We start from the raw sequence: 56,445 nt of genomic DNA, 5'->3' as shown, positions 1-56,445 counted from the left end.
GGGAGTAGCTCGCAGCGGTCGTGAATATCAGGGTCGCGAGGGAGAGGGCGGCTATGAGGTGTATGCCGATGCGTTCCAACCAGGGTTTAGTTTGTTCCCAAATTCTTTTCACCGGGAGAGACTACCCGGACAGGTGTGGCAGGCGAATCTAGGCCCGCCGCCCACCATAAATGGGCCCCTGTGACGGTGCGGACTTCAGAGCGCGGCTCGCCCGACCGGGGAGGGCGTCGCAGCGGATTCGGTTTACAACCTGCTGGTCAGATGTGAGCCTGAACGGAGCCAGAGAAGCCAGGGGAGAATCGGTGGACTCGACCAAACGCCCGGAACGCCAAATAGGAGGCTGACCAGGAGCTAGCTCCTAGGTTTGTAGGAGCTGGCGCAGGGAGCTACATATTTACCCGTGCCTCAGATGTGGAGAGGGTGCGTCTACTATTTGTGCATGGACTCACTGCCAATAGCCGTCCGCATTGACGACCCCGCCGGATGGTGGTTGTATCCGTCATCAACTACAGCCTCCCGCCTCGTCGTATTCGTACACGGCTTCGGCGGTAGAGCGATATCGACATGGAAAAACTTCGCCGAAGGTCAGCAGGTGAGTCGATGGTGGATGGACTCAGATCTGTTGTTCGTTGGCTACGACTCGAAAAGAGACGGGATCAAAGGCGTAGCCGACAGGCTGAGAAGAAACTTACCCCGCTTTTATCCCGAACCACATCAGCCCGCCATGTCCTTCAATGGCGTCATCTCGGCCAGAAGCGATATCTCTTCCCCTTACAAGGAACTGATTGTTGTGGCCCACTCACTAGGCGGACTAATCGTTCGTCACGCGCTAGTAGATGACGCACACGAATGGATCAAGTTAGGCAGGACGGACCCAAAACCGCTTCTATTGGACTCAGCGGTACGCCTCTTTAGTCCTGCAAGCGCAGGTTTCCGAGGCGCCGGCATCCTCGGTGCTGCAAGGGCTTCTGGGTTCTGGCCTGCCCTAGAGATGTATCTCCGAAGGTCTTCCGCTTACACAGATATGCAGCCGGGATCTACGATGCTCACCGATACTCGAGCGAGGACCGAACGGTTAGTTGACGAGGAACCAGATACGGAGGCTCTTGTGGCCAGTATCCTCTGGGCCAGTCCTGACCAGGTTGTGATCGAAGGAAAATACGATTCTGATGTAATCAGCAGATCGGTTGAAGGACAGAGCCACAAATCAGTTTGCAAGCCGCACATCGGCTATCCGGTTCCATGGGAGTTTGTCGAAAAGGGTGTGTACTAATCTTTGGACGTTGATCCGCTTAAATTTCGGCTGCGAGCTTTTGAACATAACTTTGTTAGGCCCATTATGTTACACCTTGAACGGGAGCCGGTCCTGGAGCGGCGCGCACAGGCCACTCCTTTCTGGCAGACAGTAGTTACTGGTGTGCAGGAACCTGAGCAGCTCGTTGATCACGATGTACCAGCCAGCATCGGGCTAATGCAGGCTTCCCTCCTTGCAGAGGCGGCTGAATGGATCCGGATCGGCTCGTACACAGGATATTTCTCTACAGAAATTCCATCAATTCCACTAACTTTTGGTGGAATAAATCTCTATGAGAACCGGAACCTTTTTCGATTCATGTCGGGAGCTGCGACTAACTATTCCGGAGACCCCTATTCTGGAAGAATAGGCGAAATACAACGCAGATTTGCTGAGGACCTGACAACGGCAACTGAGCAATTAGACGATAAAAATGACCACCTGGAGCTGAATAGACTCTTACATTTTGCCCCTAAACAAGAATGGACACGTCTATTTGGCATGCTAGAGGAGTTGGCCTCAACCTTGGAGAGGCGGCCAGACGTAAGCTTCTCAGATGGCGTGATTGGGCAACTGAGCTGGGCTTTTTTTGAGGGAAATTTGGCTTCCTACGCCGTAGGCCCGTCATCTTGGCGGAACGCAACGCGCCTCACCTCGCTTGGTGGCGGGTTGGCAGAAGCGCGTTACAACCAGCTAAAACAGATAAGAAGGAGGATTGCCGCCGCTGCGGAAAGTATTGGCCCTGAAGATGGATCTACTGCTTTGGCGCGATTAGCTTCAGTTTTGCAGAACGAGCGACGAGGAGGACCGGATCGCTCCGATCCTCCGCTGATGTTCTCCCGATTGGACGAACAGGCCCATTTGCGACCAATCCAGTGGAATGAACGGTGGATGCTGTAACTTCCGAGTATGCGGGCAGTCCCTCCAGCGAGAACGGTTGTCCGGCAGCAGTCCGGGAACTGACGACTTTTTCAAGAGGCTTGACGTCCGGTAGCAGGAAAGAATGGCTCGGCTGAGTCGGTCACGAAAAGGCCATTCAACGCCGCATTTCCGGTGGGCCGTCAAGGGACGTCGGGCGGAAGCCTTCCGGGAGCCTCTTTTGACCTAAGCCTTACATAACGTCGGCTATCAGTCTCGGCTTGTCGGGTTCACAGGGAATTTCCAGCTGCAGGCGCACATAATGAACCGAAGCTCCGGTCAACCTCTATTTGACTGGAGCTTCGCCAATTACTGGTGCCCGCGCAGGTCGTGGATGCGCGGCGACTTCGTCAGTCCACTGGTCTGGGCTGCTTGAATGGCTGGCACCCAGTGATGTTGCCAGAAAGCCGTGCGGCCGATGCGGGCTCCCGTGGAAGTGGTGAAAAGCAGATCATTGCGCTCCTTGTCGGCTAGCAACGGGCGGAGCAGGTTCGCAAGGCTCGTATTGATCCCATTCGTGCGTTTTCGCGCCCAGGTTCTGGTGGGTCTACGTAGTAGTAGCCCGACTGGCCATCCCGTTTCCACGCCCTGTTGATTCGGCGGTGGGCACGCGCGAAGTCAGGTCCATAGCGGCGGTTTGAATGGCGGTTGCGTCACCGAAGCTAGTTCCGATCATGACGAGGAACTGCATAAACGGTCGTAGTTCCCGTCTATGCACTCGAGGAATATGGAGAATTCTTCAGGTGCAAGGAACCGGGCGGCGTCGTCCACGCGTTCCAGCGCAGGCAATCGGCTTGGCCGTCGTCCTGGGTGATCGGGTTCTTGAGCTGTCATGCCGGGTCTCGATGGGTTAGGCCGCGAACTGCTCAGGGTCTGTTCCCTCGGACTGCCGGGGGGCATCGAAACCGGGGACGACCCGCCCTGTAACGGACAAGTCCGACGCTCAAAGCGATGGCTTCGAGGCGATAGGCCTCAAAGAGGCGGATGTCAAAGTGTGCGCGGCTGGGGCCGGTGCTGTTAAGTAAAGACGGGAGCGGCCCCTATTAGGGCGGCTCCCGTCTGTCAGAACTTTAGGCTAGTGCCTGTTTAGGAGTGTACGCGATGGTCTCTGTAGAGCAAAACACGTTGCAACGTGTGGTTGCCGAACGCATGTTGGAGCTCATCGACGTTCGGTCGCCCTGGCATCGCTCGCTCTGGCAGCTCGGGACCATTCACGCCGTTCTTGAGGTGCTGGAGTGCACGCAGGCCACGTGGGAAGGAGCAATTCCAAATGATAAGGCGATGAAGTACCTGGGCGAAAGGTGCCAGCAGCAGATCAGCAACGATCTTGGGGCTGGATCGTCCGCGACACGGCAACTGTTGCAGGACAAGATCCGTGACCTGGTCTCCAAAAAGATCACGCAGCGCGTGCTGGCTGCGGAGGTCGAGGAACTGGCTCGACGAGCCAACCGGGATTACCTGGTGCGATGGAAAGAGTGGGCAGAGGCCGGCTCGCTCAGCCAACAGTCTGTTGAACGAACGGCCCGCTTGCTTGTATCCCACTTCCTGGACGACGGTTTCCACGCGACGCACATCCACGGCTGGCTCAGGTCGGTCCTGGCGAATAAGGACACCGATGTGCTGACCCAGATCCTGGACGAAGGCAACACGATGTGCCGCCAGAATGACTCAAGCTTCGAATTCGTCGTGCCCCTTCAGCGCGGCTCGTTGGCACATCACAAGGACATGCTGGAGGATGTTCTTTTTAAGGGTGACCCCACCACCTTGGTTGACGAATACGAACGCGCCGAACAATTCATGTCCGTGGCACCCCGCGGAACCTTCACGCGTTGGGTCCTTCACGAGAGTGCCGTGATCGTTCAGCAGTCCTTCTCGGCACGCGACCCGCACTCAGCAGCCGCGAAGCTCAGCGAATGGCTGCAGAAGATTGAAGCGCGATCCCAGATCGGCTCGCCACGTCCACTCACATTCAGCCGCATCGTCCTTGACCGCACGAATAACCGCATCCGTAACCTGCAATCCCATTCCCACGGCCCGCGCGTGCCCTCTCTTGAACGGCACGGCCTTTTCGCCCGGGAAATGGACAGCCAACTCGATAACGCGCTAGGGCTGCTCGCATCCTCCAGAGCACTCCCGCAGTTAGCATCAGTGGCCACCATTTGGGCAGCAGTTGAGGGCTTGCTCGGACACCCAGGCGCGCAGGGAGTAGATTCGGCGGACGGTCTGGCTGCCATTGTTGCTTGCGGTTTTCCCCGAGCGGAACTGGAAGACCTCGCCCGCCGCCCAATGGTTGACACGCCAGAGGCTGCCAAGATTGGCCACGACATCGCTGAGGCAGAAGGGTCCGAACGCGTAAGGAAGCTGCTGGAAGGCTTGCGGCAGCAGGGGTCAAAAATTTTTGTGCAGATGAAAGACATTGCTGCCGCCGAACGCGTCCTGCAAATCGATAACGATCCGGAAGGCACGATCAAGAGGGTGCAAGGCTACTTCACGGATGTCTTCCGCCGCCTCTACTACCAACGAAACTTCGTTATGCACGCCGCGAAATTCGACTCCATCTCGCTTCCCTCGACAGTTCGGAGCGCCCCCAAACTTGTGGCAGCTGGTCTGGACCGTGTTGTTCACGCCCGGCACGTTAGGCGCCCGGTAAGCCCATTGGCTCTTTCGGCCAGGGCAGGCAACGAAATAGCAATATTGGGACAATCCGGGGCACAAGACTTCTACCGTCTCCTCAAATAGCCGAGTGGAGGCCCTGCAAGGCTCGTCGCCACAAGGCCTTTGGGGCCCGTTTCAGGCCTAGCTTTACATAAGGTCCATTATCGGCGCTCAGGAAAGGACAAGGGGAGTGCCCCGAGAAGGCGATGTTTTGCCATCGATCGTGGCACCTTTTCACCGGATACGGAAGTCAGGCTTCGAAGCCAGCGCCCGGTTGACGAAGGGGATGTCCAGGAAGGCCCGGAGCTGGTCACCACAAGTTCCGTGACGGACATACATCGAAGGTTGCTGTTCACGTTGGCCCGATTCATCCTTTCGGCGGTGTGGTCCACCATGCCAAATCCCGCTATCGTTCGTTCATCGAAACCGAAGCGTTGCCGGCCGGTCATGCGGAACGGCCGGCAACGCGCTCACTGCATCGGCAGTCCAGTTTGACGCGGTCAGAGCTGGGCCGGGGATGCGGCGAGTTCAGCGCGGATTCGTCCATGGGGCCAAATTGGCTGCAGGGACCGCACCAAGATGCCCAAAATCCACGAGTGCTATGTCGTTGCCCTCGATGGTGGCGGTGAACTGTTCTCAGGCAACGTTGGTCGTCGCCAAGTTTGTTCCTTTTCGTTATAACCGTAGCCTTGGGAAACCCCGTGCGGTGTCAGCCGAGACGGGTGATGACGGGGACGGGGTTGGCCAAGGTGTCACGGATTGGGGATGTGGCTTCGAGCGCGCCAATCAGATCTTTCAGGTCAGCCCGTGAAGTGCCGGGGCTGTCGATCTGAACGTCCACGGTGATTTGCTGTGCACCCTTGCGGACGCTCTTATCAATTCCGAGGAAGCCGCTGAGATCGATGTCGAAGCCCAGGGTCAGTGCGACGTGCTTCAACTGAATGTTCCTGGCTGCAGCAAGGGAGGCCAGCGTGACCATGTAGCAGCCAGCCAGGGCCTTGAGGATGTATTCAGCGGGGCTGACGGCCGTGTCAGTTCCCAGCAGGGAGACCGGCTCATCACTGTGCAGCGTGAACTGGCCGCGGCGCGATTCGTTGCCGACTCCCGCCTGGGTCAGGGGTCCGGTGGTGGTCTTGGCGGTCAAACCTCCGGCCGACTCGCTGTGCATGCTGAAGGTGACCTTGCCAAGCTCACGCTGCTCGGTGACAGCTGCCACTGTCGCCTCGATGGCTGCCAGGTCGGCGAAAGGCTCTGTGCGCAGGGTGTTCGTTTCAGTCATGGTGTTTCCTTTCAGGTTGGTTGATGCGGTTCATCCGCCCTTCCGCAGCTAAAGCGCGTCACGGGCCAGGCTTGTGTGGAATGCCCTTTTCGGAGGGAGTTTGCTGGCAGCTCAACATCGGCGATGTCTCGTTGAGGGTGGTGCCCCTGTTGAGCTGCCTGGATATCAGTTGCGGGCCGCTGCCCCCAGGTAGGGGGCAAGACGGTCTTCAAATGCTTCCTTCGGCATGGCACCAAGGAACGAACCCACGACCTCACCGTTGTTGAATACCCGGAAGGCGGGAATTGAGGTGACGCCATACTGCCGGGCGAGCTCGGGGTTCTCATCGACGTTCACTTTGATGACCTCGACTTTCCCGGCCTGCTCAAGGGCCACTTCATCGAGCGCAGGCCCAACGGCACGGCACGGCGGGCACCATGGTGCCCAAAAGTCGACCAGGACCGGCAGATCGTTCTGGAGGACATCGGATTGGAATGCGGAGCTGGTTGTTGATCGGGCAGACATGGCTTCCTCTTTCATTTGCTGGTCAGGGAAAGGCGGGTGCGGGCCCGGTTGCAATGCCGTGCCGGATGAGGGTCATGTGTCGCTAAGCGAACGAGCTTCGGAAAGATCCACCGCAAGTTGTATAGTGATCGCTACGTATCTCATGGGATGTACTGTAGTGGATATTACAGAAAAGGCAAATGGCAGCATTTGCTGAGATCAGGAGGGCATGAAATGCCGGGAGGCCGTAAACGCGGATTCGATGATCAGGCCGCCCTTCAGGCTGCCATGGAACTGTTTTGGCGTCAGGGATACGAGGGCACATCTATTGCCGACCTGACACAGGCGCTCGGCATAAATCCGCCGAGTCTGTATGCCGCCTTCGGCAGCAAGCGGGAGCTATTCGAAAAGACGCTGGACCGGTACATGTGCGAACGCACAGTCCAGCTGGAGGACGCCATGTCGAGGCCTACGGCCCACGAAGCGGTGCTGACTCTTCTGACGGGAAGAGTTGACGTATTCACTAGCCAAGGTCAGCCTTTCGGCTGTATGACGATCCAGGCAGGCCTTGCATCCGGAAAACCTCACCACGAAATAGTTGATCTCCTGGCAGCCGCTCGCGAACGGATGAGGAGAACCGTTTTGGACCGGCTTGAATTGGCCCTCGCCGACCGCGATCTGCCCGCCGGCACAGACTGCACCGCGCTGGCTCGATACGTCATGTCGGCAATTTACGGGTTGAGTGTCGAAGCGGCCGCCGGAGCCCCCAAGGAGGAACTCACGGCCGCTGCGATCCTCGCCGCACAGGTAGTACCGAGAGCCCCGTATGTAGTCAGGGGCGCTATGGATGCGGTGCCCTGCCGCCCTCCGCGTACATAAACTCACCAAAGGCACCTCCATGATGCCCACGATGGTCCGAGGGTCAGGCTGTCTTTTCGACCTCTCCGCCGAGTTCGTTGAGGTAGTTGTAAATGGTGAAGCGGGTGACTCCGAGCGCGGTAGCCGCTGTCTCGGCTGCCTGCTTGATGAGGAAGAATCCACGGCGGTCAAGCTCCGAGACGACCTGCATCTTGTGTTCCTTGCGCATTTGCTCAACGGGAACCCCAATGGCGGTGATCGCGGCCTCAACGAGCTTGGAACTGAGTTCCTCCACGCTGTGCGGGAAGTACTCACTCCCCTGGGGGCCGACCGGTTTAGCCCGGTGCACGGCAGGGGTCGCCAGCATGGAGCTCCCGTCGTGACCAAGGACGAAGCGGTCCAAGGCAGAGCGGAGCGTGACCCAGGCTGACACGTCAGCGTTCAGACACAGGGCTGCAGCGGCTCGGCCTTCCTTGTCGATGTAAATGATCGTCGTGCTCTGCAGGATTCTCCCGTCAGGCAGTTGCGAGCGGTAGCCGATCTCATGGGAGAAGTTACCTGCTGCCACGCGTTCGAGCAATTTGTCGGTAGGTGGGTCGCCGATCTGACGGCGAGTGACATCTCCAGCGATAGCACGGACCGTGTTAGGGATTCTCTGCAGGTCATGCAGAACGACTTCCGTGGGCTGAGGCACCGCGGCCTGAAGGGGTGCCACCAGGAGCTCCAGAATCCGGTTGATGGACTCGGCGTCCATGCCATGCAGCGCGTCCGGGGGCGGAGCTGCTGATCCGTGCGAACCAATTTGGGTCATTGGTGCTGTCCTTCCGATGAGTAGGCGGATCCAAGTTCCCGGAACCGCTGTAAATTACGCCTTTTGTTGAAGCTTATCGCTGTTGCTGCAGAGATCCCGCAGCTAGGGCCATTAGCTTCAACATGCTGTTGCAGTGTAGGGATCACGATGGCTCTCCCATACGGGATTCCCAGCGGTAGCCGATCCAAACTTCGAGCCGTCGGTGCGCTGGAACATCATCCGCGGCTGCAAGTTGTCACCGGCGATCCAGAGAATCGCGTCGTCCAGGGTGACTGCGTCGACGATACCTTCGCGTCTAATGATGCCGCTGCATCGCATTTGAACTCGGTGGCCGATGACAGGATGCCAAGTGTGGTGGATACGCAAGGCCATCATGTTCTCCGTGGTCGGCCGGGTTGTGTTGCTAGACCGTCAGGCGCGGGCTGATGAGTCTTGTTCAATTGGGACGGCGGCCCGGCCCATCCGGGTGACAGCCTCGGTGAGTATGGCCTGGGAAGTGGCAAAGTTGAGGCGGACATGTCCAGCGCCGCCCGTGCCGAAGACATGGCCGGAGCTCAGGGCGACCCTCGCCTTGTCGAGGAATATCTTGGCCGGCCCGGCGAGGTCGGCTACGGTGCCGAGGCCATCAGGGCCGCCTGGCGAATCGGGGGCGAGATGGCTGCAGTCCAGCCAGGCTAAATATGTCCCCTCGGGAGCTGTGTACCCCACACCGGGCAGATGTTCGGCGAGCAGCTTTCCGAGGAGAGTCCGATTGGCGTCGAGGCCTCGGAGGAGTGCATCCAGCCATTCTTCACCGTCACGGAACGCGGCGGTCTGGGCGATGATTCCCAGGTGGCTCGGTCCGTGGCTGACCTCTTCGGGCATACGGTGAAGATCATCGGCAGCGTCGGGTCCGGCGATTGCGAGTGCTGCCTTGAGGCCGGCCAGGTTCCAGGCTTTCGACGCGGACGTGAGCGCAAACGCGTTCTCGGTCCCGGGCACGCTGAGATACGGAGTGAATGTTGCTCCCTGCAGTATGAGCGGGGCGTGGATCTCGTCCGAGACGACCCGGACCCCGTAGTTGCGGGCGAGGGCCGCGACAGCTGCGAGCTCTTCAGGGCTGTGGACCACACCGGTCGGGTTATGTGGATTGCTGATCAGGTAGGCGGCGTTCCGTCCCTGCGACCGCACGTGCTTGAAAGCTTTCTCGAGGGTGCCAAGGTCGATCCGGAGATCTTGTCCTAGCGGGGCTTCAACGATCCTGCGCGAATCATGGGTGATGAAGGCGTAAAAAGGTGCATAGACCGGGGAGTTGACGACAACGGCGTCACCTGGATCTGTGATCAGCCGCAGGATTTCAACGACGCCCATCATCACGTCGGGCACGATGGCGGTGCGCTCGACCGCCAGCCCGTCCCAGCCCCAGCGCCGGGAAGCGAACGCACTTATGGCCTCCGCGAACTTCGTTCCAGCAGGGTATCCGGTGTCTCCGTCATCGATGGCCTGGTGCAGCGCTTCCGAAACGGGCGGCGCGAGCCGGACGTCCATTTCGGCAACCCACAGAGGCAGTACGTCGGAGGGATGAGTGCGCCATTTCATGCTCGTGCGCTGGCGGAGCTGTTCGAGGGAGAGCTCCTCAAGCGGGTTCCCGATTGTCGTGAAGCTGCGGGCTTGAGCCTGCTCGGCTGCCCTTAGCACTGGACAGTCATTTCGATCTCGACGCATGCACCCAGCGGCAGGGAGGCTACTCCCATGGCCAGCCGCGCATGGTGCCCTTTTTCTCCAAGGACATCGAGGGCGAGTTGGGACGCACCATCGATTACGGCGGGTGCATCCACAAATCCTTCCCCTGCTGAGACGTATCCTCCGATCCTGGCGATACCTTTGACCGCGTCCAACGACCCGAGTTCGTCGCGGACGACGTCCAGGCACCGGCTGGCAGCGAGCACGGCAGCCTCGCGCGCCTGCTCGACTGTAACTTCCTGGCCCACGCGCCCGGGATAGAGCAACCCAGCATCTTCAATAGGGAGTTGGCCGGAGACAAAGAGTAGATCCCCCACCCGGACCGCGCGTTCGTAGAGCGGTGTGGACGTAACGGACTCAACCATGAGATACCTTCCAGACGTTCGAGAGGCGGACGCGGCACAGTAGGTACGCCACGTCGACTCACCTTCAAGGATATTCAACACTCAGTAATAAAGAAGCGGAACTTTCCACTACTATTACACAATTTGTTTACATGCGGTAGATCGAATCCCATCGTGCATCTCATTTCCTGTGCTTCTAGGGCAGGGAATGCGGAAGTCGTCGGAATATATCCAACAATATGTTGATTTCTGGATGTGATGTCCGGCATACTCTCAACTGTGATTTGAATCTCCCAATAGGCCGGGGGTTCAGGTCTTCCATATCCCGTCGCCCCTCATCAGGTCGCCTGACCGCGGGCAGGCTCAGAACGGCAATCACCTCGACTGCCACGAAGCCTGCAAAGGGCGGACATCCTCCGAGCACCCCAACTCCGGCGGTTACGCCGTAGACCATCAGGCCTCGCAATTCGAGCTTCATATCTCCAGGAAGGCTTCCCATGTCGATTCAGCCACCCGTCACAGACTCCGGGTACGCACATGCTCCCGACCAAGTACTGCACGCCGAGGATGCCGGCTACCAGAAAGGACTCAAATCCCGACAAATCCAGATGATCGCCATCGGGGGCGCGATCGGTACAGGCCTATTCCTCGGCGCAGGTGGCCGCCTTGCCGCAGCCGGGCCATCACTCTTCGTCGCCTACGCGATCTGCGGGGCCTTCGCCTTCCTGATCCTGCGCGCCCTCGGCGAACTCGTACTGCACCGGGCATCCTCGGGCTCGTTCGTCTCCTACGCCCGAGAATTCTTCGGAGAGAAGGCAGCGTTCACCGTGGGATGGTTCTACTGGCTGGTTTGGGCCGCCACGACCATCGCCGACACGACCGCTGCCGCACTCTACATGAGCTTCTTCGGCAGGTACGTCCCCTGGATCGCCGCGGTCCCGCAATGGGGCTGGGCCCTCATCGCCCTGGTGCTCGTCCTCGCCCTCAACCTTGTCTCCGTCAAGGTCTTCGGCGAGATGGAATTCTGGTTCGCCCTCATCAAGGTCTCCGCACTGGTCATGTTCCTCCTCGTGGGCATCTATTTCGTCATCTTCGGCACCCCAACCGGTGATCCGGTCGGCTTCCAGCTCATTTCCGACAACGGCGGGATCTTCCCGAACGGCATCATGCCGATGATCCTGCTCATGTCGGGAATCATCTTCGCCTACGGCTCAATTGAGCTCGTCGGCACCGCCGCCGGCGAAACGGAGAACCCCGAAAAGATCATGCCGAAGGCGATCAACGCCGTCATCGCCCGCATCGCTGTCTTCTACGTCGGATCCGTCGTCCTGCTCTCACTGCTGCTGCCCTACACCGCCTACGAAAAGGGCGTGAGTCCATTCGTGACGTTCTTCAGCTCAATCGGCATCAACGGCATCGACTCCATCATGAACCTCGTCGTGCTCACAGCCGCCCTGTCTTCGCTCAACGCCGGGCTCTACTCCACCGGACGAATCCTGCGCTCGATGGCCACCGCCGGCTCAGCGCCGAGATTCGCGCTCCGAATGAACAAGGCGGGCGTCCCCTACGGCGGCATTGCCATCACCGCAGCAGTCTCCTTCCTCGGCATCCCGCTGAACTATATCGTCCCGGGCGACGCGTTCGAGATCGTTCTCAGCATCGCGGCCGTTGGCATCATCGTGGCATGGGCCGCGATCGTCCTGTGCCAAATCCAGTTTCAGCGGTGGAGCAAGAAAGGTTGGACCCAACGTCCTTCATTCCGCATGCCTGGAGCCCCCTTTACCGGCTATCTAACCATTGCCTTCCTCGCCGTGGTCCTTGCCATGATCCTTATCGAATCCCCGTTGACCATGCTCGTAACCGCAATCGCGGTCGCGCTCATGATCGCCGGCTGGTATGCATGCCGCGGAAGGATCCGCGAGATCGCCGCTGCACGCAACGGCTACACCGGAGCGGCACCCATCGTCAGCAACCGCCCCACAGCCCGGCAGCCCTAAGATACAGCGCAACGGGGCGGACGACCGTAACTCCGAGCAGTGGTCGTCCGTCCCGCCCCGATCGATCTGCTGTTTGCACCTCACACCAGAGCGGCGAGAGTGAGGCAATGAGTTCCACGGAGATACCACAGGCTTCTTCGCCTCCAATCCCTTACTGCCGGCGGCCACCCCGACGCTCGCGGACTACGGCGTCTTGCGCTCGGCAAAGGTTATGGCGAACACGGCCAGGCATTTAGCGCGGCCAGTTCCCAGTCCCTGGACGGCCCGGGCCCCAATGAGCGCCCCAAAACTAGTCCGACAAATTGAATTTATCGATCATTCCAAGCCACATAGCAAGGTGCCAGTCCTGGTCATTGGCAAGGGGATCGGCGGTGTGAGCCGGGACCCCGTCCACGGTGGTGGGCATGATGAAGGCACAGGTTGCTGACCCGTCGGGAAAGTAATTGCTCATGTTTGCACGAAGGATAGCTAGGGCCAGGCTTTCATGCCCTGCATTCAGAAGTTCCTCCGGCAGGCCTAGAAGAGCCTCTGCGGTCAGGGCGCTCCAATAGTGAGGAAAAACATCGCCCCATTGCCGACGAAGGCCGAACCAGTAGCCGTCCCAGTGGCGGATTGCCACTCCGTACAATCGGGTGTGCGGCTGCGGGCCTCCGAAGGCAAGCAACCATGGCAACGCCGTGCGTGTGGCGTCGAGGAACACGTGGTCCCCTGTAAGCCGGTAGGCATCACTGAATAGGCAGACCAAGGGCGCCACGATTGACTGTTCGTAGAACACCTCGTGTGGGGGCAGCTGCACCCCGCGGGCAGCAAAGTAATGGGCGCTTTCAATCACTTGGCCTCTAAGTTGTTGGGCTGCCTCAAGAGCACCAGCCACAGCCAGCGCGTCGGCCACTGCAACGCAGGTGCCAGAGAAGTGAATTGCCAGGAAGCCTTGCGCTCCCAAGGCGAAGGCACGGTTGAGAATTCGTTCTGCGCGGTGAAGGTGGGTGGTGTCTTCTGTTTGAAGGTAGCGCTCAAGGAAGAACTGGGCCAGCCATGGCGCGTCGTAAAGCCGTGCTCCGGTGTGATGGTCCTGGGAACCCCGGCGAGGCGCATCTGTGCTGTCCATAAGGTTTTCCACCGCGAACTCGGCCCACCCCTCAAGGGCGTCATCAAGGGCTGGGTCTATGAGGCCGCGGCGCACAGCCATTTGCAGGAGCAGGGCCATGCCAATTCGTTCCGAGCCATCTGTCCAGTCAGACCAGCCGTTAGTGGTCTGCGCCAACTTTGTTGCGGTATCGACGGGGACGAACGCGTGGGCCAGGGAGCCGGGACGGTATGCCGCGCGCTGGTGGTCAAGAATGTAGGCGCACCGCCGTTTGATGACCTCGGCTAGCGGGTCGTGGAAGGCGATTTCGGTGCGTGAGCTGCCGCCGATTTCGATCATGAAGGTGCCGGGGCAGTCGCTTCGGACCTCTGTGCCCTCGGGGGTGGGAGAAATTTTCAGCGCCTCTGATCTACTGGTAACGGAGAGGTTGGTGGTGATGGTGATTGCTTGGTTTATGGGTGCTGACACCGCCGAGAGTTTGACCGACGGTTTGGTGGCAGAGAGGAACTCGTCGATGTTTCCGTACCAGCCAAGCTGCCATTGGAGGACAAGGCTCTGACCGGGCTCGAGTGTGAGGGCCGGTTGGCCGCCGAAGGCGTTCGGGTTGCGGGCGTGGTCAGTTACCTGGAGAACGATGTGTCCGCGGGCATTGGAGGATGTGTTCCGGTTGCGTGATTCTATGGAATATCCCCAAAGTTCCCCTTCCTCGAGGACCAGCCCAAGGAGAGGCCCTGTTCCTGACATGGGCTGGGCGAGCACCCATGCCCAAGCGCCGCCGGTGAAGATGTGGGCGTGCACGGAACGCTGGAGGGCTTCCTGGGCGCTTTCATATAGGTCTGCGAACGGCGTCTGGATGCCGACGCTGGTCACCTTGGTTGTGTGTAATCCCGTGTTGGTAAATTCGTAGCGTTCGATGAACTTGTCTTTGCGAACGTTCCTTTTGACTGTCAAAGCGAGCTGCTCCGAAGGGAGGAAGTGGCTAACTGAGGAGTTGGTGGCCACTTCCTGCCTGTCCGGTCTGTTCCAGCGTGCCGCTCCCCCATCGGTGATGATGTGTCCGCTGCCCCATTGGTGCTCCAGAGAGTGCCAGACCAAGTCAGGATCAAGAAGGAATCGGCGGTCCGGGGCATTTTTGGCCACAAACTGCACGGGCGCGCCGGTCACGGGGTCAATAGAAGCCTCCCCCTGGCCGAAGGGGATACGGATCCTGCCGAGGGCCTGGGGTGCGTTGAGGGACGATGAATCGGTAATGGTCATTTGACCGCTCCCCCGGTTGCGCCTGCTGATATGTAGCGTTGGGCGACCGCGAGCACGGCGATGGCGGGTGTGGATGCGAGAACTGCGGTGGCCATGACGGCGCTCCAGTCATTTACGTAGGTGCCGAGGTAGGAGTACAGGCCAACGGTCACGGGCCTGACTTCATTGGTGGTGGTGAGGGTGACGGCGAAGAGGAAGTCTCCCCAAGCAAAGAGGAAGGCAAAGAGACCCGCGGTGATGATCGCATTCCTACTCATCGGAAGGACGATGGAAACAAAGGCTCTGACTGGCCCCGCACCGTCGACCCGTGCAGCTTCTATGACTGAGGGCGGGATGGAAAGCATGAAAGCGTGCATGATGAGGATCCCGAACGGTATGCCGGCGCTGGAGTTGGCAATAATTAGGCCAATGATGCTGTTCAACAGCCCCAACTGATTGAACGCTGTATAGAGAGCGTTGGACACGACGATCCCTGGAATCATCTGGCAGATGAGCACCGCGAAGAGAAGGGTCCGGGCGAACGGGATCCGCAATTGCGCCACTGCGTAGGCGGCAGGGGCGGCAATCACGAGACTGAATAGGACACTGCCCCCAGCGACGAGAAGGCTGGTGACGAGGTTTGGGCTTTGCTCGGCGATGGCGGTGGCGTAGCCGGACAGGTCAGGATTGATGGGAAACCAGGGCGTGCCCACGGCCCGTCCGCCGGGTTGCAGCGACACGTTGACCATCCAGTAGACCGGAAAGAGCAAAACGACAACGATCACCAGTCCGAAAATCGTGTGGCGGGAAGCAGATCGTTCCAGTCCAAATGATCCGGCCGCTTTTGTGGCGGTGGTGCTTGTCATGCCTTCGACCCCTTCCGGTTGGCCCGCAGGTAGAGCAGTGCGAATACGAGGGAAATAACAATGAGGATGTTGCCCACTGCGGCTCCTTGGCCGAAGTCGAACTGTTGGAACGACAAACGGTAGGACTCTGTCGACAAGGTTTGTGTTGCGTTCGCAGGTCCCCCTCCGGTGAGGCCAAGAATGATATCCAGGGCCTTCAGGGTGTAGACGACGCCAAGGACCAACACCACCGTGACGACGGGCCGGAGAAGGGGCCAGGTAATGTGCTTGAATGCTTTCGCTCCGGTGGCACCGTCTAGGGCGGCGGCCTCATAGAGTTCCTGTGGGATGTCCTGCAGGCCGCTGTACAGCAAGGCCACGTTGAACGGAATTCCCAGCCAGATATTCACACAGATCACCGCCAGGAGCGCCACTGTTGTGTCGGTGAGCCATCCGATCCGGACATCGCTGAAGGTCAGAGCACCAAGGATCTGGTTGACCACCCCAGAGTCCTTGTCCAGCATCCACCGCCAGACTGCACTGGAAACAATCAGTGGAATCAGCCATGGCAACAGCAGCAAACCCCGCAGTAGGTTGTTAAGCGGGAATCTGCGGCGGAAATAGAGGGCGATGAGCATGCCGAAGATCAGCTGTCCTGCGATTGAAAAAGCTGTGAATGTCAGGGTGTTCATAGCAGCACGGCCGAAGTCCCGCGACTGGAGTACTGCCTGATAGTTGGCAAGGCCTATCCAAGGGGCATGACCGGTGAAGAATGTGGCGGTGGTGTACTGCTGAAGCGCCATTATGACGTTTTGCACGACGGGGTATCCGAAGATCAGCAGAATATATAAAGTGGCCGGCAGCAAAAAGGCCTGCTGTAGGAGCCTTTCTTTGTTGCGACCAGATACCCGCCAGCGTGGTGCGATTACCGGCTTCGTCTTGATTTCAGTCATGATCATGATGCTTGTCTCCCTGCAAGGGCGCCTGCACGGACTGGTCCGGCCATCGTGGCCATTGCTATTTGGTTTCCGCTCGACGCAGAGCTTCCAAAGGTTCCGCTCCTCCTGTAAGTACATCCTGGATGGCGGTGTAGATGGTTTGGGACGCTTTGGCGTAATCCGGGCCCAACTGGGCGGTGCGTGCACGAAGACCGGGAATCTGGTCAACGAAGCCCTTCATCTTGGGATTCTCTTGCGCATACTGTCCCGCGAGATTCTCATTCGTTGGGATGAGGTTTCGCCCGGATCCGAGCTCGAGCTGGCTTGCATCGGACCCCAGGCACTGCACCACCTGGGCAGCTGAAGCCATCTTTTCCTTATTGCCGGTGACAGGAACCGTCCAAGTCTCGCCCCCGAGCGGAGAAACAATTTCAGCACCCAGCTGAGGAGCAGGAAGGGCCACGGCCTCGTATTTGACTCCGGCCTTATCCAGGGACGGAAATTGCCACGGCCCATTGATCATCATCGCAGCCTTGCCTGCGATGAACTGGTCGTTGACATCCGCCTGCGTCCAGGTCAGCACCGATTCCGATGCCGCATGGGCGATCACGAGGTCCTTCCACAGCTGAAGAGCGGCCGCACCTTCGCTAGTGGGAATGTTGGTCTCATCGCCGCCGTTGGACCAGAAGAACGGAAGGAACTGAAATGTTCCTTCCTCAGACGCGGCTGCGGAAAAAGCGACGCCATAAGTATCGCCTTTGGTGAGGATAGAAGCCGTTCTTTTCAATTCATCCCATGTTGTAGGGGCTTTCAGCCCAGCTGCCGCAAGGAGTTCGGTGTTCACAAACAATGCGATCGTGTTAGCCACGGGCTGCACTCCATACAGTTCACCTCCGTAAGTCGAAGCCTGCACTACACCTTCAGCAAATCCATTGGTCGTAACGCCCAATGGCTTCAGGGGTGCAAGGGCCCCCGATTCGGCGATCTGAGGTACCTCCCCGTTGTCCAGCATTAATACGTCGGGCAGGGTTTTGGAGGAAGCCTGTTGAAGGACTTTGGCCAGATAGCCACTACTGGGGATGTCCTGAGTCTTGATAGTGATCCCGGTAGTCTTTTCGCACGTGGCAAGAACCGAGTCATAAATTTTCGTGTCATTAGTGGAACCTGCGGGACGCTGCAACAAGACTGTTTGCGCATCTTCAGGGCCGCTCGATGTCGGAGCACATCCGGCTACACCACATGCCGTGGAAAGAACCGCCACAGCCGCAGCCGTCCGCAGAACCCTGCCTCGCCTTTGAGTCATCATCTCGCCTTATCTATCAGAAAAATTAATCGATGCGTATCGACTCGATACGCATCGAAAATAGCATGAAACAATTCTTTTAGGAAGGGGGTGCTGCTTTGCTGTAACTCGGGTTAGGTCGTGCAGCGGCGAGTGAGCCGCGGCGGGATCAGTTGAATCTGGCCGCCCGGCTCGGCTCCGTCCAATAGTTCGAACACGCGGTTCATGGCCGCGTACGACACTTCCCGCGGCCTCGGGGAGACATTCGTGACAGGGGTGCTGAAGGTTTCAGAGTCTTCGTCAGTACACATGCCGACCAAGCCCACGTCCCGGCCAGGTTCGAGATGCCCGATGAGGAGCAACTGCAATACCCACGCCACAGTTTGGGGCGTGCGGGCGATGAAACCAACCCGTGAAGTCCTTGCTTTACCGATTTGCTCTGAGACCTCGGCCAAGAATGCATTCCACCCCGGGGCTGCGGGCCGAAGCACTTCAGCTTCCGCAGCCCGCCGGTGGCACGCCTCCAGCGCGCCCCGTTCGAACCCGGCGATAAAGCCGTACGCACGCACGTTCACCTCAGGCGGCTCACCTATTACCACGACCCGGGTGTAGCCCCGGTCCAGCAGTTCTTCCGCAGCCATAATGCCGGCAGCTTCAAAGTCGAAATCGACGGCGTCCAGGCCATGGTTATCTTCTGCGAGGCCGATGAGGACAACAGGGACAGCCAGCTGAGCCGCCCGCTCAAGCCGGGCGTCATGCAGGTGCACGTCCATGAGAATGATGGCATCAACCAGCGACCTTCCCGAGAGTCGTTCCAGGCTTGCCGTTCCAGCCTCCTCGGTTACCAGTACGATGTCATGATCGCGCACACGGGCATCCGAAGTTATTGCCTCGATGAAGGGCAGCAAACCGGCCATCTCCGTTGTCCGGGACATACTGACCACGAGGCCGATGACGCTCGTCCTGTTGCTTGCTAGGGCGCGCGCTCCAGCATTTGGGTGGTATGTAAGCTCTGCTATCGCAGCTTCGACTTTGGCGCGGGTTTCCGGCGAGATGGATCTCTTCCCACTCATAACGTAAGAAACCGTGCTCTGGGCCACACCGGCACGGGCCGCCACGTCCTTGCTTGTTACCACCCACACTCCTCACGTACATCATCAATGACTTCCCCTTCTGTCTCCAGAGTACCGATTCACGGTGAAGTAGGCAGCGCAGCTGTTCACCGGTATCCTCGATCTGCCTCCCTTGAGGCCGGGGGAATCAAGGCAAGCCCCCACAATCAGCTGTCAGGGCTTGAACTTCGAATCAAGTGTATGGCCGCAGGCGCCAATGCCATTCGAGCGAAAGGTCGACCCCGTGGCAATGGCTTAGCACCAGCGGTATCGGTGTTGGCTTGACGCCAATTGGCATGGTCTTTCGGATGTAATTGCTGGTCAACATCGCCAACAGTGCCGGTGCCGCCGGGGTAAAACCATGCACCAAACGCTGATAGCGGTCCTCAACTCCAACTGGGCCCGCGTTTCTCCGACGGACACCTTGGCAGATGCAACTGCCAGTTCGTACCAGTCCTACAATTTCCCCGACCGCTACCTTCGGCATGCTGATTTCCGCCTTCGAATAGATCCAATCACTTCCAATACCTCTCGGAGTGATGCTACGTTCCGCAACGTCCGTTGACCTGAACAAACGATTAGGTGGGACTCGACCCTGCTCCCCGTGCGCGGAGGGACAATTGCGGAGGTTCGCCTTTCTCCTCCGATCCGTCAGCGGAGGGCAGCTCCCGGGGCCGGGGCTTCCCGGCTGGTGCGGTTGCCGGCAGTCACGGGGACGGCAGTGCCTCGAAGCGCCTGCGGTAGTCGGTGGGGGTTGTTGCGAAGGCGGAAGCGAAGTTCTGTCGCATGGTGACGGTGCTGGTGAAACCGCTCGCAGCCGCTACCTGGTCAACGGTCAGTTTGGTTTCCTCGAGCAGCCTGCGGGCCTCGTCCAGGCGCCGGCTGCGGACCCATGCCGCCGGCGTTGTGCCTGTGCTGACCTGGAATTCGCGGATGAAGGTCCTTCGGCTCATGTGCCCCTGAAGAGCCAATTGCTCAATGGTGAGAGGTTCGGAAAGATTGTTCAGCGCCCATCCGATGACATTGGAAATGGGATCGCCTGTCTGCTGCGGGCGGACCGGGCGTTCAATGTATTGCGCCTGCCCGCCCTCCCGGTGGGGAGCCACCACCAGTGCGCGGGAGACCGAGTTGGTCGCTGCGGCGCCGAGGCTCCTGCGCACCAGATGAAGGCAGGCATCAATCCCCGACGCGGTGCCCGCCGAGGTGATGACGTCCCCGTGGTCGATGTACAGGACCGAAGGGTCAACGCAGACAGCCGGGCGCCGCCGGGCAAGAGCCCCAACGGCGTTCCAGTGCGTTACGGCTGACCGGTGGTCAAGAAGGCCGGCATCAGCCACGGCCAACGCCCCGAGGCATAGGCCCATGATGGTGGCTCCTTCCCGGTGTGCGTTCACGAGGAGTGCCTGCAGGCCGGCCCCAGCAGTCCTGTCGCCGCCGTACCACGATGGGATCACCACAACATCGGCGTTGACAGCAGCTTCGGGCCCGGAAATTCCGCTGAGTTGATAGCCCTCGGCGGTCACCAAGGAGTCCGCGCCGTCTGAAAAAAGCTCGGTGGACCACGGGTGCCCTTGGCGCTTGACCTCTTCAAAAACCATTTGTGGAACCGCGAGGTGGAACATGGGCACGCCGTCGAAAGCATAGATGGCGATCTTCATAACGCTCCAGGGTGGGCTCAGGAATAGTTTTGGCGCAAATCCATCGTAAGGCAGCATTCATGCCACTGGTAGCCGGGGGCGGGCACCCGAACAATGGAAGCCAGGGGTCCTGCCGGACGCCAACGACCTAGGAGAAGAAATTATTGTGACCACGCCCCGCCGCGCACTCATCATTGTGGACATCCAGCAGCAGTACTTCAGCGGTCCGCTCGAGATCCACTACCCCCGGCCTGCTGAGTCGCTGGCAAATATCGGGCAGGCCATTGATGCCGCCGCGGCCGCCGGCATACCGGTAGCGGCCGTTCAGCACAGCGCAGGAGAAGGTGCGCCCGTTTTTGATCCGGGGACCCCTGCCTTTGCACTGCACCCTGAGGTGGAAAACCGCAAGGCTGACTCCTGGAAGCTGCTCACCAAGCACTACAGCTCCGTTTATGCCGGCACGGACCTGGCCGAATGGCTCCGCAGCCAGGACGTGGACACTGTCACGCTGGTGGGCTACATGACCAACAACTGCATTCTCGCCTCAGCAGCGGAAGCAGAATTCCTTGGCTTTGCCACAGAGGTCATCTCGGATGCGACAGGTGCCATCAACATCGCCAACAACGCCGGTGCCGCCGCGGCCAAAACCGTGCACCAAACGCTGATGGCGGTCCTCAACTCAAACTGGGCCCACGTTTCCACCACGGCAACCTGGACCGCGGCGCTTGCCGCAGGGGAGCCAACCACCGGCAGCGACCTGGGCAGCTCCGCCATCGCAGGCGCTGAGCAGGCAGCCCGGCTCTAAGCGTGGAGCTCCACGAACAACTCCGGGCGCATGCACGGCATAGCCCGATGCACGCTGCAGCGACAGAGATGCTGATTCGGGGCTATGACGGAAAGTTCGCGGCGTTGGGCCAGCCGTGGATCCGTCCCGGCCTGCTCAAAACGCCGGCTGCGGTGAACTTCCCGGCGCTCGTCACCTATGCCGCGTCGCTTCCCGCGGACGAGAGGAACTTCCTGACGTTGGTGGCTTCCGTCGCCGACGCTGAACAGGTATCGCTTGGATCACTGGTTCCAGGACTCGGGCACAGGGAAATTGAGGTCCTCTTGTCAGCCATCTGCCATCTCTCGACGCCGTAGTTCGGCCACACCACACCATCCAGGGCCGTTCAGACCGGTTCCAGAAAGAATTTCCACAAGGAGTTTCAGTAAAATGCAGTTCGGGAAAAACTCCGGCACGGCACCCTTTGTCTTATCTGTCCTGTCCGCTGGCGGCACAGGCGTGGGAACCACAGCCACCGAGGGCCTCGCAGGCACCGTTTCCCTGGCGCGAGCCGCGGACCAGCGGGGGTACCACCGCTTCTGGATGTCCGAGCACCACGGGATGGGTGCGACGTCGGTGTCCTCACCGTCCTTGATGATCGCCCGCCTTACCGCGGAAACAGCGCGCATCCGGCTGGGGGCCGGCGGGGTGATGCTTCCGAACCATGCACCCTTGCTGATAGCCGAGCAATTCGGGATGCTGGATGCCCTGGCACCCGGCCGGATAGATCTGGGCCTGGGCCGTGCGCCCGGCACTGACCAGAGAACGGCGGCGGCACTGCGCAGGAACGCGGACGCCAACGACGGGTTCCCGCACCAGGTACTGGAACTGCTTGGCTTCCTCGGGGACAACTTTCCAGCCGGCCACCCGTTTGTGGACGTCCATGCCGTTCCCGGCCCGTGGCAGGCGCGGGAGAACCAGGTCCCCGCCCCGCTGACGGCACCGGAACCGTGGATACTCGGCTCGTCGCCCTACTCCGCGCGCCTTGCAGGCCAGCTTGGTCTCCCGTACGCCTTCGCCCTGCAGTTCGGGGACGCTGACATCGATACGGCGATGCGCGTCTACCGCCAGAGCTTCGACCCCTCGGAGGTCCTTACCGCGCCACACACCCTCGTCAGCGTGCCCGCTGCCATCAGCACAGACACGGCTGAAGCGAAGAGGCAGGCGGCTACCTCAGCCATGGCCATGCTGCGGATGTTCAGAGGGGAAGGCTACCTGCTGCTGCCACCGGATGAAATCGACTCCCACCTGCATACCACCGCCGAGCGCCAGATCGTCGACGCCTACACCGACCGTACCTTTCACGGAACACCCGCCATGGTGGCCAGCCGCCTCGAAAACCTGCACCAACGAACCGGAGTCGATGAGATCATGCTGGTCGTCGGAGGCCACTCATCCGCCCTTGACCTGGACGCACTGACTCTGATGGCGGATTACTATGACTTCCCTCGCCTGTAGCGCCCACCCTCGGACGCCGGGAAAACCGACATGAAATGGATCTTCCTTGCCGGGGCCATCTGCAGTGAAGTCACCGCTTCCCTTGCCATGAAAGCCGCACTCGACAACCCTGCCTTCATCGCAGTCGTCGTTGTGGGCTACATCGCCTCCTTTGGCTTTCTGGCCGGCACCCTCCGCCAGGGTATGCCGCTCGGTGTCGCCTACGGAATCTGGGCGGCGATCGGGGTCACGCTCACCGTACTGCTGGCCACCCTGCTTTTTGGCGAACCACTCAAGCCGCTCATGATGGTGGGAATAGTCCTGGCTATCGGCGGGGTTTTGTGTGTGGAACTCGGTTCCCACCGACCGGTACCGGCAAGCGGGTGCTCCCTCGCCTGTCCTCTACAAGGCGTGAGTAGAATCCGGCATCTGCGCAACCATGGGGACGGACAGCGCCCAGTCGTTCATGGAATTCAAGACCGTCCGCAGTTCCTGACCAGCCGGGGTCAGTTCGTAAACCACCCTGGGAGGGATTTCCGGGTAGACGGTCCGGGTCAGCAGGCCATGGTCTTCGAACTTCCGCAGAGAGTTCGTCAGCGTATGTGCACTGATGCCGGTCAGTCGGTCCTTGATTTCGCCGAACCTGAGCGGTCCTCCCAGCAGCTCGCGAACGATCAGTGTGGCCCAAGGTCCATTCATGAGACCCAGAAAACGGGCGACGCCACAGCCGGGAAAGTTCGAAGCGCAGAAAGTCATACATAAATTTACCATTAGTGCACTTGATGTAACCGATGCATAGTATGCACTAATGAATACATGAAAATTATCGTGCATGGCGCTACCGGCGCCCAAGGTTCCCCCGTCCTTAACGCCCTCAAGGCAGCAGGTCACTTGCCTGTCGCCGCGGTACGCGATGCCTCCGGTGTCGCCGGAGAAGCGGTGAGTGTGGATTTCACCTCCGTTGAATCGCTGACCGCCGCCTACGCCGGCGCTGACGGTGTGTTTATCCATCTTCCCCTTGCTGCCCCCGGCGCACAGGAAGACTTTGCCCGTAACGTTGCAGGCGCGTTGGAGAAGACCCGGCCGGCCAGGGTCGTGTTCTCCACGAGCGGCTACCCGGCTTCTACGGAATCGCCTTTGACTGCACATGCGATTCTGGCCGCTTACCTCGGTGCCAGCGGGTTGTCCTACGCGGTCGTCGAACCACGCCTCTACCTGGAAAACCTCCTCCTGCCGCCGGTGATGAACGTCGTGAAGAAAGAGGGCACACTGAAATATCCCCTGAAGAGCGGCTACAAGGCCTCCTGGAGTTCTCATCTGGATGTCGCTGATGTTGTCGTCAGGCTCCTGACTGAAAGTGGAATCACCGGGAACGTGTCGGTGGGCTCCCTGCCCGCACTCTCCGGCGCGGACCTTGCCCGGGGATTCAGCGCTTACCTGGGTACTGAAGTCAGGTACGAAAGCATTACCCCGCAGGAATTTGGTATCGCCACCGTCCCGCTTTTTGGCGAAGCCGGTGTCCTGCCAGTGGTCGAGGCATACGAACACCGGCAATCCCAGCCTGGTGACGTCATCGCTGAACCGCGTTCCGCGCAGAAACTCCTCGGAATCGCGCCGCGCACCGTCGAGGAGTGGCTGCGGGAGTTGGCTCTCCAGCCCTGAACCAGAAACCATAGCTTCCCCGTCCACAATAATGATCGTCCGGCACCCTGGTTTCAGGGAGCCGGGTGCACCATAGGGTTGAGGTGATGTGAAATATTCGAGTCAGGACGACGGTTTCCGGAGGAGCAGCGTGGGGATTGACCACATCGACAGGCCGGAGATCGACAGCCCTATGGTGATTTCGGTCCGCGGGGCCCGGGTGCATAACCTTCGCAGCATCGACGTCGACGTGCCGCTGCGCCGGCTCGTGGCCATCGCCGGTGTATCCGGCTCCGGAAAGTCCTCGCTTGCGATGGGGGTCCTTTATGCCGAGGGTTCACGCCGCTATGTTGAGGCTCTTTCGACTTACACGCGGCGGCGGATGGCACATGCGACCCGTGCCGCCGTGGACTCAGTGCGGCATGTCCCCGCCGCCCTGGCACTGAGACAGAGGCCGGGTGTCCCAGGCGTGCGGTCCACCTTTGGCACCTCAACGGAGCTTCTGAATGTCTTACGGGTCATGTTTTCGCGCTTGGGTTCACACACATGTCCGAACGGGCACCGGCTGGACCCCACTATCGATGTCGCAGCTAACCTCGACCTGACCTGTCCGGAATGCGGCGCCGTGTTCTACCCGCCGGGAGCTGAATCGCTGGCGTTTAATTCCGATGGTGCCTGCGGGAACTGCTCGGGAACGGGCACTGTCAGGGAAGTCGATGACAGCACCCTCGTTCCTGACGAGTCGCTCACCATTGGCGAGGGTGCAGTTTCGCCCTGGAAAATGTTCGGGCTTACCGTCATGCCCCAGGTCGTGGCCGAACTGGGAGTGCGAACGGACGTACCGTACACGAACCTCACCGAGCATGAACGTAACATTGTGCTGCACGGACCGGAGGAGAAAAGACACATCGCCGTTAGGTCCAAGAACGGCAAGTTGTTCGAGCTGGACTTCACGTACCGCAATGCCCGGCTCGCCGTACAAGAAGCCTTGAAAAACGCCACATCCGAGAAGGGCTTCACACGCGTCAACAGATTCATCACGGCCCAGACGTGTCCCGCCTGCCACGGGACCCGCCTTTCAACGGCCGCCCGCAGCACGCAGGTCGCCGGCAGCAACCTTGCAGAAATCACGGCAAAGACTCTTGATGAGACGGTCCTTTGGGTATCGGCAGCCGTTGACACGCTGCCGCCGGAGATGCACCCGATGGCTCGGATGATCATTACCCAGTACACGGGGATGGCCGATCGGCTGGTCCAGCTGGGACTGGGTTATCTCAGCCTCGACCGGGCCAGCTCGAGCCTCTCCACCGGCGAACGGCAGCGCGTGCAGCTCGCGCGGGCAGTCCGCAACCAGACCACCGGCGTGCTGTACGTATTGGATGAACCCTCGATTGGTCTTCATCCCGCCAACGTCGAGGGCCTGATCGGAGTCATGCGGGACCTTCTCGCCGACGGCAACTCAGTAATTCTCGTGGACCACGATGTGCAGGTTCTCCGTGAAGCTGACTGGATGATCGAAATTGGACCCGGTTCCGGGACCAACGGCGGTACGGTGACGGCCACCGGATCCATCGAAGACATCAGCCGGAACCCGGAATCGGTAATCGGGAGCTATCTCTCCGGAAAAGAAACTGTCCAGATCCGCCAGCAGAAGCCAGCGCAGGACGTTTTCGACGCCGGGACCATCCGGCTCGCAACGGCGCCGATCCACACCGTGCACGCTCTCGAAGCTTCGATTCCGCTGGGCAGGCTGACGGCTGTAACCGGTATGTCCGGATCCGGTAAAACCACCTTGATACTGGAGAGTCTGGTCCCGGCACTGGCCGCGGCGCACGGCGGCGAAGCCCTCCCGCCGCATGTGACTTTCCTGGACAGCGCGGGTGTGACCCGCGCCGACGTCGTTGATGCCACCCCGATCGGAACTAACGTCCGATCAACCATCGCCACCTACAGCGGCATACTGGACGAGCTGCGCAAGGCGTACGCCGCTACGCCCGAAGCGCGGCAGCGGGGGCTCTTAGCCGGCGACTTTTCATACAACACCGGAACGCTGCGGTGTCCGCGGTGTGAAGGCACCGGGCAAATTGTTCTCGACGTCCAGTTCCTTCCCGACGTTGATATCCCCTGCCCGGACTGCATGGGTACCCGGTATTCTCCCGCAGCAAACGACATTGTCCTGGCCACTTCCCTGGACCACCGTTCGCTTCCTGCGATGCTCGGGACCACCGTCGCTGATGCCGCCCATCTGCTCACCGGAATAACCAAGGTCCAACGCAAACTAAAAACCCTCATCGATCTGGGTCTCGGTTACCTCACCTTAGGAGAAGACACTCCAGCCCTCTCCGGCGGTGAAGCGCAGCGACTCAAACTTGCTACGGAACTGGGCCGTAACCACAAAGGAACAGTGTTCGTCTTCGACGAGCCTTCTGTTGGACTGCATCCCCGCGACGTCCGCAACCTCCTGAGGGTTTTCGACATGCTGCTGGCTACCGGGGCAACACTGATCGTCATCGACCACGACCTGGACCTAATCGCCAACGCCGACCACATTATCGACCTCGGACCCGGCGGCGGAAGCAACGGCGGACAGATCATCGCCACGGGAACCCCCGGACAAGTCGCCGCTGACCCGGCAAGTATCACCGGCCGCCATCTCGCCGCACTGCTGCGAACAACCCCCACCCGAAGAGAGCGCCCAGAGTGAAAACGACATCCATCGTGGGCGGCAAAGCCAGCCTGGGAATCCGTGAAGACGGCGTGATTCACCTCGTCTGGCAACCAGGGTCCAGCCTTGACGTTGACGACGTCAAAAGCGCCATGGCTGAAGTCAACAAGATCAGCAAGGGACTGGCGATGCCGCTATTGGCGGAAATGGCAGATGTAAAAACGGTTAGCCATCATGCCCGTGCAGCTTTCTCCACCCCCACCGCAGCCTCACGAATTGCCCTGCTCGGTGCCGGCCCTGTCGACTGGATGATCGCTAATTTCCGTAGCGCCCATTCTTACCCGTGCCCAACCCGTTTCTTCACCCGCAGAACCGAGGCCCTGGACTGGATCCTGGCGTCAGCTCCGCAGCCAGAACACTGACGACGGACGGACACATCTCTGAAGGACAGTTCAGGCCTGCTGCCCGTCATTGCCGGTCCATGCAAGTTCTGACCACACCTGCCCGGGCACCCTCCTCAGCCAGGACTACCCCGTACACCGGATGCTTCTCTGATGGCGTGGTGGTCCCGTGTACTTCGGAAGTTTTGGAGCCTGAGGCTGTTGTAGACCACCAGAACTGATGACAGCGCCATGGCGCCGGCCGCGATCAGAGGGTTCAGGAGTCCGGCGGCTGCGATGGGCAGGGCCGCTATGTTGTAGCCAAAGGCCCAGAGCAGGTTGATCCGGATGGTCATGAGGGTGCGCCGGGAAAGTGCGATTGCATCAGGGATGACGGACAGGTCTTCCCGCACCAGAATGATGTCGGCGGACTTAAGCGCGATATCCGTCCCTGTGGCTACCGCCAGTCCAAGGTCAGAGGCCGCGAGGGCCACGGAGTCGTTGATTCCATCGCCGACCATGGCCACCCGGTTACCCTCATCCTTTAGGCCACGGACGATAGCGGCTTTTTCTGCAGGCAACACACCGCTGTAGACGTGTTTGATTCCGGTGTGCGCGGCGATCCGCTGCGCCGCGGCATCCGAGTCGCCCGTGAGCAGAACTGTCTTCAGGCCCAGCCCATGCAGGGCAGCAACGGCTTTGGCAGCGTCGGCCTTGATGGTGTCTGCCAGTTCGATCTTTCCGATCAATTCGCCCCGGTAGGCAACGAAGACGGAGGTTTCACTGCTTTGGACCTGCTCTAACGGGCCAGCCAGGGGCTGCAGGCCGGAAACGGAATTTTCACTCAGATAGGCAAGATTTCCCACGAGCGCTGCGCTGCCGTCTACGGATGCTGTGGCACCGCGGCCGGGGTGAACATCGAAGTCAACAAGGTCACTGAGCATCAGGTGTCTGGAACGAGCCTCGCGGCCGATGGCTTGGCCGATCATGTGTTCGGAACCCTGCTCTACGGTGGCCGCGATGCGCAGCACCTCTGACTCCGTGAAGGCGGTCAGTGGCGTCACGGAGTGCACTGTCATTTTTCCGGTGGTCAGGGTTCCCGTTTTGTCCAGAACCACCGTGGTGATCCGGCCGCTGGCTTCCAGAGCGTCCTGGCCTTTGACCAAAATTCCGAGGGTTGCCCCGCGCCCGATGCCGACCATAAGGGCTGTAGGGGTTGCCAGCCCAAGGGCGCAGGGGCAGGCAATAATGAGGACGGAGATACCTATGCCGAACGCTTGGGAGAGTTCTGCGCCGCTGAGGAGCCATGCCCCGGTAACGAGGACCGCGAGGGTGATGACCCCTGGAACGAAGTATGCGGTGATCCTATCGACGAGGGTCTGGACGTTGGCTTTTCTGGCTTGTGCCTGTTCTGCCAGCGCTGCCATCTGCGCCAGTTGGGTGTGCGCGCCCACTGAGGTGGCCTGCACTTGGAGCCGTCCATTGGTGCTGATGGTTCCGCCTACTACGGTGTTCCCTGTCCGGGACTCGCGGGGCAGGGGTTCGCCGGTCAGCATGCTGGTATCTACCGATGCACGTCCCGAGGTGATGAGTCCGTCGGCCGGGATCGCTTCGCCGGGAAGAACAACGAACGTGTCTCCCCTGCGTAGCTCGTGCACAGGCTTGAGCCGTTCGTAGCCGTCCTCGAAGACCCGGACGGTGGTTGGTGCCAGGCGCGACAAAGCACCGAGTACGTCGCCGGCTTTCCGCCGGGACCGGGTTTCGAAATAACGGCCTGCCAGTTGGAATGTGGTCATCCCTGCTGCAACATCCAGATAGATTGAGTTGGCGCCCGCAGGAACGGTTCCAAACCCCAGCCAGTATCCGCTGCCGCCTTCGATACCCAAGACAAGCGTGATGAGGGCCCAGCCGAAGGATGCGGCAATGCCCAATGACACCAGCGTGTCCATAGTGACTTTGCCGTGGCGGAGATTCCGGAGCGTGGTCCGGTGGAATGGCCATGCCGCCCATGTCACAATCGGCACCGCGAGGGCAAGGCAAAGCCATTCCCAGCCCGGAAACCGCCATCCGGGGACAAGAGCGAAAACGATGGTGATATCCATTAAGGGGACCGTCAGCACAGCAGCCAGCAGCAGCCGGCGGCGCAGTGAGGTAACCCGGACCTCGTTGGCCCGGCGTGACCACTGGTCATCGGCGTCATCATGGAGTTGCGCGCCGTAACCTGCTTTCTCGACCTTTGCCACTGCTTCGGCTACCCGACCTGCCGGCATGCCTGTTATCCAGGCCCGCTCAGTGGCATAATTAACGCTTGCGGTGACACCGTCGAGGCGATTGAGGGCCTTTTCGACCCTTCCGGCGCAAGCGGCACAGGTCATCCCTGAAATATTTAATTGCAAGGGTGGCCCGGTGGGGGCTTCGACGGTCATGGCTTTTCCCTTCGTTGGACGAGCGGGTTTGCGAGTTGAGTTTCCTGGCGGGCCGCGAGTGTATCGAGCATCCGGTTGTAGGCCTCGTATTCGTCGTCGCGGCCCTCGTCCAGGTGCCTGTCTTTGCGTCGGGCATCTTTTGCGTCCTGCCGAGACCACTGGATACCCAGGGAAATAATGACCAGCAGCAGCGGCAGTTCCCCTCCGGCCCAGGCGACTCCACCGCCAAAGTATTGTGAGGACGGAAGGTCTGACCAGGGCAGTGCGAGTGACCTGTAAAAGTTCTCAGCGATGATGCTGGTGCTGGACATCAGGATGACGCCGAAGAACGCGTGGAATGGCATGGCCGCGAAAACGAAGCCGAGTTTGCCGATGTGCGGCAACGGCCGTGGTGGCCGGTCCACACCGATGACGAGACTGTAGAAGAGGTATCCGGCGATGAGGAAGTGCACGTTCATGAGCTGATGTGCCCAGTGGAAGCGCATGTACTCACCGAATATGCCGGAGAAGTAGAGTCCGTAGTAGGAGCCTACGAAAAGCGCAAAGACGACCAGGGGGTTGTACACCAGGCGCAGTACCGGCCAGTGCATGCCCTGGGTAATCCAGAAATGCAGGCCCACCGGGCCGCCAGGCTGCGTTGGCGCAGCGCGCAGGAGCAGGGTGAGGACCCCGCCCATCACCAGCAGGATGGGTGCGAGCATATTCAGGCTCATGTGCACGATCATGTGAATGCCGAAGTCTGGCGCGGAGTACTTACCGAATCCGGAACTGGTGGCGAACACCACTGTGGCCCACCCTGCGAGCCATGACACGGTCCGCCCAACCGGCCATTTGTCGCCCCTTCGGATCAGGGTACGGACTGCCAAAAGATACACCAGCACGCCAGTGGCAGCCATCACGAGGAACAGCACGTTAGGACGCCACTCCGTGAACAGGATGGCTGCCGTGGGTGCCTGTTCAACGTTGTACCCGAGAAGGATCTGAGTGATGGTGGTGGGCTGGAAATAATGCGGCGGCGGAATCCTCGCCATACCGGCCGTAACACCGATCCAACCACTGCCGGCAGCGACACACAGGGCCAGAATTCGGTTGATACGCCTATCGGTCAGGCGACGCTGCTGCCAAAGGAACCAGCCCCACACTGACGCGCCGGCGATCGCCGCAAGGCAAACCCACCGGGCCATGATCTGCCAGCCAGTCGGCGTATCAAACAGTCCGGTCCCTGCCAGCTTGAACCACGTGAGAAGCACCTCGAAAACGATGATCACGGGTATTGCAATAACAACAGTTTTGTATAGGCGCAGGACAATAATGGGCGCTATGAGGTGGCCGGATGCCACCCGCAAAGCAGCTACAAAGGAAAGCCCGAATACAGTTGTTGCCACCAACGTCTGGATGGCCCCTGCATCGTTGGCAAAGTCGTGGTTGGGTCCCACCAGAGTCTGTCCCACGACGACAGGGGCCAGAACGCCAAATCCGATAGCCCAAAGTGCTAGAAGCAACCCGTTCCAACGCTCGGCAAATATGCTCGCCGCGAAGGCAACAGAGGCGGCGACGGCCGAGATGGTCCACGCCTTTGGCGCGTCGCCTCCGCCGTAGAGGAACGGTACGACGTCGGGATCAGCAAGGCTTCCGAAGGGAAAGCCTGAAGTGTCCAGCATCTCCATCAGCACCATGGCTGCCGACATCGTCGCCCAGCCGGCAGAGGCCACCTGCAGAACCCGCATCTCCACTGAGAACCCCAGTATCGGCGCAGTTTTTCCCTGGGCGTCCCGAAAGAACAACAACATCAAGAGCGCGCCGACCGTCAAAGCAGCAAACAGATCAGCTGCAGCCTGCGCGGCGCCAGTGGATATGGCTACGTCGAGTCCGGGAAAACTGGTATGCAGCTTCTCGTAGGCCTCGCCTCCGGCCGATGTTGCGGAGGCTATGGGAGGGGCGAGTACTAAACCCAGGCTTCCTGCGACGACCAAGAATATTGTGCGACGGTTGCGATGGATGCGCTTACCGCCAACGGCGGGATCAAGCACGGTCGGTGCTGGTGTCACGGATTCCGGTCCGGCCAGACACCCAAGGTGAACCCGGCTTCCGTGAGGACATCCTCAATGTCCTGACGCTGAACCGGCCCGAGCAGGCGGAATCCGACGCGGCCGGAAGCGGCATCGGCCGTGATCTCCCCGATCCCCGGAACCTGTGAGAGCCCGTCCGCGACTGCTTTTTCACAATGCGAGCACGTCATTCCGTCAACTCGGATTTCCATCTGTTCCATGGGCCAATGCTCCTCATCGCTCGCCGATCCGACCTTAAGTCTACAACATGTAGAGACGGTGTTCTACATGTTGTAGATTAGATTTCGAGACCGGCAGGAGAACAATCGATTGATCCAGGACCCAACGTGGCAGTGGCTACTCTCAGCCCTTTTCGCTGCCACAGCTGCAGCATCTTTGGCGCGTCTGAACGGCCGGGGTATGCGGGTCGTTGTTGACGGCGCACTTCATGTCACGATGAGTCTGGCCATGATCGCCATGTGTTGGCCGTGGTGGAACCTCTGGCCCAAGAGCCCCCAAATGGCCCTCTTCCTTGCCGGCGCGTTCTGGTGCACAGCTTGCCTTGTCAAGGACCTGCGGCGGGATGCAACCCGATTGTCGCTGTTGTGGCACGACTTAGCCCACCTGTTCATGATGACGGCCATGATGTGGATGATTGCTGGCATGCCTGCCAGCGACGGGGTGCACCACACCTCCGTTACGGGTGGGACCTTGGTGATCGGCTTGATCCTTACGGTGATCCTTGCAGTAGCCGCTGTCGTCTCCTTCGCAGATTACGTCCTTCCGCCTAGCGCTGGTACGGGTGCCACGACGGAACTGACCGGAACTGCCATGCACACCGGAATGGCGGTGATGTGTTGGTTGATGCTCGCTCACTGATCGGAACGGCCTTGGAGCGGGTTGTGCAGGATTTCCCGACCGAAGACCCCACCGTCAACGCAACCGTGGACTGGCTTACGGGGTGCCAGTACGTCGGGCTCATCGCGTTTGCAGGACTCATGGTTTTTGAACGTTGGATTGTCCCGGCTGACCAGCGCCGCAAAACGGTCGTGCGTGGTGTCCCGTCCGTGTTTCTTCTGGTCGGAACGGCGGCCACACTGTTGCTGGTGCCGTTCACGGCACTTCGGATCGCCGGCCGACCATTTTCCGCAGTCTGGGATATCAGCGGCTGGGGCCCCTACCTGTATCCGCCTTCGGTCCAGGCAGCCATGGTCCTTCTTGTGGCGGCACCGACAGCATTATTGCTTATGCGGGCCGCGGAAGTCGCACGGTGGGGCAGGTTCTTCCTGCCTCCCGTGGTGCTGGCCTGCCTGGGTATCCCGGTCCTCTCGGGACATACCCGCAGCCAACAGCCCGCGTGGCTGATCTTCGCGGCAGACCTGACGCATCTGGCCGTGGCAGCGCTCTGGCTGGGCGGCCTGCTCGGGCTGCTGCTCCTGCTGGGTAGACTTCCAGCCACCCCCGCAGACGCCCGCAAACTGGCAGCCGTGGTCATCAGGTTCTCTGGATTCGCCCTGGTGAGCGTCGTGCTGCTGGCGGCTTCAGGGGCATCCATGGCCGTTCTGATCCTTGACGAACCTGCTCAGCTTCTGTCCGGCAGCTATGGACGGATGCTGCTGATAAAAGTGGGCCTTGTACTTGCCGCGGTAACAGTCGCTCTCTGGAACCGGACGTGTCTCCTACGCCATCTGGCGGCATTCTCCGGCGCCGAATGGTCGACGCTGCGCCGGACCCTGGCATACGAGTTGCTGCTGTTGCTGGTGGTGGTGGCAATTACCGCTGTACTGACCGGCACCGGCCCCGGTCATACCCACTGAAACCTGACCCAGGACTATCTCGCCAGGAGCTTTCGTTCCGTATCGTGTCGGCCGATCCCGCGGCGACGGGGCCATTGCTTTCCAGCAAGCCGGTCAGCGCGGAGCTGCATCGACTGGTCCCCCGAATTCCGGGCCAGGGTGACCAGGGCATTTGCGAGAAAAACAGCGCCCACTTGCCGCGCAGCGGCGTCATCGGCGGCGAGCTCGACAAGCAGTGTTGTGGCCCTGTTCAGCGACCTGCCTTGGTTCAATCCCGGCAGACAGGCAGCGTTGATTTTCGCAACCAGGACCGCAAATCCATGATGCTGTCGCAGGTGCGCATACTCATGCGCCACCACAGCAAGTAGCTGCGGTGGGGTCAGCGCACGTTCCATGGCCGATGAGAGAAAAATTGCCGGACGCCTTCCCGGGACGGCGTAGGCGATTTCATCGGATGAATCGAAACGGACCAGCGTATAGCCGGCGAACTCCTCCCGGCTGGTAGCGACGGAAGCCAAAGTCGCGCTACTCATCCGCTCCGAAGCCACCACCGGCGCGGCCGACGACACCACAAAGAACGCAAGCGCACCAAAAAGAGCAAGACTCACCCACCCGCCCAGCGTCAACAGAATCGCGTCGAGGACCGGCGTGGAGACAGAGGCTGAAACGGCACCACCAACACTGAGCATCAAGGCAGCGACGCAAAGGGCCATCCCGAGAAAAAACGCACCGAACCAGGCCGCCAAAGCCGTCCTCGGATGAAGGAGCTGCCACCTTCCTACGGTCATGAGCGACGGGGCGAAATACGCTATTAGGGCAGCACAGGCCACGCAGGCCAACGCGGTCAGCAGCATGAAATACCTCCGGCCTACTCAGGTCCTTTTCCGAAATTCGCCCGAAGGAGATCCAGGTCCTCGTCGTTAAGATTCCCGGCGAAGGCAAGCAGCGCAGCCCGCCTGTCACCAGCACCACCCAAGGCCGTCATCATTGTTTCGCTGGCGTACTCCTCATCGGAACGGGAGGGGCTGAACCGAATTTTCCGCGGCGAATCCCCAGACCTGACGACGCGGCCCTTCCGCTCCAGCCGGGACAAAGCTGTCATAAGGGTAGTGTAGGCAGGCTGCGGCTCAGGAAACTTCTGCGCGAGTTCGCTCGCCCCCACAGGCTGGCTTTCAGCCCAGAGTAGCCGCATGACCTCTGCCTCAAGCTCACCCCTGGCTCGAATGCGAATGCTGGCCATGGACACCTCCTATTGATCAGTATCCTACGGTACCCGGCGGTGTCACCCGGTGGCACTGGGTCGTTGCTGCCTCGACTCTAACCAGTGGTTTTCTCTTGCCACCGTCAAGTTCTGCACAAGCGCCAACCAAGTGCCTGCCTTCAAATCCTTTGAAGGCAGCGCGTACTTCGTCTGGTCCTTTCGGCGCTGTCAGCAATGCCCTTTCGCCGTTGGATATCCCACCGAGAGACGCGTGGCGCCAGAACCGAATGGTTCTGCAGCGCACTCCGGGGGTCATCCTTCAACTCGAACCAGCCCCTTGCGATGCCGCTGTACTGCATCGTTGTTTCCGCATCTGGCGGAACAATAGGACCGCAGACCGTTGCGGCTGGTGTCCACGAAGGCAATGACGCATCGATCACGGGCGCAGGTGCCCAGCCTGCCCCCAATGGACTCAACAGCAAAGACGGCCAGCCCTCCGGCGGTCACCGCCTTGACCCGTGCAAGGAGGTCATCGTCATCGGCTGCGAAGTGCAAATGTGGACGCAACTGGTCGTGCGTGCTCAGATATGGCCGCGTTGCTCCTGCATCAAGCAGCCCGTTGATCGCCCGGCATCTGTCCCCGATGTCGGCGGCCTCAAAAGCGGACCGCAAACGGACGGCCCAGTCCCGCAACGACTGCGACGTGGAGCTGGCCACCGCGGGTCGGCGGATCTGATGCTTTCGCAGGATCTCCTCGGCAGCCTCGACGGTCCACGTCCCTGCAGCGAGATTTACGAGATCCACAGCAAGCAGGGGGCCAGTCATATTGTCATGGTTGAACTGCACTAAACCATTGCACCATAGTTTCGGACGTGAACCTCGTAACTACAGCAATCGTCCCCATTGTTCTCATCCTTGGATTGGGCACCCTACTTCGGCGCCGTTACTTGAAAGAACCAGGTTTTTGGCGGGGGTTGGAATGGATGTGTTACCGAATATTTACGCCGGCACTTTTCATCACATCCATCGCAGGCACGGATCTGGCCGCCGTTCCGATCGGGCCGTTGCTGCTCAGCCTCGCCGCGCCGATCCTCCTTGTCTCCGGCCTCGTCCTCTCCCTTCGGCGCCCTCTGCGGGTAAACGGACCTCAACTCACCTCGCTGGTGCAGGGCGCAGTCCGCATAAACACCTACATCGGCCTGATATTTGCACACGCGCTGCACGGGAGTGAAGGAGTAGCCACGTTTGCTTTGGCCAGCGCCGTAGTGGTGCCTCTGGTCAACATCATCTGCGTAAGCGTCCTTGCAGCGTACGGAGAGAACGAGACGAAGGGCCCGAAAGACCCCATCTGGCGTGAACTGATGAAAAATCCCCTGATACAGGCCTGCGCCCTGGGGCTGATCGTGAATCTTCTCGCCGTTCCCTTACCTGCCTTCGTTGCCTCAACGCTCACCATGTTTGCCGGCCCGGCACTGGCTTGTGGAACACTGACTGCTGGCGCCGCGCTGCACCTGAGATTCCATAAACGGGACATCCTGGACATCGGCGTGGCGACCACCCTCAAACTCATCATCCTTCCCGTCGCTGCAGCCTCCCTGGCGATCCCGCTGGGTGCGACCGGCGCAACCCTAACCAGCATCGTGTTGATCTGCGCTGTCCCCACCGCCCCATCGGCCTACGTGCTGGCGTCAAAAATGGGTGGAGACACCAGACTCATGGCTTCCATTACCGGAACACAAACCATCCTCGCTATGGCCACACTGCCCCTGACGCTCAAGATCCTGGACGTTTTCGTTGGCAACGCTTGAAGAAAGCACCGGTCCCATCCGGTCTCAGGAGCGACTTCCCCGGCCCGGGTCAGTGGCCGCGTCAACGCCTGAATGGATTTCATTGTCGCCTGCAAGGTCTTCGCCTGGGGCTGAGAAGGCACTATCGCTGCCGTCGCTGAACAACACGTCGAAAGAGACGTCATCGCCGGCGTGTACCGAGGTTTTAGGCCCGCTCCCATATTTTTCCGTACTCCTCGTTCGGTAACTGGCCCCGCCGAAAAAGAGATGCGCACGCTATCGGCCTTCAAAGTGGCGGAACCAGGTCAATGCAACAGCTACTATCTCTACTACATGTAGAGTTAACCGCATTCCCCCATTGAAGGAGTCCCATGCGACCCAACGTCCGCCGCTTCGCAACCAGCATCGGAACTGCCGCCGCGCTCCTGCTCCTGAGCGCCGGATGTGCCGTGAGCAACGCTCCGGCTCCGGCAGAATCCACCGGCGGCTCGAAGGCGGGCGGTTACCCGGCGACGCTGGAGAACTGCGATCGTGAGATCGTTGTGGATTCCAAGCCCGAGCGGGTCGTAAGCCTGTGGCAGTCGAACACGGAGGCACTTCTGGCTCTCGGTCTGCGCGATCGAATCCTTGCGGTGCAGGAATCTTACGCGCCGTACCCCGCATCGGTGGCCGAGGCGGCGGTGGGGCTGAGGTCCATCGGAAGTCAGATGGGATTCCCGTCGAAGGAAGTGCTCCTCAGCGAACAGCCAGACTTTGTAACTGGTCAGGTACTCGACGGGTACGCGTTTGACGCTTCGCAAGGGTATGCCTCGGTCGAGCAGCTTGAACAGACCGGCGCGACGGTCTACGGAGCGAATCTCTGCGCTTCAACAGATGCCCAGAGCACTGAAAAGTGGAACATCGATTCCGTCACTCAGACCCTCCGCGACTATGGAACCATCTTCGATGTCCCGGCGAAGGCCGAGGAAGTCATCGCAGGCCTTGACGCCGAGAGGGAAAAAGTCGTTTCCGCAGTCGAGGGTGAGACGACGGTGAAAACGGCCTACTTCAACGGCGGAACAGGCCCCGTTATTGTCCTCGCGGGTGGAATCTACGACGACCTGATCACCACGGCGGGCGGCGAAAACGTCTTTCCTTCGGACTCCATCTACGTCAGTAAGGAGGAATTCGCTGCATCGGGTGCCGACGTTGTACTGGTAGGGACGTTCCCAGGGCAGGATTTCGCGGCGCAGAAGGCGTTTCTCGAGGAGAACTTCGCCGATCTTCCGGCTGTTAGGAACGGCCGGATCCACGAGGTGCCAACGCAGGAGACCGACTCTTCAATCTCGGTCATGGTGGGGCTGACAAAGATCGCCAACGCACTTCACCCTGGCCTGGATCTTCCGGTTCCCACCTCATGACCGACGCGCCCGCTCCGGCGCGCCCTAATTTCAGGGCTCCTCGGAGTCCGTACGCGGCGATCAGTCTTCTTCTTCTCGCTTGCGTTGCAGCATTGGTGCTCTCGGTGGCTGTCGGGAGCGTCGGGATCTCACCGGGCAGGGTCCTGGAAGTGATCGGCGGACGGCTGCTGCCGTGGGGCGACGGTCGAGTCACGGGTCTTGATGACCAGATCGTGTGGGAATTCCGCCTGCCCCGTGCGCTGCTCGGCTTCGTTGTGGGAGCCGCACTCGCCGTGTCAGGGACAGTGCTTCAGGCCGTTGTGCGCAATCCTCTGGCTGACCCGTTCGTGTTCGGGGTCTCCTCCGGTGCGTCCGTTGCAGCCGTCGCCGTTCTCACTCTCACGACAGGGGTGTTTGCGACGGTCTCGACCCCGGTCGCAGCCTTTGGCGGGGCTCTGATCACCACGGTTCTGGTCTTCGTGCTCGCGCAGCAAAGCGGGCGGGTCACACCCAACAGGCTGGTCCTGGCAGGGGTCGCAATGTCCTACCTACTCAGCTCCATCACGAGCTATCTTGTCCTGCGGTCCAGCGGCACCAACCAAGGTATCGGGCAGGTGCTGTCCTGGCTTGCAGGCAGTCTCGCGGCGGCGACCTGGAGCGACCTGGGAGCGCCCGCTCTTGTTTTGATTGTGGTGACAACGCTGCTTGTCCTACTCGCTCCTTTCCTCAACGCCTTCCTGACAGGAGACGAGACGGCAGCGAGCCTGGGAGTCGATGTTGGCCGGGTCCGTCTGGGCTTATTTGTCCTCACCTCGCTGCTTGTCGGAGTCGTCGTTGCCGTGTCCGGCGCCATCGGATTCGTCGGGCTCGTCGTGCCTCACGCTGTGCGTATGCTGATCGGCTCCAACCACCGCTGGGTCCTTCCCGCCTCGGCACTGGCAGGGGGGCTGCTCCTGGTGATCGTGGACATTGGTGCGAGGCTGCTCTTGGCACCCACCGAAGTGCCGGTAGGTCTGCTCACCGCCGTCGTCGGGGCCCCATTCTTCCTCTGGCTGCTCCGACGAGCAGATCGGAGAGAACGATGAGGACGAAGCAAGCCTCATTACGCATTGAGGGTGTCAGCGTCGACATAGCGGGCCGGCGCATCATCGACCAAGCCGCAATGCACGCGCACGCAAACGTCGTCGGCCTTATCGGCCCGAACGGCAGCGGGAAATCGACGCTCCTGCGCACGATCTACCGGATGCTGCGCCCATCGGAGGGGCAGGTACTCACCGCAGACCGCGATGTGTGGTCCATGGCGGCGCGGGACGCTGCGCGCATCACCGCCGCGGTAGTGCAGGACAGCCCAGCCGATCTTGAGCTCAGTGTCGCCGACTGCGTCGCGACCGGTCGGCTCCCCCACGGAAGAATCCTCAGCTCCAACCGCACCGAAGATCGCCAGGCTGTGGAACACGCCATGTCAATCGCTGGCATCACGCAATTCGCTGACCGGGATGTCAGTTCCCTCTCCGGCGGTGAACTCCAGCGCGTGCAGCTCGCCCGGGCCTTGGCCCAGGAACCCCAAATACTGGTTCTCGACGAGCCGACCAATCACCTCGATATCCGATACCAACTCGAACTCCTCTCCCTCATCCGCGAGCTCAAGATCACCACACTCGTAACCCTGCACGACTTGAACCTCGCGGCGTCCTACTGCGATGAGATCGTCATGCTTGAGCGCGGGCGCGTCGTCTCCTCCGGCACTCCGGACGAGGTCTTGACCCCGCAGATGCTGCACCAGGTGTTCGGCGTACGCGCCGACACACTCATCAACCCACTCACCGGCCGCCTGCACCTCGTCTACGCCGACAGATAACCCGCGCAGCAGCCGGCGCCAACCCAATGCCCACAACAAGTCCGCACCTCCCGCAAAAGGAAGAAACAACGCCCATGAATAACTCCGACCTCACCGCTACCCTTCCGGGCCATTCATCCGGACAGAACCCGTCAGCGAGTACTTTGTTCTCCGTGACCGGCGATGACCCCGCCAAACGGGACGCGATCAATCGTTCCATCTCCGCCCACGAAGCCCTCGCCGCGCTACCCGGTGTTCGTTTCGCGATCGATAAAACTGTCCTGATCGTTCTGCATCCTGGCTTCGAGCTGCTTGATGTCGCTGGCCCCTTTCACTTCCTCGCGGCGACAGGTGCGACAGTGGAATTCGTGTCCACCGGCCCCAGCGATGAGCCGGTACCCAGCGGCAATGGCGTCACGCTCATGCCTACATCGACTATCAGTGACACCTTCACCGCACCTGAGGTACTGCTGGTCCCCGGCGGTGACACCGGAATCCTGCTTCGCGACAACCAGGCCATGACAGAGCTGAAACGTTTGGGCAAAGAAGCCACCTACGTAACCAGCGTATGCTCCGGCTCGATCGCACTCGCTGCCGCAGGATTGCTGCACGGGCACCGCGCGACCTCGCACTGGTCCGTCCGGCATCTGCTCACCGGCTACGGGGCGATTGAAGTCAACGAACGCATCGTCGAGGACGGCAACCGGCTGACCGCCGCCGGCGTCACAGCAGGAATGGATCTGGGCATCAGGCTCGTCTCATACCTCTGCGGGGAGGACCTGGCACGCTTCGCCGTACTGGGCGCCGAATACGCCCCCAAACCTCCCTACGACACAGGCACCCCCGAGAAGGCCGGCGCAGCACTTACGAACCTTTCCCGCAATTTCCTTGCACCCCTGGAAGAGGAATTGCGCGCTCCCGTAAACTGATCAGCCAACAGGGCCCATCCCGCTCCACTAACTCTCAGGCCAATCTACGCGCCGACTTGCTGGCCCTCGACGGATAACTGGCCCAAAGAATTTAGGCGCAAGGCCACTGTAAGAAGTGCACCAACGGCATGCGAAAGAACCAGGCGACGGCTTGCGCTTACGCGTCGCCGGCAGGCCAAATCCGCCAAAACAAGCCCGAACGGTCACTTCATCCCGGCAGGCAATGCCCGAACGTTGGGGAACCAACCCGCTGGAGCCTTGTTTGGTTCGAGGTGTTCGGGGTCGCGGTGTTTTTGCATGTCGCATTTATAGAAGGGGCCCCGAGGATCCATGAGTACTGCCATGTGGTGGTCTGCGTGGTCTTTGAACCAGACGCTGATGCCGGTGGCTCCGTCAAGTCTGAGGTGTTCCCAGGCTCGCCACAGCGCCTCTACGCGGGAGACTGCTTCCGGGTGGAAATACCATTCGATGCACCATTTGAAGGAGCGGCCGTCGACGTCGCGGACATAGGTGGGCAGCAGCTGTTCGAGAAGGAATTCCTCGGCTGATCCGTAGACCAGTTCAGGAGGCTTTTCCTCACCCTGCTTTTCTGCCGGGGCAGCAACATCAGGGGCTGCTGTGGGGGCGTCATTGAAGAGCCCAATGTCATTAGTCATGTCGCCACTTCCCTACTTTGAGACCCAGGGGTTGAGCGCCGGCTCATTGTGGACGGCTACAGCTGGTTTCTCGGGACGGGGGCTGTATTTCTTGATGGATGCTTCCACAACTTCTTTGTGGTTGCCGGTGTACCAGGGCATGGTGCGGACGAGGGTGGCGGGTGCGCCGGAGGCGAGGACGACGGCGCGGCCGCGGTCCAGCTCGGCGAGGTTGGAGACGTCGAAGATCCGTTCCTTGCCTTCCTGGCGTGAGCGGGAGGACCCGGATTTCCCGGAGGAGACGGAGACGTTGGTGTAGCTGTAGTCCCCGACAAGGTCCGAGAGTGCGCGGAGGAAGCCTTCTTCGGCGACTCCCCCGCCGTAGACCTTCACGTTCGCAGCTGACCAGATTTTCCGCATGTTCGCCTCGCCCCAGAGTTCGACGCCCTGGGACCAGGACTGCAGGATGCCCATGACGATCAGGCCCTTGGAACCGTAGTGGCTGAACTGGTCCGGCAGGCCTGCCCAGCGGACGACGTTTGCCAACTCATCGAGGGCGAACAGAGCGGGTTTGGGGAGCCGCCCGCCGCTGCGTTCGGCGCGTTCCTCCATGGCCTCGGCGATGGCCACGGTCAGGGCGGTGGTCAGTGGTGCTGCGGAGCCGGCCCCTTCCTTGGAGAGGACGTAGATCGTCTCCTGGGAGGGGGCGAACTCGTGCGGGTTGAACTGCCGGCGGGCATCGGTGGCCACCGTTGTTCCACCGGTGGGGGCGACCCAGCGGAGCGTGTTCCGGGATTTCAGGCACTGGATCATCTTCTCGGCCGTGCCGAAGATCCCGTCCCGCTGCTTATCAGCCAGCTTCAGCGTTGACTCGAGGCCTTTGTACTGCAGCTCGTAGTCGTGTTCGCGGAGGATTTCGATGGGTTGTTGGCTGACCTGTTCCGTCACCCACAGATACACCTGGGTGATGGGCAGCTCCCCGAGCGCGGCAGCGAGGAAGTAGGAGGAGAGAATGTCCTCGGCTTTCGGGTCGAAGTACGCATCCGGTTTGGAGCCGGGGACCCTGGATCCGGTGGAGAAGTGTTGGGTGAGTTTGTAGGCTTTCTCTTCGTCGGTGACGTAGGAGAGCGGGTTCCACCACCAGTGGGGTTCTTCCTGGGCGATCTTCTGCGGATCGAACACCCACACCGGGGCAATGGTTTCCCGGACGCCGCGGGTGCCGTCAACGACGTCGCGTTTGTTCGAGGTCGAGACGACCGCACCTGGTGCGTCCAGGATCGCCGGCATCACTCTCGAGGTGGACTTACCCGTCCTGGGTCCCCAGATGTCGAGAGACAGGTCCTCCCAGGACTGAATGAACTTCTGCCCCGTGGCCACGACACGGCCCACGACAATGCCAGGTGTGCCGGTGACGCCGAGGCGGTCAGCGGTGGCCTGGGCACCCTTTTCCGAGAACGCGGTGAGGGCTTTGCCCTTCCCGAGGTAGCGGGCTGCTTTGTCGACCCGGGCGCGTTTGGACGCACCTTTCCGCCAGGCCAGCAGCACCACGACAGCCAGGGCGAGGGCCAGCCCGGCTATGACGGCCGCGACGATGGTGGCCTGGACAGGCCAGGTGATCTTGCCCTTGATGAGACCGGCGACCAGGTCCACCGGGTGCGAAGGCGGCGCAGCTGCACCCGCCAACCAGGCACCAAGGTGAAGGGAGGCGTAGGTCCCGCCGCCGAACACGACGATCGCGCCGACGGCCAGCCAGACGAGGATCGCGTCTCCGGCGCCCATCCCTTTGCGGTTCGGTGCACTCATTTCTTGCCACCTTTAGCCTTGCGGCTTTTCGTGCGAAGGCTTCCCTGCCCGAGAGTGGTTTTCCTGTTTTGTACTTCTTCTTGCAGCTTGAGGATCTCCAGTTCCAGGTCGGCAATCCCATTGGCGGTTTTGGCGTCGATCTTCCAGATTGGTTCGAGCGAGAGCAGTGTGATGGATATCAGTACCCAGCCGATTGCTGTGCTCCACAGTGGCACCCAACCGATGCCGGTGAGCCATGACGCCGGGAAATTGAAGGCCAGCGCTGAACCTGCGACTCCGAGCAGTGAAATACCGTTCCTGGTCAGGGTGATGGTGGGGTTGTCATGCTTCGTTGCGAGGAAGACTGCAACGGACACGATGGCTGAAAGAATCCCGAAAATACCCCAGCCGATGAACCAGCCGGAGTGTCCCCCGGAATTTTTCGGATCCCCGATGATGTTGACGAGAATGCTCAGTGCAACGGCGGCGGAGAACAGCGTCAGGATACTGAAGCGATAAAACCACCTGGACGGGTTCGGGGCTCTCATGATGTGCCTTCCTGGGTGGGTACCGCCGGGGCAAGAGGGTCGAGAACGGGTTCGGGTGTCTGGTGCCATTTGCCGTCGGTGTCGTTGACACCGTCCGGTCCCTTTTCCAGGGAGGTCAGTCCGACCTGGACGGGGATCCCGGGGCGGCCGCCGACTTTGATGAGGAACTTCCCCCGGCCCGGGGGTTCGACGTCCACGCCGCGGGAGTCCCACGCGGGCGGGTCCTGCCAGGAGATGAGCTTTTGCTGTTCCTGCCGGGAGAGCGGGATGGCCGAGGTCAGCAGCGGCATTTCCGAGGCCGGCAGGCCGCCGCAGATGACCATGCCGGAGCGTTCAACGAAGCCGCGGGCTTTCATCCGGTCCTCTTCGGCCGGAAGGGCGAGCAGGTCGGACATGGTGTGGGAGATCATGATCTGCCCAACACCAACGGAACGGTTGAGCCGGGTCAGTGCGTCCACCCGGTCCACCATGCCTTTACCGGCCCGCAGTGCCCGCCAGAGTTCGTCCAGGACGACGAAGTAGTTCCGGCGCGGTTCCAGGTTCGCGTCGGCGAGGGCGTTGGCGACGTTGACGGTACCGAAGCCGTAGGACCAGCACGCGAGGAGCACCGCGGCCTGCAGGTCCGTTTCGGTCTCATCAATGTTCGAGACGTCAAAGACGACGGCCCGGTCCCGTTTCATGGGTTCGGTGGTGTGGCGGGAGAAGATTTCCCCGAGCTTCCCACCCCCGGTGAGTCCCAGGAGGGTTGCTTCGAGGGCCCGGGTTTCCTGCTGGTAGATGCTGATGTCTCCGCGGTCGAGGGCCACCTGGCGGAGTTCGTCCGGGGCCGAGACGATCACGTCCAGGAGGTCTTTGAGGACGGGCACACCTGTGAAGCGGTCATCGAGGACGCGCAGGGCCCGGTCCAGGATGGTTTGTTCCTGGTCTGTGGGCGGATTGTTCCGGCTGATCGTGATCAGGGAGACGACCATGGTCAGGCGCCGGCCGTGCGCGTCGGCCCGGACCCGGGCAGCGTCTTCGTGGTGACCGCTCTCTTCGAGAAGTTGGGCGGCTTCGACGGCCTGGCCGGGATCAAGGATGTTCAGGTATCCGACGCCGCGGCCGAGGCGGATGACCTGCCCGCCGAGGGCGCGGACGGCTTTGACGTGTTCGCCTTTCAAATCCCCCAGGATCAGGGGGTGCACGCCCTGGCCGGAGAGACCGATGAACATGCGCCTGACCACAGTCGATTTTCCGAGACCGGGTTTGCCGAGGATGAACGCTGACGGGTTCGAAATCAGGCGGGCGCGCTGGAACCAGCTGATCGGGTCACAGCAGACGGTGGCCTGGGTTTCCTCATGCCTGCCCAACGGCACACCAATCATGGGCGAGGAGGCCCCGGCGGAGAACGGCCACAGCCCGCAGACCTGGACCGTGGTTCCCCGGTATTCCTTCACCGAGGGCACGAGCGCTGCCATCCCACCGCCCCGGCCGGTCCACCCACGGGAACCGGGACCGGTGACCTTGGCCGGCTTCGCCGCATCCGTCCGGACCTGTGACTTCGACCCGGTGGCCGGTGCAGTGAGGGTTTTCTTGGTGGTGCGGGGGAAGAGCTTCATGCGGGCCATTTAGAGGGCGTCCTTAATCTCGGTGGGCACCATCGAGTGTTTGGGCAACACCAAACCCAGGGGCAGGGACGCGGCGAACGCGGTGTCCTGGGACCCGTAGGCGCGGCGGAGCAGAACCCGGGCGGTCCCGGAGGTCTGTTCCACAGCCGCCACAGCATCATCAAGGCGTGCACGGTCGGTGACGGTGGCGGTAACGACCATGCCGAAGTTCACCAGCCCGGCGCCTTTGGCTTCTTCCTGCGCTGTCTGGACCGCGGAGCGGGCATCGACCAGGGCACGTGCGGAGGGCCGGGTTCCGGAGGTGATGCGGACGTTCGCGTTGTTCTGGTCCCGTTCAACCACAGCTGCGGCCCGGGCCGAGTCCATCGGACGGTACAGCAGGGAGATGCGTTTACGGTCAATGTCTCCGTGCGGGGCGAGGAGCCGGGACAGGACTGAGGAGTTCACTGATCCCCGCGGGGCGCCGGTCATCGTCCATGACGCGGAGAACGCGGAATCGTGTCGGTATTCGTCCCAGCTGGCCTGGGTCGCGGTGGGGCCGACTTCGCCCCAGGTCAGGGACACCGGGGACCCGGCCGCATGGGCCTCATCAATGATCAGGGCAGCCGGCGGGTCATAGGCGACGCGGACGACTTCGCAGAGTTCCTGGGCCGGCATGGGCCGGGCAATCCCGGCACCGGTAGCCTGCAGCCGGGCCGACAGGCCCGGAATACGCGAGGCCAGATCCCGGGCAACTTCCTCGGGGGTCCGTTTCTTCGCGCCCGAGCGGATCGCGGAACTGAACGTCAAAGACACCCAAGCCCTAACCGTCGCGGAACCTTCCGGATAGGTGGTGACGACTTCGGCCAACATCTCCTTGGCGAAATCCGGGGCGTCGGGGTCGATGTTCATCAGCACTTCGTTCCGGAGCCGGTACCCCGAATCCGGGGCAGTCTCGACGGTCACCGCAGCAGCATCGAGGCCTGCTTCATCAGCGAGGCCGGCGAGCCAGCCGCCCCAGTTCGCCACCCACGCATCCACCTGTTCAGGATCGACCAGAGAAGCCCCGTCGGGTTCGGTGGAGAAGATCACCGTGAAGTGGCTGGTGGACGGGACGTGAAGCATCGCAAAGGGCCGTTTGTAGGAGTCGGTGAACTCATACAGGGTGGACTTCGCTGCCAGGCCCGGGAGCTGGTACATGCCCCACTCGGTCACACCGAGCGGCCCGGACCGGTACAGGTTCGTGCCCGCGGACTTCGACACTCGGAACGCCAGGCGGGTTCCGGCCCGGTCCACGATGGACTGGCCGTGCTTGTCCTTGACCGTCAGCAACAACGCCGCGCCGGCGGCGACAGCCAGGACACCCAGGCCGGGGAACAGGCCCCAGATCGCGAAGCTGATGATGCCCAGCAGCAACCCGACCATGACAATGCCGGTGCCGATCGCGCCGAGGTTCCCCAACCCGGCCGAACGCGGCACACGCCAGTTCCCGTAGGACGGTTCTTTGTAATCGGTGCTAATTGCTGCCACTGGGGCCCTCCGTTGGTTCTGATTGGCCGGTTGAATCCTGCGCGGTCTTTTCTATTGCCTGTGTTGTCTTTGACGCCACCCGGACACCCGTGGAGACGGCCATTCCTGCCGGGCCGCCAGCAGCCCCGGCAGCCGCGCCCGAACCGGACGCTGCCCCTGCAGCTGCGGGGGCGCCTGCCCCGGCGCCGGCCATTCCTGCCTTGCCGGCTGTCGTCATTCCCGCTGCACCGCCCGGGCCTGTAGCGCCGGGAACTGGTGCCCCTCCCCCGCCGCGTGGGCCGGTCGAGCCGGAGCTTCCCTTCGGGGAACCACCGCCGGGTCCGGCCGATGTGGAGGTGTTGGACGTGTTGGTGGAGCTTGCCGGGGTTGGGGACGCGTTACCGCGGCCGCTGCCGCCGCGTCCCATGGACACAGCACCGGTGGCCATGGCTCCGACAGCTGCCCCGGCCCCTGCTCCACCGCCGGAAGCGACAGCGCCGACCATGGGGGTCACGAACCGCATCAGCGCCGGTAACGCGAAGAGCGCCACGATCATGAGGGTGAACCCGGTGATCGAGCCGATGAGTGCGTCCTTGCCTTGGGTGTTGCCCATCAGCAGGAACGCCACCGAATACACGATCGCGGCCGCGGGCTTGTAGAGGATGAAGGCGATGGTCCAGCCGACCGCTTTCTGGAACCACTGCCGGCCCATCTCCGTGTTCGTGAACGCCGCCGTCGTGGGAAGGATCCCGGCAAGGATCACGAGCATGCCGCTGCGGACCACCATCAACACGATCTGCACCAACGAGGCGATCAAACCAACCAGGCCCAGGACGATGAGGACGAAAACGCCGATCCCGGTCTGGTTCGTCATGACCAGAACGTTCATTGCCTCGGCGAAGCCTTTGCCGTCGGTTGAGCGGTTGATGATCGCCGCCGAGAACGCATCCGCAGCGATCACGAGGATGGAGATCACCCCCAACCCGATCCCTGACACCAGGGTCAGTGTCATCAAAGACCGCAGCAAGTCCTTCAGCGGCGCTCCGCGCTGCTCCCAGATCATCCTGATCCCGCCGACAATGACCGCCAACACAGCCAGCGCCAAAGTCCACGGCACCAGCTCACTGTTCACCATCGAAACGACCGGACTCGCCGTCGTCCCGTCCGCACTGGCAAGGTTCACCGTCGGCATATCGACCCAGAACGTCGAGAGAGTCGTCACCATCTGACTCATACCCTCGAGGATGGCTTTCGCCATGTTTCCCATGGCATCGTCGGCTAAACCGGACAGCCAGCCGCCTGCTTGGCACGAGACGTCAATAAGTCCGCATTCCTTGTCGGCCACTTTAGGCTCCGGACCAAGGTATGAAGCCGCTCAGGTCACTGATCTGCACGATGTCATTGATCAGCTCACCTGAATCTGCGATCTCAGCTTTCCAGTCGCCGTCACTCCATTTCAGTGGAAGGACTGCGTGTCCGTAGAGGCCTTTGTTGGTCTGAAAGGCCAGGTCCACGTTTGCGGATGTTGGTGAGTAGTTCTTGATGATGAAGCCGCGGAACTGCACCGTGGTGGCGGAGGGTGCTTCGGTCGCCGGCCTGGAGCGTGAGTCTTCCATTGCGGCGTCCCTGCCTGGCCCAGGCAGGAGCATTTTGTCCGTGAGTTTGATGTTCACGGCACGGTCGGCAGATGATCCCATTGCGATCAAATTGGCGGCCGCGTAAAGGGCACCTGTTGGAGTCTGCGCGAAGCAGGACCGGAATCCGTCGTCATCAGTCCGTCCCGGGCCGTGTACTTCTGGGTCTGTGGGGGTAGCCATTTTCCCGACAAGGTCCCAGTTGGTTTTGGGTGCGGATCCGAGGGCTTTATCCGTGGACGTTGGGAGTCCGCAGATGCTTTTGCCTGTGGCGGCCGCGGTGCTTGTGGCAACCGCGGTCGAGGTGCTGGAGGGCGCTGGTTGTGGTGTTCCTTCTTCGCTGCCGTCGGGGATGACGAGGAAGATGACGATGGTTGCGGCGATGAGGGCGACCACCAGTGCTGCCGCGATGATGTACCCCGGTTTGGTGAAGGGGTTGGTCTCGTTGGTGCTCTCTGTTGATTGGCTCATGGCTGAACCTTCCCGTTTGTGGTGTGGTTTAGACGAAGGCGCGGACGATGCCGGCGGCGCCGGTGATGATGATGCAGCCGAGCAGGACCCAGCCGAGTTTGCCGATGGCTTGGGCGCCTTCGCCGCGCTGGAGCTGGATGACCATGCCGATGCCGACGATGATGATGCCCAGCACGCCCAGGACCAGGCCGATACCGGAGGCCCAGTTCAGGACGGTGAGCAGGCCGCGTGCTTCGGGGGGAACGACGGGGGTCGGGTTGGGGATCACGGACGTGGCGATGGTTACGAAGTTGTTCATGGTGAGAGACCTTTCAGTGGGTGGTGCCGGGTGTGGTGGCCAAGGCGGCCAGATCGGTGATGAAGCGTTGGTATTCACGGGCTGCCGGCGGTGTGACCGTAGCGGCGTGCCGCCAGGACTCGACCCAGGGCAGGGTCCAGAGCCGGGGTGCCCCGCCGCCGATGATCGCCGCGAAGTCCCGTAAGGGTTTGGGGGTTTTGCCCGGGGCGTCGGCCAGGACGGCGAGGCCGAGCAGCTCCACGTCCGGGGCGGCTCCGGAGGCCCATTGGGTGAGGGCTGCCTGGGCGGAGGTCAGCCCGCGCATGTCTGCCCGGCAGACCAGCAGCACCTTCGGTGCCGGGCCGGTACCGGTGAGGGGCCAGTGATGGCCGGTGGCCCGGGCTCCGTCGAGCAGGTCAGCGAGCCGGGTTTCCCCGGCCCCGCCGTGGGTCCCGAGGACCCACAGCGCTGCGGTGCCGGTCATGGTGGCCTGGCCCAGGCGGTCAGCGGTATCGGGTTCAACCATGCCCCGGAGCGGGGCACTGATCACCGGAGCCGGCGGCGCATCCACGATTAGCGTGTCCTCAGTGGGTTCGGTCCCGGTGGCGGGTTTGGTGATCCAGGGGTTCAGGGACAGTGACATCGTGTTTTCCTCCTTTCAGAACGTGAGTTGAGTGGGGTTAGAAGCCGTTGGCGACCGCGGCTGCGGCTGCCAGCCAGGCCCGTTGGGTTGCGGGCTGGAGGGCTTCATAGCGGATGGGTCCGTTGACCAGGGCGGGGTCGTAGGGGATCCGGACGACGGCCCGGACGAAGGGTTCGAAGCCGTCGGCGATTCTTTGGGCTTCGGCTTTGGCGCGTTTGAGGGCGTCGCCGCTCATGCTGCGTTTGGCGTCGGTGGATTCGGAGACGATCACCACGGCGTTGCGGGCCAGTTCGGCGTCGTGGCCACCACGGGATTCGAGGGTCTGCAGGGTCAGCCGTGCAGCTTCGGCGCGGTCCTCGATCGCGGTGACGGGGACGACGAGCTGGTTGGTGTGGTCGATCATCCGGCGCCAGTTCGCTGCCCGGGCGGTGTTACCGGAGTCCATGACCACGAGCCGGTAGTAGCGGGTGAGGACCTGGTGGGCGATGTCCACTTCCTCAGCGGTGACTTCATGGTCGCCTTCTTCGTTCTCATCCGAACGCAGCACATCGAATTTGTCGGCGGTTTGGTGGTGTACGAACTTGGCGATTTCGGCCGCGTTCGTGGACGGGGAAAGCAGCTCGGTGGAGGAATCGATCAGGTCCAGGACACTGCGGTCATGGGCACCTTTCTCGGTCCGCCAGCCCAGGGTTCCCTGGGACTCGTTGTTATCCCAGGCGACGGTGGCCGCGCCGCTGTAGCGGGCAAGGATCGCCGAGAGCATCACCACGGTCGGGGTCTTATTCGCCCCGCCCTTGCGGTTAACCACCGCGATGGTTCGCGGGCCGGGCCAGTGCTGGCTGACCGTGCGGATATCTTCACGTTCGGCGAGTTCTTCCGGGGAAGGATCCATCCGGAAGCCCAACCGGGTCAGGGAACCGCGCCAGCCCTGCGTGGCCGGTTCCAGGACCGGGGCGCTGACCAGGAACGAGGTGTCCTTCAAACTCCGCCGCGTCGCCGGAGCCTCCGCCGCTGCCGGGGCGGCATCGACAGTGGCGGCCGCCGGCACCTGAACTGCTGCCGGACGCGGGCTCACCGGTTTCCTGACGGTCGGCTGTTCCGGTGCCCGGACGGGGGCGGGCGCGGCGGTGGGGACTGTCCTGATCACAGCCGGCGCTGCCGTTTCCGGGGTGGTGGGTGCTTCTGCCCTGCGGCGGGTGGGTTTGGTGTCGTAGGAGACGGACTCGACCCGGCTGTCCGGGTGAACGATGAGTTCCCCCTGGCCTTCGGGGTCTTCGATACTGACCCGCACGGCCCGCTGGAGTGTCTTTGCTTCCGTGAGGACCAGGGCGAGGGCGTTATCGCGCAGCTCCTGCAGGGACGTTCCTTCCGGGACGACGCGGGAGTTCCCGGCGACGATCACCTCGGCTGTGCCGTTGGCGCTGATGATGGCCTTGATGTTGGGGAAGGCCAGAACCTCTGGTGTGGTGCTCATGGAACCTCATCCTTAGTGTCTGTGTTTCTGTGGGGTGGGTGGAGAAGAAGTGCAGGGGCCTGGTCAGGCGCTGGGTGGGGTGAGTCGGTTGACCTTCCAGGGGGCGTCCTGGCCGGTGCGGAGCAGCTGGAGGGTGTAGGTCCCGGCGTTCGTGGGGACCTTGGCGATAACGCCGTAGCCGTTGGCTTCATCGACGCTCAAGGTGGCTTTCCCGGTGACGGCGCTGGCCGGGATGTTCGCAGGATCCACGGCCGAGTAGTCGGCTGTGGCCTGGGCGGTGAGCCAGCGGGCAAGGTCATTGGCCCACTGCTTTTCCTCCATGCCCGGGCGGGCGAAGTCCGCCATGGCCTTACCGGCCACCTCCACGGCGGCGTCCTTGCTCTCTGCGTCCCAGCTCAGGCCGATCGTTGCCGGCACGGTCCCGCCGGGGGCCTGCGGGCCACTGCTGACACTCAGTGACACCGGGGCCGACGGGGTTGCCGTGGTGGGTTCCGGGGTCGCTGGGGTGGTGTTTGCGGCCGGGGCGCACCCGGCACACAGCAGGGCTGTGATGATCAGGGCCAGGGGCTTTTTCACTTCTTCTCCTCTTGGGTCGGCAGATACAGGAAAGCTGACGGGACACCGTTGGACACGGTGCGGGTGTAGTAGTTGTGGTCATCCGGGGGCGGGTTGCCGTTGTAGCCCTCTTCGAGATAAGTCCCGTCGTCCTTGACTTCCTTGACCACCGCGACGTGCCCGAACGTCGGGTCCGCTCCCCCGGCCCCGGGCGCGTACCAAACAACGGCACCCACCCGGGGCGTTCCCCCAGTGGGCCAGCCCTTGGCGTCCCAGCCGGCCTTCCACGTCAGGGCCGAGCCCAGGCCTTGCCCGTCAGGGCGGAAGTTGCCGTTGAGGTACTTGAACGGTTCAGCGGTGGAACCCATCTGCTGGTTGACCCGCCATAGGGCGAAGTCCACGCATTCGCGGTAAAACATTCCCATCGGGGAAGTTGCGGCCGCCCCGGCGCCTGCCTGCAGCCAGGTCGGTGAGTCCTTGTAGGGGTAGTCGTCCCCGGCCCCGGACTGCCCAGGAATGGCGCAGTCGCTGCCGGACAGGTCAAACTTCTCATTCGAAAGTCCCTGGACGAGCTTGATGGCCTCGGGCCAGTACTTGGCGTAGTGATACGGGTCCGCGTTCCGCTGGACCCTGTTACCGGCAATCGTCGGCTCGAGCAGTTCCCAGCCCTCGACCTTCTGCAGGGCCTTGATGAAGTTCGTGGCACTGATGGCCGGGTCCATGCGGTCCGCGTAGGAACCCCACGCACCGTTATCGCGCTGCTGGAACAACCCCCGCGAATCCGGGCCCGGACCGTCACCGTAGTCCAGGACCCGCAGACCGGATTCCCCCAGGGAGACCATCACGCTGATCATCTGACCCTTCACCGAAAGATCCAGGGCCTTCCCGGCACCCATGATCGCGGCAGCATTCTGCAGCTGCTCAGTGCTGTATCCCTCGACTTTGGTATCGGGGCTAATTGCCACAGAGATGGCAGGGCCGCAATCCGCCGCAGCAGTCTTAGCCGGCGCCAGTAGAAGAAGCATCGAAAAAATCAGGCCGAAAAACAATGCCGGTACAGCGACCATCGCGCCAACAGCCAAGCTCTTATTCGGCTTCATCGGGACCTGGTCTTCAGATAGCGGCGATACCAGGAATCCCTGAGCCACAACGGGCCAGCAGCCTGCACACGAAGCGCTAAGCCGGGGTTACGAACACGGACCGCGATCCCAGAGCGATGGTCGTGGAAGCACGACCCTGTTGGGTGGCCGGTCACCAGGCACGCGACGTTCGGGCTGTCGAGGACTAGCACTGGCCAAGTTGTTGCAAACGGCAAAACTGTCATCCTGTCCCCCTCAGACACGAACTTCTACCTCCAGACGGCCACATACCGTTCGCGGTAAGGACCAACCCGCTATCTTGCACACTTCTCTGTTAATGCGCTTGTCACATCACCGAATCGAGCTGCATCGATTCCTTCTTCCACTGTAATGCATTTAATGCATTACAGTGGAAGAAGGAAAGCGGTAAGACAAAATAGGAGGATGCCGCGCTATGTCAGTCCCTCATCGCCCATGCCGCAAGACATTGCAGTCATGACGGAAATTTTGGGCATCCCTGCATTGAGAGTCGCGATATTGCGGTATCTCACTCAACACCCACAAGGCGCGACATCTGGTGAGATGGCGACAGCGATCGGCACCCGCTATCAAACAGTTCAGCGACACCTGGACCAGCTTGAAGAGCTAGGAGCCGTAGTGGCTAGCATCCAGCCGCCGCGGCAAGGGCACCATGTACTGTTCGCGCTGAAACCGGGGATGCTGAAAGACGCTGTTGAAAAAAACTCCGCTTATATACAGGGGCGCGACACGCCCTAGCGGCTCCCACTTAATTGAACCTGTTTCAGGTTCTATGGTGAGTGTCTACAAGTTGAGGGAGTGAAACGACATGCCGCAGCCGTTCAAGGGCGATCGCAGAAACATCACCGTTCGCTTGCCCGTAGCCGACGCCGAGAAGCTGAAGGCCTTCACAGATATGACGGGCAGGAGCAAGAACGATCTTGTTGCTGCCCTCGTCGGCAACTACTTAAAGACCATTGACTTAAGCCATACCGACGGCCAGGAGGCTCTGCCTATCGCTTTGGCCAGTTAAAAGTTGAAGGCCCGCACTAGGCGGGCCTTCGTCTAAGAATACGTTCAGATCTCGTTCTTGGCGGGACACGATCTGAACTTTTATCAACACCCACCCAGTGGGTGGATTTTGTTGTACCTCCCGAGGAAGGAATAGCTCTATCGTACCGCACGCAGATTCCGCGTCAACGGACGCGCCCGTGAGTGTCGGCACTTTGCCGGATCCGGCGGCCGCGTGGGTGCTGGCGCCTCTGATCGCAGGACAACCTACCTACCGGATGGGTCGGTGGATCGGGCAGCGTTTCCAATACCCCCGCCCCACCACTGCCCCGAAGATCACCAGGACGGTCCCGGATCGGCCGGCTGCGGTGATGCTCCACGGCACTGACGGGTCCGTAGCCACGCTCTGCCTGGACCTGGATACCTCCAAAGCCCTCAAAGGTGTGGTGGATTCGGACGCGGCCCTGCTTAGGACGCTTCTGGGCGACGCCGGGGTGGTCTTCGTGGAGGACTTCTCCCCCAGCGGTGGCCGGCACTTGTATGTGCCGTTGCAGGAACGCCTCAGCCACTCCGAGGCCCGCGAGCTTGTTGAAGCCCTGGGCCGGGTCGCGACGAGCCTTGACCCGAGTCCGCACCAGAACCTCACTGACGGGTGTATCCGTGTTCCAGGATCCGCGCATAAGTCCGGTGGCCACCAAACCCTGATCACTCCCCTGTCCCAGGCTTATGACGTGTTGCGCCGCCGCAACACTCCCGCCACCGTCGCCGCCTTGCGTGTTGTGTTGGCCCCAGAGCTGCGCCGCAACAGGATTGAGAAGGACCGCCAGGCCAAGGCTGCAGCGTCCCCGCGGCCACAGCTGACACGCATGCCGCTGCCCGGGGCCGGCAGCGAGTCCCCGCTGCGTCGCACAGCACGTACAGGGCTCTACGACACCGCACGCTACGCCAGTGCTTCAGAGGCCCGCATGGCGGTCCTGAATCACCTGGCCGCCTGCGGGTGGACCCTTGCCCAGGTCACCGGGGAGCTCACTGGGCAGTTCCCCGGCCTCGCCGCACTGTACGGGAGCAAACAGGGCCGCCTGCTGCCCAAGGAATGGGCCAACGCCCAAGCCTTCACCAGCAGCACACCCGGCGAAAAACAAGCACCCGCACAAGGGCGGGGAAAAGATGCCTTTATTAACGACACAAGCCTCACTCAACCCACAGGGGGGGCAATCAAGCCCAGTCCAGCGTCAATCCACCAACTCGTGAACGATCTGGAAAATGTTCTTTACGCTGTTCTTGACCACCGGATCCAAACTCATGGCCGCGAAGGTCTCAGCCTGCGGCTGCTGCTCCGCGGCCTGCTGGGCTACATGCGAACCAACAACACCAACCTGGTCGACGTCGGATGCCGAACTCTCGCAGTTGCCCTGGGAAAACACCACGCCACTATCGCGAGGCTTCTCCCCCGCCTCGCGGCTGCATCAGATGGCATCCTGATCAAAGTTATGGATGCCAGGCACAAAGCTGCCGATGTCTACCTGATTGAGCTTCCGGAGCAGTATCAGCAGCTTGCGCGGGAATTGACCTGGCGAAAAGGGAAAATCCACGCCATACGCCCGGTGTTCCGCGCTCTAAGCGACCCCGCAGCACTGGTGTACGAAGCCATTGAACGAGGCCGGCACTCCCCTACCACCGCCGAAATCATCCGCACCACAGGGCTTAGCAGATCAGCAGTAGATATCGCACTGGCAAACATGGAAGCCCTAGCGATGATCTACCGGGTTAGTCGAGCTTGGAGCGTCACAGGGAGCACCAACCTGAGTGCCCTTGCGGTTCGTCTTGGTGTGATGGATGAGTACCAGGCCCACGTCGCACGCAACCGCCGGGAACGCGCCGCTTGGCACGCTTATCTCGATCGTTTTGCAAACTCCCGCGTACCTGAGTCAGACCTGTACGACGCCGAACGTGACGAGCACTGGGTCCCTCCTGATGAGTTGATCCAGTGGGCAGCATAGGGGAAGGGCGCGATCTCTGCGCCGGGTGGCCTATGTTCAAGGAACATCTGACGATGATGGGAGATATTTCTGTCATGACAGATTTAAATATTTAATACATCCATCAATCTTTCCTGATGTATTTAGAAGGGAACAAGAGGAAGGATGATCGGGGCGTTTGGTACTCGGCAAGCCGTCGCCCCAAACCTCCCGGGGCCCCATCTAGAGAAATCTCGCAGCCTGTAATCCCAAGCCAAGCTGTCCCGGCATCTCCCCCTATCTTGACCAATCCCACACGTTGCCTTGTCGGTGCCAGGCGTTCGGATCTGCGCAAAATACAGTGCTTCTGTCATTGGAATGAACCATATTAAATATTTCTATCTTGACAGATTTATTT

54 protein-coding genes and 1 pseudogene (1 of these 55 only partly in view) are annotated in these 56,445 nt (G+C 61.2%); 24 read left to right on the top strand and 31 right to left on the bottom strand.

All coding sequences use genetic code 11. The features are described from left to right. Positions 1-79, bottom strand: partial view of a hypothetical protein gene (locus ASF72_RS17045; protein WP_056600848.1) — the start only. Its footprint begins 782 nt before the window's first position; the window shows 79 of its 861 coding nt (coding positions 1-79); its start codon is at positions 77-79; its stop codon lies off the left edge, out of view. A gap of 360 nt (positions 80-439) precedes the next feature. Between ASF72_RS17045 and ASF72_RS20475 the strand changes: the two genes are divergently transcribed. The 3 genes from ASF72_RS20475 (at position 440) to ASF72_RS17040 (ending at position 4,951) form a co-directional block, all read left to right on the top strand. Further along, on the top strand, positions 440-1,273 hold the full coding sequence (locus ASF72_RS20475; RefSeq protein WP_157371053.1) for an esterase/lipase family protein: 834 nt from the start codon (positions 440-442) through the stop codon (positions 1,271-1,273). A gap of 198 nt (positions 1,274-1,471) precedes the next feature. Beyond that, positions 1,472-2,194 carry a hypothetical protein gene (locus tag ASF72_RS20470; RefSeq protein ID WP_157371052.1) on the top strand — a complete coding sequence of 241 codons (723 nt, stop codon included), beginning with the start codon at positions 1,472-1,474 and terminating at the stop codon, positions 2,192-2,194. A gap of 1,119 nt (positions 2,195-3,313) precedes the next feature. Further along, the gene (locus tag ASF72_RS17040; protein WP_056600846.1) at positions 3,314-4,951 is read left to right on the top strand and encodes a hypothetical protein; all 1,638 of its coding nucleotides are present in this window, start codon (positions 3,314-3,316) and stop codon (positions 4,949-4,951) included. Positions 4,952-5,576: 625 nt separating this feature from the next. Here the strand turns inward: ASF72_RS17040 and ASF72_RS17035 are convergent. Both ASF72_RS17035 and trxA read right to left on the bottom strand, forming a co-directional pair. Beyond that, positions 5,577-6,146 (bottom strand): OsmC family protein, encoded by a 570-nt coding sequence (locus tag ASF72_RS17035; RefSeq protein ID WP_056600845.1) that lies wholly within the window; start codon positions 6,144-6,146, stop codon positions 5,577-5,579. A 165-nt stretch (positions 6,147-6,311) separates the two neighbouring features. Continuing rightward, positions 6,312-6,650 (bottom strand): thioredoxin, encoded by a 339-nt coding sequence (trxA, locus tag ASF72_RS17030; protein WP_056600843.1) that lies wholly within the window; start codon positions 6,648-6,650, stop codon positions 6,312-6,314. 213 nt (positions 6,651-6,863) lie between these two features. On the opposite strand from trxA, the gene ASF72_RS17025 reads away from it, so the two are divergent. Beyond that, entirely contained in the window at positions 6,864-7,508 is a 645-nt protein-coding gene (locus ASF72_RS17025) for a TetR/AcrR family transcriptional regulator (protein WP_056600841.1), read from the top strand. Between the two features lie 43 nt (positions 7,509-7,551). On the opposite strand, the gene ASF72_RS17020 is transcribed toward ASF72_RS17025, so the two are convergent. From ASF72_RS17020 to ASF72_RS17005, 3 genes are all read right to left on the bottom strand, one after another. Next, a complete protein-coding gene (locus ASF72_RS17020; RefSeq protein ID WP_056600839.1) occupies positions 7,552-8,298 on the bottom strand; it encodes a helix-turn-helix transcriptional regulator in 747 nt (248 codons plus the stop codon). Positions 8,299-8,709: 411 nt separating this feature from the next. After that, positions 8,710-9,876 carry a MalY/PatB family protein gene (locus ASF72_RS17010; protein WP_056600835.1) on the bottom strand — a complete coding sequence of 389 codons (1,167 nt, stop codon included), beginning with the start codon at positions 9,874-9,876 and terminating at the stop codon, positions 8,710-8,712. A gap of 92 nt (positions 9,877-9,968) precedes the next feature. Continuing rightward, a complete protein-coding gene (locus ASF72_RS17005) occupies positions 9,969-10,385 on the bottom strand; it encodes a RidA family protein (RefSeq protein ID WP_056600832.1) in 417 nt (138 codons plus the stop codon). A 476-nt stretch (positions 10,386-10,861) separates the two neighbouring features. On the opposite strand from ASF72_RS17005, the gene ASF72_RS17000 reads away from it, so the two are divergent. Beyond that, positions 10,862-12,361 (top strand): amino acid permease, encoded by a 1,500-nt coding sequence (locus ASF72_RS17000; RefSeq protein ID WP_056600831.1) that lies wholly within the window; start codon positions 10,862-10,864, stop codon positions 12,359-12,361. A 289-nt stretch (positions 12,362-12,650) separates the two neighbouring features. Here ASF72_RS17000 and ASF72_RS16995 read toward each other — a convergent pair whose 3' ends face one another. The 5 genes from ASF72_RS16995 to ASF72_RS16975 all read right to left on the bottom strand — a co-directional run bounded on the left by ASF72_RS16995 (position 12,651) and on the right by ASF72_RS16975 (position 18,885). Then, positions 12,651-14,705 carry a hypothetical protein gene (locus ASF72_RS16995; RefSeq protein ID WP_056600829.1) on the bottom strand — a complete coding sequence of 685 codons (2,055 nt, stop codon included), beginning with the start codon at positions 14,703-14,705 and terminating at the stop codon, positions 12,651-12,653. Beyond that, on the bottom strand, positions 14,702-15,550 hold the full coding sequence (locus ASF72_RS16990; protein ID WP_056600826.1) for a carbohydrate ABC transporter permease: 849 nt from the start codon (positions 15,548-15,550) through the stop codon (positions 14,702-14,704). The genes ASF72_RS16995 and ASF72_RS16990 overlap by 4 nt, the downstream gene beginning before the upstream one ends. After that, positions 15,547-16,482 (bottom strand): carbohydrate ABC transporter permease, encoded by a 936-nt coding sequence (locus ASF72_RS16985; protein WP_056600868.1) that lies wholly within the window; start codon positions 16,480-16,482, stop codon positions 15,547-15,549. Before ASF72_RS16985 ends, ASF72_RS16990 begins: the two co-directional genes overlap by 4 nt. Positions 16,483-16,546: 64 nt before the next feature. Continuing rightward, a complete protein-coding gene (locus ASF72_RS16980) occupies positions 16,547-17,728 on the bottom strand; it encodes a sugar ABC transporter substrate-binding protein (protein ID WP_200933672.1) in 1,182 nt (393 codons plus the stop codon). A gap of 155 nt (positions 17,729-17,883) precedes the next feature. Continuing rightward, entirely contained in the window at positions 17,884-18,885 is a 1,002-nt protein-coding gene (locus ASF72_RS16975) for a LacI family DNA-binding transcriptional regulator (RefSeq protein ID WP_056600824.1), read from the bottom strand. A gap of 337 nt (positions 18,886-19,222) precedes the next feature. Here ASF72_RS16975 and ASF72_RS21300 point away from each other — a divergent pair, with 337 nt between their 5' ends. Then, positions 19,223-19,426: an AbfB domain-containing protein gene (locus tag ASF72_RS21300; protein ID WP_082484437.1), complete on the top strand. Its 204-nt coding sequence runs from the start codon at positions 19,223-19,225 to the stop codon at positions 19,424-19,426. A 142-nt stretch (positions 19,427-19,568) separates the two neighbouring features. Here ASF72_RS21300 and ASF72_RS16970 read toward each other — a convergent pair whose 3' ends face one another. Then, positions 19,569-20,519: a GlxA family transcriptional regulator gene (locus tag ASF72_RS16970; RefSeq protein WP_056600822.1), complete on the bottom strand. Its 951-nt coding sequence runs from the start codon at positions 20,517-20,519 to the stop codon at positions 19,569-19,571. A 145-nt stretch (positions 20,520-20,664) separates the two neighbouring features. Between ASF72_RS16970 and ASF72_RS16965 the strand changes: the two genes are divergently transcribed. The 4 genes and pseudogenes from ASF72_RS16965 to ASF72_RS16950 all read left to right on the top strand — a co-directional run. Next, a complete protein-coding gene (locus tag ASF72_RS16965; RefSeq protein ID WP_056600820.1) occupies positions 20,665-21,303 on the top strand; it encodes an isochorismatase family protein in 639 nt (212 codons plus the stop codon). Between the two features lie 2 nt (positions 21,304-21,305). After that, positions 21,306-21,638, top strand: coding sequence for a hypothetical protein (locus ASF72_RS16960; protein WP_056600818.1), 333 nt, complete (start codon positions 21,306-21,308; stop codon positions 21,636-21,638). Between the two features lie 73 nt (positions 21,639-21,711). Next, positions 21,712-22,779 carry an LLM class flavin-dependent oxidoreductase gene (locus ASF72_RS16955; RefSeq protein ID WP_056600817.1) on the top strand — a complete coding sequence of 356 codons (1,068 nt, stop codon included), beginning with the start codon at positions 21,712-21,714 and terminating at the stop codon, positions 22,777-22,779. A 30-nt stretch (positions 22,780-22,809) separates the two neighbouring features. Further along, a pseudogene (locus ASF72_RS16950) lies at positions 22,810-23,070 on the top strand (DMT family transporter); the annotation flags it as partial. Positions 23,071-23,160: 90 nt separating this feature from the next. On the opposite strand, the gene ASF72_RS20140 reads toward ASF72_RS16950, so the two are convergent. Further along, positions 23,161-23,457: a winged helix-turn-helix transcriptional regulator gene (locus ASF72_RS20140; RefSeq protein ID WP_235504770.1), complete on the bottom strand. Its 297-nt coding sequence runs from the start codon at positions 23,455-23,457 to the stop codon at positions 23,161-23,163. A gap of 117 nt (positions 23,458-23,574) precedes the next feature. On the opposite strand from ASF72_RS20140, the gene ASF72_RS16945 reads away from it, so the two are divergent. The 3 genes from ASF72_RS16945 to ASF72_RS16935 all read left to right on the top strand — a co-directional run bounded on the left by ASF72_RS16945 (position 23,575) and on the right by ASF72_RS16935 (position 27,486). Beyond that, positions 23,575-24,420 (top strand): SDR family oxidoreductase, encoded by an 846-nt coding sequence (locus tag ASF72_RS16945; protein ID WP_056600816.1) that lies wholly within the window; start codon positions 23,575-23,577, stop codon positions 24,418-24,420. 130 nt (positions 24,421-24,550) lie between these two features. After that, positions 24,551-27,103, top strand: coding sequence for an excinuclease ABC subunit UvrA (locus tag ASF72_RS16940; protein ID WP_235504766.1), 2,553 nt, complete (start codon positions 24,551-24,553; stop codon positions 27,101-27,103). Then, the gene (locus ASF72_RS16935) at positions 27,100-27,486 is read left to right on the top strand and encodes a DUF7793 family protein (RefSeq protein WP_235504765.1); all 387 of its coding nucleotides are present in this window, start codon (positions 27,100-27,102) and stop codon (positions 27,484-27,486) included. The genes ASF72_RS16940 and ASF72_RS16935 overlap by 4 nt, the downstream gene beginning before the upstream one ends. A gap of 95 nt (positions 27,487-27,581) precedes the next feature. Here ASF72_RS16935 and ASF72_RS16930 read toward each other — a convergent pair whose 3' ends face one another. From ASF72_RS16930 to ASF72_RS21295, 3 genes are read right to left on the bottom strand one after another with little or no spacing between them, the layout of a single operon-like run. Further along, positions 27,582-29,870 carry a heavy metal translocating P-type ATPase gene (locus tag ASF72_RS16930; RefSeq protein ID WP_056600813.1) on the bottom strand — a complete coding sequence of 763 codons (2,289 nt, stop codon included), beginning with the start codon at positions 29,868-29,870 and terminating at the stop codon, positions 27,582-27,584. After that, positions 29,867-31,900 (bottom strand): cytochrome c oxidase assembly protein, encoded by a 2,034-nt coding sequence (locus ASF72_RS16925; protein WP_056600810.1) that lies wholly within the window; start codon positions 31,898-31,900, stop codon positions 29,867-29,869. The genes ASF72_RS16930 and ASF72_RS16925 overlap by 4 nt, the downstream gene beginning before the upstream one ends. Before the next feature lie 14 nt (positions 31,901-31,914). After that, the gene (locus ASF72_RS21295) at positions 31,915-32,109 is read right to left on the bottom strand and encodes a heavy-metal-associated domain-containing protein (RefSeq protein WP_442854172.1); all 195 of its coding nucleotides are present in this window, start codon (positions 32,107-32,109) and stop codon (positions 31,915-31,917) included. Between the two features lie 229 nt (positions 32,110-32,338). Between ASF72_RS21295 and ASF72_RS16920 the strand changes: the two genes are divergently transcribed. Both ASF72_RS16920 and ASF72_RS21140 read left to right on the top strand, forming a co-directional pair. Beyond that, positions 32,339-32,797: a DUF5134 domain-containing protein gene (locus ASF72_RS16920; protein ID WP_157371050.1), complete on the top strand. Its 459-nt coding sequence runs from the start codon at positions 32,339-32,341 to the stop codon at positions 32,795-32,797. Positions 32,798-32,820: 23 nt separating this feature from the next. Then, positions 32,821-33,735, top strand: coding sequence for a copper resistance D family protein (locus ASF72_RS21140; protein WP_235504763.1), 915 nt, complete (start codon positions 32,821-32,823; stop codon positions 33,733-33,735). A 14-nt stretch (positions 33,736-33,749) separates the two neighbouring features. Here the strand turns inward: ASF72_RS21140 and ASF72_RS16910 are convergent, their stop codons facing one another. The 3 genes from ASF72_RS16910 to ASF72_RS20130 all read right to left on the bottom strand — a co-directional run bounded on the left by ASF72_RS16910 (position 33,750) and on the right by ASF72_RS20130 (position 35,740). After that, positions 33,750-34,568, bottom strand: a complete 819-nt coding sequence (locus ASF72_RS16910; RefSeq protein ID WP_056600803.1) for a M56 family metallopeptidase — start codon at positions 34,566-34,568, stop codon at positions 33,750-33,752. Positions 34,569-34,582: 14 nt separating this feature from the next. Then, positions 34,583-34,954 carry a BlaI/MecI/CopY family transcriptional regulator gene (locus tag ASF72_RS16905; RefSeq protein ID WP_056600801.1) on the bottom strand — a complete coding sequence of 124 codons (372 nt, stop codon included), beginning with the start codon at positions 34,952-34,954 and terminating at the stop codon, positions 34,583-34,585. 273 nt (positions 34,955-35,227) lie between these two features. Further along, positions 35,228-35,740: a CGNR zinc finger domain-containing protein gene (locus tag ASF72_RS20130; protein WP_235504762.1), complete on the bottom strand. Its 513-nt coding sequence runs from the start codon at positions 35,738-35,740 to the stop codon at positions 35,228-35,230. A 47-nt stretch (positions 35,741-35,787) separates the two neighbouring features. Here ASF72_RS20130 and ASF72_RS16900 point away from each other — a divergent pair, with 47 nt between their 5' ends. The 5 genes from ASF72_RS16900 (at position 35,788) to ASF72_RS16880 (ending at position 40,847) form a co-directional block, all read left to right on the top strand. Next, positions 35,788-36,723 (top strand): AEC family transporter, encoded by a 936-nt coding sequence (locus tag ASF72_RS16900; RefSeq protein ID WP_056600799.1) that lies wholly within the window; start codon positions 35,788-35,790, stop codon positions 36,721-36,723. Positions 36,724-37,073: 350 nt separating this feature from the next. Next, positions 37,074-38,102, top strand: a complete 1,029-nt coding sequence (locus ASF72_RS16895; protein ID WP_056600797.1) for an ABC transporter substrate-binding protein — start codon at positions 37,074-37,076, stop codon at positions 38,100-38,102. Then, positions 38,099-39,166 carry a FecCD family ABC transporter permease gene (locus ASF72_RS16890; RefSeq protein WP_056600794.1) on the top strand — a complete coding sequence of 356 codons (1,068 nt, stop codon included), beginning with the start codon at positions 38,099-38,101 and terminating at the stop codon, positions 39,164-39,166. The genes ASF72_RS16895 and ASF72_RS16890 overlap by 4 nt, the downstream gene beginning before the upstream one ends. Next, on the top strand, positions 39,163-39,939 hold the full coding sequence (locus ASF72_RS16885; protein WP_056600792.1) for an ABC transporter ATP-binding protein: 777 nt from the start codon (positions 39,163-39,165) through the stop codon (positions 39,937-39,939). Before ASF72_RS16890 ends, ASF72_RS16885 begins: the two co-directional genes overlap by 4 nt. A gap of 74 nt (positions 39,940-40,013) precedes the next feature. Next, complete coding sequence (locus ASF72_RS16880; protein ID WP_162242815.1) at positions 40,014-40,847, top strand: DJ-1/PfpI family protein; 834 nt, start codon at positions 40,014-40,016, stop codon at positions 40,845-40,847. Between the two features lie 203 nt (positions 40,848-41,050). Here ASF72_RS16880 and ASF72_RS16875 read toward each other — a convergent pair whose 3' ends face one another. The 6 genes from ASF72_RS16875 to ASF72_RS16850 are packed head-to-tail and all read right to left on the bottom strand — an operon-like array spanning position 41,051 to position 47,883. After that, complete coding sequence (locus tag ASF72_RS16875; RefSeq protein WP_056600789.1) at positions 41,051-41,503, bottom strand: DUF4913 domain-containing protein; 453 nt, start codon at positions 41,501-41,503, stop codon at positions 41,051-41,053. A 12-nt stretch (positions 41,504-41,515) separates the two neighbouring features. Further along, on the bottom strand, positions 41,516-43,285 hold the full coding sequence (locus ASF72_RS16870) for a type IV secretory system conjugative DNA transfer family protein (RefSeq protein ID WP_056600786.1): 1,770 nt from the start codon (positions 43,283-43,285) through the stop codon (positions 41,516-41,518). Continuing rightward, positions 43,282-43,812, bottom strand: coding sequence for a hypothetical protein (locus ASF72_RS16865; protein WP_056600783.1), 531 nt, complete (start codon positions 43,810-43,812; stop codon positions 43,282-43,284). The genes ASF72_RS16870 and ASF72_RS16865 overlap by 4 nt, the downstream gene beginning before the upstream one ends. Next, positions 43,809-45,419 (bottom strand): helicase HerA domain-containing protein, encoded by a 1,611-nt coding sequence (locus ASF72_RS16860; RefSeq protein WP_056600781.1) that lies wholly within the window; start codon positions 45,417-45,419, stop codon positions 43,809-43,811. The genes ASF72_RS16865 and ASF72_RS16860 overlap by 4 nt, the downstream gene beginning before the upstream one ends. Then, positions 45,420-46,928: an SCO6880 family protein gene (locus tag ASF72_RS16855; protein WP_056600779.1), complete on the bottom strand. Its 1,509-nt coding sequence runs from the start codon at positions 46,926-46,928 to the stop codon at positions 45,420-45,422. It lies immediately after the preceding gene. Further along, positions 46,915-47,883 carry a hypothetical protein gene (locus ASF72_RS16850; RefSeq protein WP_235504761.1) on the bottom strand — a complete coding sequence of 323 codons (969 nt, stop codon included), beginning with the start codon at positions 47,881-47,883 and terminating at the stop codon, positions 46,915-46,917. The genes ASF72_RS16855 and ASF72_RS16850 overlap by 14 nt, the downstream gene beginning before the upstream one ends. On the opposite strand from ASF72_RS16850, the gene ASF72_RS21135 reads away from it, so the two are divergent. After that, positions 47,873-48,136, top strand: coding sequence for a hypothetical protein (locus ASF72_RS21135; RefSeq protein ID WP_235504760.1), 264 nt, complete (start codon positions 47,873-47,875; stop codon positions 48,134-48,136). The genes ASF72_RS16850 and ASF72_RS21135 overlap by 11 nt on opposite strands. 117 nt (positions 48,137-48,253) lie before the next feature. Here the strand turns inward: ASF72_RS21135 and ASF72_RS16845 are convergent, their stop codons facing one another. The 6 genes from ASF72_RS16845 to ASF72_RS16820 form a co-directional block, all read right to left on the bottom strand. After that, a complete protein-coding gene (locus tag ASF72_RS16845; protein ID WP_056600775.1) occupies positions 48,254-49,012 on the bottom strand; it encodes a hypothetical protein in 759 nt (252 codons plus the stop codon). A gap of 28 nt (positions 49,013-49,040) precedes the next feature. Beyond that, a complete protein-coding gene (locus ASF72_RS16840) occupies positions 49,041-49,310 on the bottom strand; it encodes a hypothetical protein (RefSeq protein ID WP_056600773.1) in 270 nt (89 codons plus the stop codon). Between the two features lie 13 nt (positions 49,311-49,323). Further along, a complete protein-coding gene (locus ASF72_RS16835; protein ID WP_056600770.1) occupies positions 49,324-49,932 on the bottom strand; it encodes a DUF6668 family protein in 609 nt (202 codons plus the stop codon). A 37-nt stretch (positions 49,933-49,969) separates the two neighbouring features. After that, on the bottom strand, positions 49,970-51,406 hold the full coding sequence (locus tag ASF72_RS16830) for a chromosome partitioning protein ParA (protein WP_056600768.1): 1,437 nt from the start codon (positions 51,404-51,406) through the stop codon (positions 49,970-49,972). A 63-nt stretch (positions 51,407-51,469) separates the two neighbouring features. Next, complete coding sequence (locus tag ASF72_RS16825) at positions 51,470-51,982, bottom strand: hypothetical protein (RefSeq protein WP_056600766.1); 513 nt, start codon at positions 51,980-51,982, stop codon at positions 51,470-51,472. Next, positions 51,979-53,061 (bottom strand): CHAP domain-containing protein, encoded by a 1,083-nt coding sequence (locus ASF72_RS16820; RefSeq protein ID WP_056600763.1) that lies wholly within the window; start codon positions 53,059-53,061, stop codon positions 51,979-51,981. Before ASF72_RS16820 ends, ASF72_RS16825 begins: the two co-directional genes overlap by 4 nt. A gap of 423 nt (positions 53,062-53,484) precedes the next feature. Between ASF72_RS16820 and ASF72_RS16815 the strand changes: the two genes are divergently transcribed. From ASF72_RS16815 to ASF72_RS16805, 3 genes are all read left to right on the top strand, one after another. Beyond that, positions 53,485-53,817 (top strand): winged helix-turn-helix domain-containing protein, encoded by a 333-nt coding sequence (locus ASF72_RS16815; RefSeq protein ID WP_162242814.1) that lies wholly within the window; start codon positions 53,485-53,487, stop codon positions 53,815-53,817. 70 nt (positions 53,818-53,887) lie between these two features. Further along, on the top strand, positions 53,888-54,091 hold the full coding sequence (locus ASF72_RS16810; protein WP_056600758.1) for a ribbon-helix-helix domain-containing protein: 204 nt from the start codon (positions 53,888-53,890) through the stop codon (positions 54,089-54,091). A 349-nt stretch (positions 54,092-54,440) separates the two neighbouring features. Next, on the top strand, positions 54,441-56,069 hold the full coding sequence (locus ASF72_RS16805; RefSeq protein WP_157371046.1) for a hypothetical protein: 1,629 nt from the start codon (positions 54,441-54,443) through the stop codon (positions 56,067-56,069). Positions 56,070-56,445: the final 376 nt, after the last annotated feature.

Source organism: Arthrobacter sp. Leaf141, assembly GCF_001424565.1.
In the GTDB taxonomy this organism is placed as follows: domain Bacteria; phylum Actinomycetota; class Actinomycetes; order Actinomycetales; family Micrococcaceae; genus Arthrobacter.
This window is presented reverse-complemented; position numbering and strand designations above follow the sequence as displayed.

Excerpts from the sequence above, each read along its gene's own strand:
- ASF72_RS16995 (WP_056600829.1), bottom strand. The coding sequence starts at position 14,705 with ATGACCATTACCGATTCATCGTCCCTCAACGCACCCCAGGCCCTCGGC.
- ASF72_RS17000 (WP_056600831.1), top strand. The coding sequence starts at position 10,862 with ATGTCGATTCAGCCACCCGTCACAGACTCCGGGTACGCACATGCTCCC.
- ASF72_RS16870 (WP_056600786.1), bottom strand. The coding sequence starts at position 43,285 with ATGAGTGCACCGAACCGCAAAGGGATGGGCGCCGGAGACGCGATCCTC.
- ASF72_RS16845 (WP_056600775.1), bottom strand. The coding sequence starts at position 49,012 with ATGAGCCAATCAACAGAGAGCACCAACGAGACCAACCCCTTCACCAAA.
- ASF72_RS16920 (WP_157371050.1), top strand. The coding sequence starts at position 32,339 with ATGCGGGTCGTTGTTGACGGCGCACTTCATGTCACGATGAGTCTGGCC.
- ASF72_RS16865 (WP_056600783.1), bottom strand. The coding sequence starts at position 43,812 with ATGAGAGCCCCGAACCCGTCCAGGTGGTTTTATCGCTTCAGTATCCTG.
- ASF72_RS16985 (WP_056600868.1), bottom strand. The coding sequence starts at position 16,482 with ATGACTGAAATCAAGACGAAGCCGGTAATCGCACCACGCTGGCGGGTA.
- ASF72_RS20130 (WP_235504762.1), bottom strand. The coding sequence starts at position 35,740 with ATGACTGGCCCCCTGCTTGCTGTGGATCTCGTAAATCTCGCTGCAGGG.
- ASF72_RS16815 (WP_162242814.1), top strand. The coding sequence starts at position 53,485 with ATGCCGCGCTATGTCAGTCCCTCATCGCCCATGCCGCAAGACATTGCA.
- ASF72_RS16890 (WP_056600794.1), top strand. The coding sequence starts at position 38,099 with ATGACCGACGCGCCCGCTCCGGCGCGCCCTAATTTCAGGGCTCCTCGG.
- trxA (WP_056600843.1), bottom strand. The coding sequence starts at position 6,650 with ATGTCTGCCCGATCAACAACCAGCTCCGCATTCCAATCCGATGTCCTC.
- ASF72_RS16860 (WP_056600781.1), bottom strand. The coding sequence starts at position 45,419 with ATGGCCCGCATGAAGCTCTTCCCCCGCACCACCAAGAAAACCCTCACT.
- ASF72_RS16830 (WP_056600768.1), bottom strand. The coding sequence starts at position 51,406 with ATGAGCACCACACCAGAGGTTCTGGCCTTCCCCAACATCAAGGCCATC.
- ASF72_RS21135 (WP_235504760.1), top strand. The coding sequence starts at position 47,873 with ATGGAGATCACCCCCAACCCGATCCCTGACACCAGGGTCAGTGTCATC.
- ASF72_RS20470 (WP_157371052.1), top strand. The coding sequence starts at position 1,472 with ATGCAGGCTTCCCTCCTTGCAGAGGCGGCTGAATGGATCCGGATCGGC.
- ASF72_RS17005 (WP_056600832.1), bottom strand. The coding sequence starts at position 10,385 with ATGGTTGAGTCCGTTACGTCCACACCGCTCTACGAACGCGCGGTCCGG.
- ASF72_RS16990 (WP_056600826.1), bottom strand. The coding sequence starts at position 15,550 with ATGACAAGCACCACCGCCACAAAAGCGGCCGGATCATTTGGACTGGAA.
- ASF72_RS16875 (WP_056600789.1), bottom strand. The coding sequence starts at position 41,503 with ATGACTAATGACATTGGGCTCTTCAATGACGCCCCCACAGCAGCCCCT.
- ASF72_RS21300 (WP_082484437.1), top strand. The coding sequence starts at position 19,223 with ATGCACCAAACGCTGATAGCGGTCCTCAACTCCAACTGGGCCCGCGTT.
- ASF72_RS16895 (WP_056600797.1), top strand. The coding sequence starts at position 37,074 with ATGCGACCCAACGTCCGCCGCTTCGCAACCAGCATCGGAACTGCCGCC.
- ASF72_RS16880 (WP_162242815.1), top strand. The coding sequence starts at position 40,014 with ATGAATAACTCCGACCTCACCGCTACCCTTCCGGGCCATTCATCCGGA.
- ASF72_RS16910 (WP_056600803.1), bottom strand. The coding sequence starts at position 34,568 with ATGCTGCTGACCGCGTTGGCCTGCGTGGCCTGTGCTGCCCTAATAGCG.
- ASF72_RS16835 (WP_056600770.1), bottom strand. The coding sequence starts at position 49,932 with ATGTCACTGTCCCTGAACCCCTGGATCACCAAACCCGCCACCGGGACC.
- ASF72_RS16885 (WP_056600792.1), top strand. The coding sequence starts at position 39,163 with ATGAGGACGAAGCAAGCCTCATTACGCATTGAGGGTGTCAGCGTCGAC.
- ASF72_RS20140 (WP_235504770.1), bottom strand. The coding sequence starts at position 23,457 with ATGAATGGACCTTGGGCCACACTGATCGTTCGCGAGCTGCTGGGAGGA.
- ASF72_RS17020 (WP_056600839.1), bottom strand. The coding sequence starts at position 8,298 with ATGACCCAAATTGGTTCGCACGGATCAGCAGCTCCGCCCCCGGACGCG.
- ASF72_RS16810 (WP_056600758.1), top strand. The coding sequence starts at position 53,888 with ATGCCGCAGCCGTTCAAGGGCGATCGCAGAAACATCACCGTTCGCTTG.
- ASF72_RS16805 (WP_157371046.1), top strand. The coding sequence starts at position 54,441 with ATGCTCCACGGCACTGACGGGTCCGTAGCCACGCTCTGCCTGGACCTG.
- ASF72_RS17035 (WP_056600845.1), bottom strand. The coding sequence starts at position 6,146 with ATGACTGAAACGAACACCCTGCGCACAGAGCCTTTCGCCGACCTGGCA.
- ASF72_RS17040 (WP_056600846.1), top strand. The coding sequence starts at position 3,314 with ATGGTCTCTGTAGAGCAAAACACGTTGCAACGTGTGGTTGCCGAACGC.
- ASF72_RS17025 (WP_056600841.1), top strand. The coding sequence starts at position 6,864 with ATGCCGGGAGGCCGTAAACGCGGATTCGATGATCAGGCCGCCCTTCAG.
- ASF72_RS16930 (WP_056600813.1), bottom strand. The coding sequence starts at position 29,870 with ATGACCGTCGAAGCCCCCACCGGGCCACCCTTGCAATTAAATATTTCA.
- ASF72_RS16955 (WP_056600817.1), top strand. The coding sequence starts at position 21,712 with ATGCAGTTCGGGAAAAACTCCGGCACGGCACCCTTTGTCTTATCTGTC.
- ASF72_RS16840 (WP_056600773.1), bottom strand. The coding sequence starts at position 49,310 with ATGAACAACTTCGTAACCATCGCCACGTCCGTGATCCCCAACCCGACC.
- ASF72_RS16945 (WP_056600816.1), top strand. The coding sequence starts at position 23,575 with ATGAAAATTATCGTGCATGGCGCTACCGGCGCCCAAGGTTCCCCCGTC.
- ASF72_RS16970 (WP_056600822.1), bottom strand. The coding sequence starts at position 20,519 with ATGAAGATCGCCATCTATGCTTTCGACGGCGTGCCCATGTTCCACCTC.
- ASF72_RS21295 (WP_442854172.1), bottom strand. The coding sequence starts at position 32,109 with ATGACGTGCTCGCATTGTGAAAAAGCAGTCGCGGACGGGCTCTCACAG.
- ASF72_RS17010 (WP_056600835.1), bottom strand. The coding sequence starts at position 9,876 with ATGAAATGGCGCACTCATCCCTCCGACGTACTGCCTCTGTGGGTTGCC.
- ASF72_RS16905 (WP_056600801.1), bottom strand. The coding sequence starts at position 34,954 with ATGGCCAGCATTCGCATTCGAGCCAGGGGTGAGCTTGAGGCAGAGGTC.
- ASF72_RS20475 (WP_157371053.1), top strand. The coding sequence starts at position 440 with ATGGACTCACTGCCAATAGCCGTCCGCATTGACGACCCCGCCGGATGG.
- ASF72_RS16820 (WP_056600763.1), bottom strand. The coding sequence starts at position 53,061 with ATGAAGCCGAATAAGAGCTTGGCTGTTGGCGCGATGGTCGCTGTACCG.